Consider the following 56,726-nt stretch of genomic DNA (forward strand, 5'->3'; position numbering starts at 1 on the left):
ACTTATGCCGCTAAACGCTCAATGTGACACTTCAAAGGGCGGAATGTCGGGTACACCATTAGCCCGGATTTTAATCACGGGCGGGTGAGTAACGAAGCTAGCAGCCTTGCAAGACTTTTGTCAGTCAATCAGCTCAAAGCATTACAGTGCTTCGCTGAGGGGTGTTGCCCCTATTTCCTGTAACCACTAAGTTTGGTTTGATAAGTCCCAACAGTCGTGTTTCTACCTGGAAAGTGAAATTTGTTGATACCCGTATGCGGTAGCTTGCGGTTTGTTAGTGTTTGCTGACTGGTCGTGTGTTCTGTATGCTCCTGGTTCCCACCAAACATTCGTTATTCTCAGAACATCATGCTTAATCGTCAAACGATCGCTAAACGAGTCGCGCTTTTAGTTGAGCACCAGGTCGAAGAGAGCGAGTTTCACATTCCTTACAACGCGTTAAAGCAAGCCGGGGCAGAGGTCGTTATCCTTGGCTCTCGCATGAATGATGTGTATCAGGGAAAGCAAGGTAGTCTTTCTGTACACGCAGATGCTACCACCACCGAAGTGCTTGCAAAAGATTTTGATGCGGTGATCATTCCCGGTGGGATGGCTCCCGACGCGATGCGTGCCAATCGAAATACGGTGCGCTTTGTCCGAGAAGCGATCGCGCTAGGGAAATGGGTTGCTGCCATCTGTCATGGCCCACAAGTGCTGATCGAAGGTGGTTTGGTGCATGGCAAACGGATGACAGGCTTCAAAGCCATTCGCAAAGACCTCCACAATGCAGGCGCGGTTGTGCTGGATGCACCGTTGGTCGTTGATGGAAACCTGATTACGTCGCGTCGTCCAGGCGATTTGCCCATTTTTGCAACCGCGATTCTCAAACGCCTGGAGCTTTCAATTCCCGACCTTACTCTACCGGACGAAACCGACCAGAATGCTGATTGGTGGAAGTTGGGCGAAGCCTGGGGAGGGTCGAGTCAAGGTGAGATTGTGCAGGGGTTGCATATGGCGATCGCGGGTGAATGTTACGGCCTGCAAGCCTTTGAGCACTACGCAGAGAATGCCACTGATGTTGAAATGAGCTGCGTTTTCCTGGCTATTTGCGACACCCGGCAGCACCACATAGCGCTACTAGAAAAGCGCTTAAGCCGTTTGGGCGTGCAACTTCAGACCAGTGTGAGTGATACTTACGACCATCTCAAGACGTGGTTGCAGTTTAGTCGAGGCGATGCCAACCTTTTACGCCGCGCGCTGGGTGATCTCCAAACAGGTGTCATTGATATGTATAAACTACGCAATAAGCTGACCGACCCTGCCACCGTTGAGATCTTCGACCAGATGGAAATTAATCTTGCGAAAGAGGAGCCGCTAGTGGCTAACCTTTATCACACGCGGTTAGTGGCAGAAACGATCGAGCCGCCACAGCCGACGAGGCAACCAGCGGTGATCGGGTGAGAGGAATGAAGATAGAGGGATGAGGGATGAAGGCAAAAGGTAAAAGGTTAGGACTTACGCAAAAGCGATCATCTTTCGCCCCCTAGCCCCCAATGCTGGGGGAACCGAGCCAATTAAAGCCCCCCGCATTGGGGTCTGGGGGCAAATGCGTAAGTTCTAAAGGTAAAAGAAGTTGTTGGTTATTAGAAGACCGCTGACCGCCGTAGCTTGCTTCCCGCAGAGTTGGCTGACCGCTAATCGCTGATAGCTCTTTGACTTAAAACTCAAAACTCAAAACTCAAAACTTCTACGCTGATGGCTGCTCGTTAAAGCTTACTGGTCAGAGTATTGGCTTACGTCAGAACGATCGCGGGATGGGCAATACTGGATGGATGGCTTTTTACGATTGAGGGAGCGATCACACCATAATGCAGTGGAAACTGCCTGATCGACCAACGGCCCCCTTCTGCCCATCAGAGGTGCAGGGCGCTGTCGCTGTGCCAGAAACCGGAAACCAATGGCGCAAGCTGCTTACCTTTATTGGGCCAGGGCTTTTAGTCTCTGTGGGCTATATGGATCCAGGTAACTGGGCAACCGATATTGAAGGTGGCTCCCGGTTTGGTTATAGCTTGCTGACGGTGATTTTGCTGTCAAATCTGATGGCGATCGTCCTCCAAGCCCTATGTGTACGTTTGGGCTTAGTTACAGGTAGAGACCTGGCGCAACTTTGTCGGCAATCGTTTAGCCGTCCGGTGAACCTGTTGCTCTGGTGCTTTGCCGAAATTGCCATTATCGCCACTGACCTGGCAGAAATATTGGGGAGTGCCCTGGCGCTCAATCTGCTCTTTCGTCTGCCGTTGGTCTGGGGCGTTTGCCTTACAGGGCTGGATGTCATGGTTGTGCTGCTTCTTCAAGGCAAAGGGTTTCGCTGGCTAGAAGCACTCGTCCTGGGACTCATTAGTACGATTGGGCTTTGCTTTCTAGCAGAAATTTTGTTGGCAAAACCTGATTGGAGTGCTGTAGCGCAGGGCTATCTGCCGCAACTGGACATTCTGCAAAAACCAGAGAAACTGTACATTGCCATTAGCATCCTGGGCGCTACCGTGATGCCGCACAATCTGTATCTTCATTCGTCGATCGTGCAAACGCGCGCCTGGGAGCATACGCCACAAAAGCAGCAGGATGCCATTCGCTATGCCACGCTCGATTCGACCCTGGCACTCTCTGCGGCTCTCTTCATTAACTCAGCCATTCTCATTGTCGCAGCCGCAACGTTTCATTTTTCGGGCAATCAAGACGTGGGCGAAATTCAAGATGCCTACCGTTTACTTGCCCCTTTACTGGGCACTGGAGCAGCCAGCATCTTATTTGGGCTGGCACTGCTGGCATCGGGACAAAGCTCAACGCTGACTGGCACCCTGGCAGGGCAAATTATTATGGAAGGCTTTTTGGATCTGCGGATTCCCTGCTGGCAGCGACGGTTGCTGACTCGTGGACTGGCGATCGTCCCCGCCCTTGGAGGCATTCTCTGGTTTGGCGAACCAGGCATCGGCAAAATGCTGGTACTTAGTCAGGTCATTCTCAGTCTCCAGCTTCCCTTTGCGATCTTTCCACTGGTGCTGTTTACTGGCAACATGGCCTTAATGGGAACGTTTGTTAGCCCTCGCTGGCTCAACGCGATCGCCTGGGCGATCGGGATCTTAATTGCAGGGCTGAACGTTTGGTTGCTGTGGCAAACGTTGCTGGGTGGACAGTAATTAGTGGGAAACCTGCTTGGGTCGATTTGTACATTATCAGGACTTATGCAGAAAAGATCCCTCAACCTCTTTAAAGAGGAGGCTTCAGAGGTTCCTCTCTTTCTAAGGGGTTAGGGCATGTTTTAAAACCCTCGGAAGCCCCCAACCCCAAATTTTGGGGCTTACAAACCAGCTTCAAAGCTCCCCATGCTGGGTGACTTAAAGCCCTTTGGGCATACAAGAAAAGGGGGCAGAAGCTATCAGCAATGAAACGATTGAAGTTTTAAAGCACTGCCTAGGGGAGATTAAGGCTTGAGCTTTAAGCTATCAAACTATTACCGAGCGGCACAAAGGTCGCTTGTATTGCTAGTCAACACCTGGACAAGGAACTAAATTTGTCATTGAAATTCTTCTACAGGAATCTGAAACGTCTTTCACTACAGCTGATCAAGCAATGAGCCACCAACATGAGGAGCCAATTTGCGAGGCACTGCCGCTGTAGCTTCGGCAATCACGCTGCTGCATAGCCGCTACTTTGGTGACCGCAGCCCTTATTTGACAACGCCTCGTTTTAGCCTGTTTAACGGCATGAAGACTACCATAGACTATTGATTAACCAGTCATACTGCGCCTAGTTAAGATGACGTACTCAACGCTTAGCGCTGCCCATGTGCAGCCTGCCCGTATGGGTGGGACTATAAACACCTATCAATGGAGCTTTCGGGGGCAAGAGTTTCCGATCGTGTACGAGACGCGGGGATATGGGCATCAGGTTCTACTGCTCCCTGCCTTCAGCACCGTTTCCACTCGTGGCGAAATGGGTGGTTTAGCAGGCTATTTAGCGTCTGAATTTCAAGTGATTGCGTTAGATTGGTTAGGCTTTGGCGATTCGGCGCGTCCGGCGATCGCCTACCAGCCTGAAGTTTACCAACAGCTCTTACAATCGTTTGTCCAAGATGTATGCGATCATCCCCTTGCGGTGGTTGCAGCGGGACACGCAGCAGGCTATGTGCTGCAAGCAGGCGCGATTGACGCACCCTGGTCGAAGATGGTGCTGGTCGCTCCAACCTGGCGTGGGCCGTTGCCAACGATGATGGGCAAGCAGCAGCCCTGGTTTGCAACAATCCGGCAAACGGTCGGTACACCTGTGTTGGGGCAGACCCTTTACAAACTCAATACGCTGCCGTCTTTTCTACGCTTTATGTATCGTCAGCACGTGTATACAAACCCTGCCATGCTGACACCAGCTTTTATTGAGCAAAAATATCAGATTACCCAGCAACCGGGTGCTAGGTTTGCGCCTGCGGCTTTCGTAACAGGTGGGTTAGATCCAGTCGCTACCCGTGAAGCGTTTCTTCAACCGTTGCAACGCTTAAAAACTCCCTTGCTGGTTTTGATTGGTGATCAATCGCCTGCTGCCTCTAAAGCTGAAATGGACGCTCTCGCTGCCTGTGCTAATGTCCAAAGTGTGCGACTTCCTGGTTCGCTGGGCTTACACGAAGAGTACGCGGCTGAAGTGGCCCAACTGACTTTGCCGTTTCTGCGATAGACTACAAAGGCTGTGCACAACTGGTTTTTTACCGCTGTGCTATAGTTTGCCTACAGGATTATCTTCGGCTGTGTAATTCGTTTTTGTTCCGTGACAAGCGTCTCTCCGAATTTAACTCTCACACACTCTGAAATTTGGAGACATTCCATGTCAATTTACGTTGGTAACCTTTCGTACCAGGTTACTCAAGAAGATTTGAAGCAAGCGTTTGAAGAGTACGGAACTGTTAACCGCGTACAGCTTCCCACCGATCGCGAGACTGGTCGCCTGCGCGGTTTCGCCTTCGTAGAAATGGGCACCGAAGAAGAAGAAGCGGCTGCCATTGAAGCTCTTGACGGCGCTGAGTGGATGGGACGTGACCTGAAAGTAAACAAAGCCAAGCCTCGTGAAGAGCGTGGTTCTTCTGGTGGCTGGGGTGGAAACAACCGTGGCGGCGGTGGCGGCGGTCGCCGTTATTAAGGCGTTATGCTTAAAGCTTAATTTTCAGAGTCTCTGGCAGGTGAAAAGCAACTGCTCCACTCTGCCAGGGGCTTTTTGTTTACGCTCTAGTATTGGACTTTAGACTCACTAATGTATGAGTATGGACTAAACGATAATCGCGCCACAGGTCGAACACTGATACCTGTCTAGCCTTTCCCTCCAGTCCGTGGTCTAACGTCCAATCACTGTAGCGACCTGTTCCATTGGAGGATAAGCATGACCCAGATCGTAGTTGGTGAGAACGAAGGCATTGAATCCGCTCTACGACGATTTAAGCGCCAGGTTTCTAAGGCAGGAATCTTTCAAGATATGCGGAAAAAGCGGCACTTTGAAACGCCACTAGAAAAGGAAAAGCGTAAGGCGATCGCCAAGCACAAGCAACGTAGACAGCGCTCCCGTTACTAACCAAACTGTAAGTTAATTTGCGCCAGAGACCTGCTCTAGTTTTTGTGTTTAAAACGGGGCAGGTCACGGTCTTTTAACAGAGCCGCTTATATTCATTCAATCGTTCCTCCAGCCTTGGTCGAATGAAAGTTTTGTTGCTCAAAGCATTGACCTAGCTTTAATCTTTCTATCGTTTGAAGCATTGCTCTGCTTTTTTGATCGCGTCCTTGGAAGGCGATCAACTTCTAGATTTTTGTTCGAGATCTCACTTCAGTAATTGGCTCATCATGCGATTGGCTTGTGCTTCATAGCTTCCGCCAAAGAGATTGAAGTGATTGAGAATGTGATAAAGGTTGTAGAGCGTTTTGCGGTGCTGATAGCCATCATCGATCGACAAAACCTGACGATAGCCGTGATAGAAACTAGCAGGAAAGCCGCCGAAGAGTTCGGTCATGGCGAGATCAACTTCACGATCGCCTACATAGGTTGCTGGATCAAAAATGACAGGTTCTCCAGACTCAGTAACCGCCGCATTGCCTGACCACAAATCGCCATGCACAAGCGATAGCTGTGGTGTGTACCCTGCTAACAGGTGCGGGACTGCTGCTAATAGTTGGCTTTGCAGTGGAAAATGACCACCGCGACGCTGTGCCAGCTTTAGTTGATGGCCGAGCCGATGCTCCACCCAAAAAGTCGTCCAATCCGCTGTCCAGGTATTGATTTGGGGAGTTGAGCCGATCGTGTTGTGGCGCTCCCACCCAAATTGATCTGCCACCTTCGCTTGATGCATGGCGGCGAGTTGTTGACCCATCCGTTGCCACGATCGCTCATCTCCTCGCCCCAACGGTAGCCATTCTAGAACGATGTAGGCACTTTCACCTTCAGCACCATAGCAAATGGGCGTCGGAACCCGAATCGTATGCGTTTGCTGCATCTGCTGCAAGCCTGCTGCTTCTGCCTCAAACATGGCAAGCTTTGACGCCTGATTGAGCTTGACAAAATACGTGGTGTTGCCATCAGAAAGCCGATAACCCTGATTGATGCAGCCACCACCTACTGAGCGGCGATCGCTCACTTCAAGCGGCGTTCCCGTCACATGGCTAATGTGTGCAGCAATGTGATTCCACATAAAGTAGTTGTTGGTTTTTAGTGGTTGAACAGCCATTTTGGTCTAACAACTAACACTTTCTTTAGCGATCAGCGATCAGCGGTCAGCTTTCTTCTAAAAACCAACAACTCAAAGCATTCCTCACGGCTTAATGGCAACAACACCATAGGCTTTGGGCGAGAGATAGGTACGAGCAGCGGTTCTGACGGCTTCGGCGTCCAGTGTTTGAATATGTTTGGGGTAATCAAGGGCTGTCGAGAGGTCACCCAGCAGCGTTTGGTAGTAGCCGTAAAGCCCAGCACGATCGCTCGGTGTTTCGCTCCCAAAAATGAAATGGTTAGCCACACGAGTCCGAATACGGGCAATCTCTACCTCGCTAATCAGGTCAGATTGCAGCGTGCAGATGTGCTGGACGATCGCTGCTTCAACGCGATCGAGATTTTCAACAGGCAGTTGCGCCGAAATGTAAAAGGCACCTTGATGGCGATAGGTCATGTTACTGGCAGAAATGCTGGACACAAGTCCCCGCTGTTCTCGCAAATCCTGCACTAAGCGAGTCGTTCGCCCGTGGCTCAATACAGAGGCCAGCACATCTAACACGTAAGTCTGTTGCAGATCATTCAGCCCTGGAACGCGCCAAATCATGACCAGACGCGCTTGCTGGAGACTAGCGTCGATAAACTCACGGCGCACAATATGTTGAAAGGGGGCTTCGGGGGTGAGGTGTGAGGAGTGAGAAGTAAGGGGTGAGGAGTGAGGAGTAGCACTGCGTGCTGTTACGTCAGAGCGTTGTGAGTTAAAGCTGACCGCTAGTTGCTGACCGCTGACGGCTGACGGCTGACCGCTACCTGCTTGTGCAAGCCCTTCTTCAACAATGCGAATCAACTCCTCGACAGGTAAATTGCCAACGGCAACGGCAGTCATCAGGTGGGGTTGATACCACTGCTGATGAAAGTCTCGCATTTGCTGCGCGGTGAGTTGCTCAACGACAGTAGTAGGGCCAAGCACCTGACGGCGGTAGGGGAGACGATCGAACGTAAGTTCTGTCGTGTGCTGAAAGGTACGACGACGAGCATTATCGTGCGATCGTCGAATTTCTTCTAAAACAACCTGGCGTTCGCGCTCAAACCCGTCATCAGGAATGCTGGCATTCAGTAAGACATCGAGCTGTAAGGGGGCCAGTGCTGCAAAATCCTTCGGTGCGGTTGTAATGTAGTAATGAGTATAATCCTGGCTGGTAGCCGCGTTGGTCACGGCTCCTCGTTGCTCAATGCGTCGTTCAAATTCACCACTCTGAAGTTGCGCGGTGCCTTTGAAGATCATGTGCTCTAAGAAGTGCGCCATCCCGTTAATGTCATCTGCTTCAACCGCAGAACCGACATTTAGCCAGACATCCAGGTTAACCGCTTCAACGGGCATCTGTTCAGCGACGATCGTTAAACCGTTAGAGAGACGATGCAACATGGGTGCATTCAGCTTATGAGCCGCAGCTTTGATCAGCGTTGAAGTCATGCAAGACCTTTCGATGGAGGAGCTTCACCTATCTTAATCTGTTAGAATCACCTGACAGCAACTAATTCACCAATGTGAATTTTTTTGATTCAAACACAAATCGATTCTTGTTTTTTAGAGACGAACGATTCAGGTAAGCCATAAAAGCACTACAAATCACAACCTACCGATTAAAACGTTAACAGGTTTTAACGGTATACACGTGCAGGCAGAGGGAATGCTTAAAAGGAACTGTGCCGGTGCAATGAGGTATCACGATGTTCTATGGTATTCAGCCAGACAGGTTAGAAATCTTTAAACAAGCACTTGACTGCATGGTCGAACTTTACGGTGGACACGTGTATGCTGCCGACATGCTTATCACAATGGGCAGAAACCTGTCGTTTTGCCTGGATGAAAAGTTTGATTCCAGTTTTATGTCAACGGCTCAAACAGCTCAGGAAAAAAGCCTGGTCTGGCGACTGCATGTGTTGACGTGGGCAGCTAGCAATGCGTTACAGGTTGAGGGTGATTTTGTCGAATGTGGAGTCTTTCACGGGTTTTCTTCAGCCGTAATCTGTAAGTATTTAGAGTTTGAACGCATCGAAAGAACTTTTTACCTCTATGACACCTTTAACGGCTTACCGGAAGAAACGTCTACTGAAGAGGAAAGAACAGGTAATAGCCGTTACGAAGCATTCAATAGTGAAGCACTATTGGCTCATGTGAAAAAAGCCTTTTTACCCTATTCAAATGTCCAAATTATTCAAGGCATTGTTCCTGCTTCATTTGCTAAGGCAATACCAGAGAAAATTTCATACCTCCACATCGATATGAATTCGGTACAGGCGGAAATTTTAGCGTTAGAAAACTTGTTCGATCGCGTCTCTGTAGGAGGATTCATTATCCTTGATGATTTTGGTTGGCTATCCAACCGCAACCAGATGCTGGCAGAGATGGAGTTTATGCAGCAACGAAACCATAAGGTGCTTGAGTTGCCGACGGGTCAGGGGCTAATCATCAAGCACGCCTAATTTTTAGTTGAAGCGGAGTCTGCGACAGGGAACAACTGGTAACATGAATATATGAAGAAATGTAAATCAGTTCATGTTCAGACAACCCGCTAACGATCGCGCTCATTCTCCCCATGTGGTCGTGATTGGTGCAGGCATTGGCGGGTTAACCGTAGGCGCGCTATTGGCACATCGAGGCTACTCCGTGATGGTGCTGGATCAAGCAATCGTGCCCGGTGGTTGCGCCTCGACCTTCAAGCGGCAGGGGTTTACCTTTGATGTGGGTGCGACTCAAGTGGCGGGTTTGGAACCAGGTGGCATCCATCACCGTATTTTCTCAGAACTAAAAATTGACTTACCCACCGCTACCCATTGCGATCCGGCCTGTGCCGTTTATTTGCCTGGAGAAACTGAGCCAATTAGCGTATGGCGTGACCCAGAACGATGGCAAGCCGAACGTCAGCAGCAGTTTCCAGGAAGTGAACCATTCTGGCAACTGTTGTCTGACCTGTTTCGTTATAGTTGGGCGTTCCAGTCTCGTGATCCGGTATTGCCGCCACGCAATGTGTGGGACTTGTGGCAATTAACTAAGGCGGTGCGTCCCGACACCCTGCTGACGCTACCCCACACCTTTTCGACGGTAGGTGATGCCCTTCGCGGCCACGGTTTGGCAGACAACCAGCGGCTAAGAACGTTTCTTGATCTGCAACTCAAGCTTTACTCCCAGGTCGATGCAGAAGAAACAGCGTTGCTCTATGCCGCCACAGCGTTAGGGGTTTCTCAGGAACCGCAGGGGTTGTTCCATCTCCACGGCAGTATGCAGGCGTTGAGCGATCGCCTAATTGTTGCTTTGGAGCGTGATGGTGGCAAACTGCTCATGCGCCATACAGTTGAAGCGGTTCATACCGAAAGGGGGCAGACAACTGGAATAACGATCCGCAATCAGAAAACAGGTGAAAGCTGGACGGAACCCGCCGATCATGTGGTGGCAAATGTGACGGTACAAAACTTGATGCAACTGTTGGGTGACCAGGCTCCAAGTGGCTACCAGCGGCGGGTAGAGAAACTGCCACCCAGTTCTGGTGCGTTTGTGGTGTATCTGGGTGTGGATGAACACGCCATTCCCAAAGACTGTCCGCCCCACCTGCAATTTTTGTATGACTACGAAGGGTCGATCGGCGAAAATAATTCGCTCTTCGTGTCGGTCAGTCGTCCCGGTGACGGTCGAGCACCAGTGGGAAAGGCAACGATTATTGCGTCGTCGTTTACGGATGTGGGAATTTGGTGGAATGGGAAGTCAGAAGTCAGAAGTCAGGAGTCAGGAGTCAGAGTGCAAGCAAACATGGCAGATTTGTTACTAACAACTAACAACCAACAACTAACAACTTCATCAACTCAAAACTCAAAACTCTCTAGCGTAGCGGCGCAAAGCGCTACTCAAAACTCTTACCTCTTGCTGAAGCAGCAGTACACCGAAGAAGCGATCGCCCGTTTATCTCAATTCTTCAACCTGAATGACGAGACGATTTTGCTGGTAGAAGCGGCAACGCCTCGGACGTTTGCACACTTTACCGGGCGCGATCGAGGTGTGGTCGGCGGCATTGGTCAGCGAGTACCCACCTTTGGCCCCTTTGGTTTTGCAAATCGCACACCCATTCGCAATCTCTGGTTGGTGGGAGACTCGACCCATCCCGGTGAGGGAACGGCAGGGGTGAGTTATTCGGCGTTAACGGCGGTGAGGCAGATTGAAGCGGGTTGGTAGGGGCGATCTCAATCAGCGGCAACCGATACACTGAAACTAAGCCAGAAGACTTTGTGCTTCACTGCATTGTGGCTGTTTTGCCGCAACTATCACAACTATTTCTATTGCCACCTCAAACTGTCCAGTCTTCGATCAATAACCCTGAAACTTTACTAGAATCTTGATGATTACGGGTTAAAAGAATCAATTTATGGAACAGCGCAATTGCTGCAATCCGCGCAGCCATTGTTGCTAGTTGAATCCGTTGTGTCTGTAACTGATCAAGTATCGTGGCTGCACCCGCATCAAATGAGACAAGGGGCAGCACTTTGAAATCGCTGACGAGCCGCGCCATCATTTCATATCCTTTCACTACGTCTTTCGGATTACGAGCGCGATTAATATAAGCGTGGCTACCAAGCATCTGCTCATGAAACGATACAGTCGATACAGCAAAATCTGATCGTGGATATTGGGCCAGACGCGTTGAAAGGTGAATGTAATCTTGCCCTGCTTGTCGCTGAAGAATGCTCAGATGATCTTCTGTGTCCAACAAATATTTCATTGCTCTTCTTGCGCTTCGAGGAAAGACTCATCTCCTTGACGGATGGTTCGCCCATAAGTAAGTACTTCCTCAAAAGCAGGTTCATTCTTGAAAGAGCCTGTAATCTGTTGCAACCAATTTGTTGGTTGAGGAGTCGAAACCTGCTTCTGCAACTCAGCGATCGCGGCTTCTACTGCCGCAAGTCGTTCCTCTAAAGAAGTGTTAGGTGCTATGTGAGTTCCCCTATTACCTATAGCTAATTAGCACTATGAGAGAAATTACCTTGGCTACATACTGTTTTAGGGCGTGGAGGCTTTTTTGCTGGTGGTAGATCTTTTGGTGGTTTTCTTCGCAGTGGTCTTTTTGGTGCCAGTTGTTTTAGCAGCGGTCTTTTTGGTGGTGCCGCTGGTTTTGGTGGCTTTGGTGGTTTCAGTCGCAGTGCTGGTCTTGCGCGATCGCCCTCCTTTCTTCGTACCAGCCTTCGCGTTGAGGGCTTCGACCGCAGTGGTCATGGCGATCGCTTCAACGGTTTCGCCTTCGGGTAGAGAGGCATTCACCTTGCCATGCTTGATGTAAGGGCCGTAGGGGCCATCGTAAATATTCACGGGTTCGCCGTCTTCAGGATGGGCACCGAGTTCGCGGAGTGGTTTAGCTGCCGCACGTTTGCCTCGTCCGGTTTTGGGTTCTGCCAGCATTTCGAGGGCGCGATCGAGGGTAATCGTCAGGACATCATCACCTGCTTTGATCGAGCGATATTCTTTCACGCCTTTGCCCTGATCCAGCACCACGTAAGGCCCAAACCGACCGAGGCTAGCCTGAATTTTGCCCCCAAGTTCGGGATGCGTGCCCAAAAGCCGGGGTAACTTGAGCAGTCCAACCGCCTGCTCCAGCGTCAACGTGTCAGGCGTAACGCCTTTGGGAAGCGATGCCCGTTTAGGTTTAGGGTTGGCATCGGACTCATCGCCAAGCTGCACGTAAGGCCCATAGGCACCAATTTTGAGGTAAATGGGTTCGCCCGTTTCGGGATGTAGCCCAACCTTATCGGGGCCTTCGGTTTTTTGGCGTAGCAGCACTTCGACTTGGGCGGGATCGAGATCCGCCGGGGTCAAGTCCTTGGGGATGGAGGCTTTGACACTCCCATCACCGTTCTCGGCTTCAATGTATGCACCAAACCGACCAATCCGCACTTTCGCTGCTAGATTTTCTAGATCGACCGTCCGTGCCTGAGTGGGATCAATTTCACTCTCGCGGTCTTTCACCTGGGTTTCTAGTCCGGTATCGCCCAGATAAAACTCTTTCAAGTATGGGAGCCATTCGACTGCGCCTGTGGAAATTTCGTCTAGGGCGTGCTCCATGCGAGCGGTAAAACTCGTGTCTACCAGATCCGGGAAGTATTTTTCGAGCAGGGCAGTGACGGCAAACGCGGTGAAGGTCGGCACCAGCGCATTCCCAACCATGTTGGCGTAGCCCCGATCGATAATCGTGCCAATAATGCTGGCGTAGGTACTGGGGCGACCGATGCCTTCACTTTCCAGCGTTTTGACGAGAGACGCTTCGGTAAAGCGGGCAGGGGGTTGGGTTTCGTGCCCGATCGCCTCTAAATCCACACATGTGGGCGTGGTGCCAACTTGCAGTGGAGGCAGGATAATCTCCTGATCTTCGATCGCCGCATTGGGATCATCTGACCCTTCTACATAGGCACGGAAGAAGCCTGCAAAGTCGATGCGCTTCCCGCTGGCACGAAACCCTGCATCCTCAACCTGGATTTGCACCGTAACGTGAGTTTGCCGCACTTCTGCCATCTGCGTCGCTACAGTACGCTTCCAGATGAGGTCGTACAGACGAAATTCACGGTCTTTCAACCCGGTTTGCTGCGGGGTGCGGAAGTTACTGCCAGAAGGACGAATCGCTTCGTGAGCCTCTTGAGCGCCTTTGCTTTTGGTGGAGTAGCGGCGCGGTTCAGGACTCAAATATTCGGCACCATACATGGACTGTACGCAATCACGAGCGGCTGTAATTGCTTGTTGCGAAAGGCTGACAGAGTCCGTTCTCATGTAGGTGATGTAGCCTTGCTCATAAAGGCTTTGGGCGGTCCGCATGGTGTCACGGGCAGAAAGTCCCAGTTTGCGGTTTGCCTCTTGTTGCAGGGTAGAGGTGGTAAAGGGTGGCGAGGGCTTGCGGGTAACAGGGCGCTCTTCTAGATTAGTGACGGCCCACGGGCGATCGCGAATCCGATCCTGTAATGTCCGTGCCTCTGCCTCATTAAGCAGCACTACATTCCGTCCTGCAATGACCTGTCCGGTCGCCTCATCAAAGTCACTACCGTTGGCAACACGAACACCTGCCAGAGTGACTAACCGTGCTTCAAACGCTTGCTGACTCCTGACTCCTGACTCCTGACTCTCACCTTCCAACGTTGCCTTCAGATCCCAGTAGCTGCCTTGTCGAAAGGCGCGTCTCTGGCGTTCGCGTCTGACCAGCAAGCGAACGGATACAGATTGCACCCGTCCCGCCGATAGCCCAAAGGCAATTTTTTTCCACAGGAGTGGAGAGAGGGTATAGCCGACGAGGCGATCGAGAATTCGACGGGTTTCCTGGGCGCGTACCAACCGTTCATCCACATCCCGGCAATTGCGAATCGCTTCACGGATGGCATCTTCGGTAATTTCGTGGAAGACCATGCGCTTGATGGGCACATTCGGCTTGAGCAGTTGCAGCAAGTGCCAGCTAATGCTTTCTCCTTCCCGGTCTTCGTCCGTTGCCAGAATGAGTTCGTCTGCGGCCTTCAGCGCTTCTTTGAGTTCTTTAACAATTTTCTTTTTGTCTTGCGGTACGACATAGAGTGGCTCAAAGTTTGCCTCCACGTTGACACCGAGCGGTGCCCACTTCTCGCCCTTCACGCTTGCGGGAATTTCACTCGCAGATTGGGGCAAATCACGCACGTGACCCATTGATGCCTCTACCCGATACCCGGCGGGAAGGTAATTGCGAATGGTACGTGCTTTGGTGGGTGACTCGACGATGACAAGCTTTGACATGGGTCGTTAACGTTGAAAAGGATATCGCGGCAATCAGATTCTCTAATCTCTCTTATAACCAATATTGCGGTGACTACCAGGGGTTGGTGAGAGATTCCTGAGATGTCACTACTGAAGTTAAGAAGGAGGGTTGTTAATCTATGGTCGGTTGGATCAACTGCCTGGAAGGACGTTCAGGTATTTGCCACCCAAAAAGCAAGACCATTACATTGAGCGATCGCGATTACAATCGACTTTAAACCCAATGCTGCGGAATACAGCGTTACAGTAGATTGCGATGTAGAATCCACTGTAGAAGATTTCTGACTCTCTCGCCTTCTGGCTATCAAAGAAAGAGATGCCCAGAAAGCGATCGCGTCTTCCCTTCACGTAACCCTAACGTATCTTATTCATAGAGCAACTCCTCATGGATTTCGCCACGCTTGCTGCTCAGCTTAACGCTGGGACGATTCTGCCAGAAGGCATTGTAATTACCACCCTCATGCTCGTCATTGTGGGTGACTTGATCGTGGGACGGACGGCCTCCTCGCGCTGGACACCCTACGTCTCAATCGCGGGGCTGCTAGCGGCCGTAGTCGCGCTGTACTACCAGTGGGATACGGCAAATCCGATTTCCTTTTTGGGCAGCTTTAACGATGATGCGTTGAGCGTCCTTTTACGGGGCATCGTGGCGTTGTCAGCCGTGGTGACGATCCTCATGTCGATTAGCTATATCAATCGCTCCGGCACATCCCTGGCAGAGTTCTTATCAATTTTGCTCACGGCCACGATCGGGGGGATGTTCCTGTCTGGTGCCGATGAGTTGGTCATGATTTTTGTCTCGCTGGAAACGTTGAGTATCTCGTCGTACCTTCTGACGGGCTATACAAAGCGCGATCCTCGCTCTAATGAGGCATCGCTGAAGTATTTGCTGATTGGGGCATCCAGTTCTGCCATTTTTCTGTATGGTCTGTCGCTGCTGTATGGCTTATCGGGTGGGGAAACAACGCTGAGCGCGATCGCGGGGAGTATTGCGGATACTGGTTCTACCCAGTCGCTAGGGTTGGTGATCGCGTTGGTCTTTGCGATCGCGGGGATCGCGTTCAAAATCGCGGCAGTCCCCTTTCATCAGTGGACTCCAGATGTCTACGAAGGCGCTCCGACCCCAGTGGTTGCTTTCCTCTCCGTTGGTTCTAAAGCGGCTGGCTTTGCGCTAGCCATTCGCTTGTTGGTCACGGCGTTTCCGTTACTCACCGAAGAATGGCATTTGGTCATGACGGCACTGGCAGTACTCAGCCTGGTGCTGGGGAATGTGGTGGCTTTGGCCCAAACCAGCATGAAGCGTCTACTGGCGTATTCCTCCATTGGGCAAGCAGGCTTTGTCATGATCGGTTTGGTCATCGGTAGTGATGCAGGCTATGCCAGCTTGATCTTTTACTTAATTTCGTACCTGTTTATGAACCTGGGTGCCTTTGCAGGGGTGATTCTGTTTTCCTTGCGGACGGGGACGGATCAAATTAGCGAATATTCGGGGCTGTACCAGAAAGATCCACTTCTGACCCTCTGCCTGAGCCTATGTCTGCTGTCCTTGGGCGGTATTCCACCACTGGTTGGTTTCTTTGGCAAAATTTACCTTTTCTGGGCTGGTTGGCAGGCCGGCGCTTATGGGCTAGTGCTGTTGGGATTAATTACCAGCGTGATCTCGATTTACTACTACATCCGGGTAGTCAAGATGATGGTGGTGAAGGAGCCGCAGGAAATGTCTGAATCGGTGAAGAACTATCCTGCGATTAGCTGGAGTCTGCCAGGCATGCGATCGCTGCAAGTTGGGCTAGTTGCAACCGCGATCGTGACCTCACTGGCTGGCATTCTCTCGAACCCGCTGTTTGCGCTGGCGAATAGTGCTGTTACCCAAACGCCTATCTTGCAGCAATTGTCCCTGACCGCGAGTAAGGATGCTGTTGCCCCTAAAGCGGCGTTAACGCCTACGATCGCCCCTGACCGTCAAAGCTAGGGAAACATGGCTTCAAGCACTCATGCTGTACCTGAAGAGCCATTGCCAAGAATCTTTTGGGTTGGGATTGGTTGCAAACAGGGCACAGCCAAAGGCCTGATTGAGCAGGCGATTCGGGCAGTCTTTCGAGCTTATACACTGCACGAAGGCGCGATCGCTGGAGTGGCGACGATCGACACAAAAGCGAATGAGGCAGGCTTGCTTGCGTTTTGCCGCGATCGCCACCTGCCTCTGTGTTTCTATCCGGTTGAGAGGCTACGATCAGTGACGGTGCCGAATGCCTCTAGCGCGATCGAGGCGGCAGTTGGCACTCCTAGCGTTGCGGAAGCGGCGGCACTTTTAGCTTGTGGAGAAGGGGAAGCGGGGGAAGTGGATCAGGGGATCACCGCAGAGACGCAGAGACGCAGAGAGAGCAATCTGGTAATGCTTTCTACACGCGATACTCTGCGCCCTAAACCTGTTCTTTGCGTTCCCAAGCAATGCTATCGTTCTATGGATCAGAAGGGGGCTATGACGATCGCAGTTGCACGATCGGCCCAACACTCCTAATCCCAAGATCAATCAACACAAGCAATCTACCTGTCTTTTGCCTTTCATTATTTGAGCGGTCAGCTGTCAGCGGTCAGCGTAGAAGTTTTGAGTTAATCAAGTGGTCAGCCATCAGCCATCAGCACATAGCTCTCTTCTCTATCTAACAATAACAACGCCCCTGCCCCCGCCTCCCCTGCTTCCCCCACTCCCTCTACTTCTGCCTTCTGCCTTCTTCAGTGTGCCAACTCGTCATACGTTTTCAACAGCTTTTTCACCAGCTTGAGATGCTCGCGGACGATCGCCGCTGATCCAGCCCCGGCGGTTGCGTCAATCACCAGATCACCGATCGTCTCTAGTGCACGTTCGTTAATGGCATCAATCAGAAGCTCTGGCATGGTCAGGTTGTCTTCTGCCAGGTGTTTGAGTGCCGTAGCAGGATGGTTTTGCTCAACGATGACCTTCAGTGTCTGTAGCTCGTACTCTGGCAACTGCACCATGAAGTCAGTCCACTCTTGGGGCAGACCGGATGGCGATTCAGTGGTGATCGACTTCGGTAAAAGTGTGGCGGTTCTGGGCTGGGCTGAACGCGATTGCAGAGATTCGCTGTCTGCCTTGACGATTAGCGCTGGTTGCTTGAGTGGCATAGATGACTTCGGCAATACAGGCTGTTTGGACGATATAGGTTGCTTGGACGTCTCTTTTGGTGAGATCGCCCCAGCTTGAGGACGAGTCTCAGCCGCCTTACCGTGACTATGACCATTGGTTGTGGTGCTACCAGCAGGTTGGTTTCCGTTCAGGTCACGCGGAGACTCGCCAGTCACTTCTGCTAAAGCGGTCGTGAGCGTGGCTAACTGTTGCTCGATCGCCTCTTTCTGGTTGCGGCGATCGAGGATTTGAGCTTCCAGTACATGCAGTTCTTCTTGCTGCGCTTCAATCTGCGTTTGTAATTGCTTGAGGGCTTCCTGAAGTGGGTTGGAGCCAGTTTCTAATTCTCGCTTTTTTGCTTCCGCATAGGTCAAAAACTGCTCTAATTCTACCCGACAGGTTTCTAGCTCCTGGACTTCTTGCTTGAGTGTTTTGGCCGTTGCTTCCAGTTGACGCTTCTCTTCCCTGACATTTGCGATGTCCCGCGACAATTTTTCTCTAGCCTGTCGGTGATCGGTAATTTGTCCCTTGATCTGGCTCAACTCAGCCTGGAGTGCCGCAAGGTTGGCTTCAATCTTATGTTTGGTTGCAGTTGCCTCTGTAAGCATTTGCTGGCTGATTGCTTCGTCTGACTCGCTGTGGATGGCTTGGTATAATGGCTGCCTAGAAGTAGGAATTTCCGTGGGTAGTTCGTACGGTCTCGCGGCGATCGACGGTTCTGCATTGGCTGGGGCCGATAAATTCCAACTCAGCGCTTTGCGTGCGGCAGGTAGCGCTCTTGGTAAGGGTAGATTACCCAAATGCGGTTGACTGGGCGGCAACGCAAGGGTCTGTAGATTTGCTTCTAACTGCTCTTTCTCGGCCTCAAGCTGTTTGTAGGCGTGGTAGGCTTCTGCACGACGTTGTTGTAACGCGTAGATATGGCGTTTGAGGTCGGCGATGCGTGTATACGCCTGCTGGTGGAATTGTCGATCAACCACTACGGCGGCTGCCACTGTCGCCACTGTAGTCGTTACACCCGACGCAAACGCTTTGTCAAGATCACGGCCTGTTAAAAAACTAATGCCAAAACTGATGCCAAAGGCAACCGATCCAAGAAAGAGCCGTTGTTTCACCATAGTCAGGTCACAAAAGATAACAGGCTAGAGAGCACAGGCTACAGACGCTCCATTGGTACGGACAGTTGTGCATCAGCAAATCAGCGTAGGATGGACGTTGATGGGCTGCCTTACCCACAAATGGTTTGTACCGCTCGGTCTACAAGCAACCAGTTGCAAGCAAACCGGAAAATCAGTTAAATGTCATTGCGTTCCAACGGCTCAAAGCAGCAGCAGTAGATGACCTCGGACTCGATACCAGCGGCTTTTAGCTGTCTGCTACATTTAAGTTGCTAGACTGTATATTTTAAGCCTCTGGAATATACGACATACAAACCTATGACCTAGAGATTATTAATGCAAATAACTCAACCAATAGGAGGAATGGATTCCAGAAATTTCGTCAACGGGCTTAAAAACTTGTTCCCAAAAGCAGCCGCCAGTATTCCACAAAACAAAACTGGTGCAGCTAGGAGAATGATATGTAACAAATCCAACTCTATAGCTGATATCGAGATGTAGGACAAAGGGATAAGTGTAAGCAATAGTCCAAATGCAATGCCCAGTAGAATTTGCTTAATTACATCAGTTAAGGCGCGGTGTTTAGGGCTGCTGTCCTCAGATGTCATATCAAAAATCTCCTCCTGAAATTTTGAACCTTAAAATACTTGACGCTCTTTTAACTAAACCGTTTCATTCCAGCTAAACCAAAACCCACCCAAATCTTGAAACAGAATCTATGCCTTTTATTGACTCGTGCTAGAAATTATAACGATTGAATAGAGCCATTGATCTGTAACCTTTAGTGAACTTGACTCAGCAATACCCAATGCTTCTAAATGTCCTATCAAGACCCCCAATATCTTCTTTACTAATAACTCAAGCAGCCTAACTAACATTCGTGACGCAATGCACAGTCTAAAATTCCGCAACAATAAGCCTCATTTGCTCAATGGTAGGTTAACTCAACACGTTTGGCGCAGTAATGAATGATCGGGCTGTTTGGAAACGGGTTGGACAGGCAGGGCTATACGGGCTAGGCGGCATTTTGGGCACGATCACACTCCTAGCGATCGCGGCGGTAACACCCCGACAATGGCATACACCAACACAGCAGACGGGCTGCAAATATAGAGTCTACGTTGCAGGCGACGTGATGCACACCAACTTTTTTGTGCCCGTTCACAATGATGCCTTCGACTGGGGCCAGCACCTCAATCTAGCCACGCTGGGTAAAAGCAAGCCTGCTGACTACCGCTATCTTCAGTTTGGCTGGGGCGATCGCACCTTTTACGTCGAAACACCATCCTGGGATAAGATCAGCATCTCTAGCGCACTGCGATCGCTCCTGCGGCCAAATCCCGCTGCCCTCTTCGTCAAAGGACATACCGCTGTTCCCCACTACCCCAACGAAACCCTTAAATGCATCAGTCTGGATCAGGCTCAGTACTTGAAGTTAATGCACTTCCTCGAAGCGTCTTTCCAGACCAACAGCCAGGGGCAGGAACTAATTAGCCGTGGGCATGATGGCGACAGTAGCTTCTACATTGCCACCGGACGCTACTCTGCACTCAAAACCTGCAACTCCTGGACGGCTGAAGGACTGCGATCGGCTGACGTTAACACTCCCCTCTGGGGCGGACTCGCCCCCGCTGTAATGCATCAACTGAAGGATAGCTGTAAGTGTGGAGAGTAGTTGGCGTTTTAGTGCAGGGAAAAAGGCAGAAGGCAGAGGGCAGAAAGCGGGGAGCGGGGAGTAGGGAGTGGCTAAAGAACAACTCAAAATTTTTCCTCACTCTCCCTCTCGCCTCTCCTCTTCCAGTGGCTCACAGAAGCGTTTATTCTACTCAATACAGAACAAAGTTATCTAGAGATGCAGTTTTCAAAAGTTTTGATTGCGAACCGTGGCGAAATCGCTCTTCGGATTCTCCGCACATGCGAGGAGATGGGGATTGCGACGGTTGCGGTTCATTCGACGGTCGATCGCCATTCGTTGCATGTGCAGCTTGCCGATGAAGCGGTTTGTATCGGTGAGCCGCCCAGCAGCAAAAGTTACCTGAACATCCCCAACATCATTGCGGCAGCATTGACCCGTAACGCAACCGCCATTCATCCCGGTTACGGCTTTCTGGCGGAAAATGCACGCTTTGCCGAAATTTGCGCCGATCATCAAATTGCCTTTATTGGCCCTTCGCCTGATTCCATTCGCTCAATGGGCGACAAATCAACCGCCAAGAAAACGATGCAGCGCGTGGGTGTACCAACCGTACCGGGCAGCGCAGGCTTGTTGACAGATGAAGCAGAAGCACGGGCGATTGCCCATAAAATTGGCTACCCCATCATCATCAAAGCAACCGCAGGCGGAGGTGGACGAGGCATGCGGTTGGTGAAAGAGGAGAGCGATCTGAGCAAGCTGTTTGCCGCCGCGCAGGGGGAGGCCGAAGCCGCCTTTGGCAATCCCGGTGTCTACCTCGAGAAGTTTGTGCAAAAGCCGCGCCACATCGAGTTTCAAATTCTCGCAGATACGCACGGCAATGTGATTCATCTCGGTGAGCGTGAATGCTCTATCCAGCGTCGCCACCAAAAGCTGCTGGAAGAAGCTCCCAGTCCTGCCCTCACTCCCACACTGCGCGAAAAGATGGGTACCGCTGCTGTCATGGTTGCCAAAGCCATCAACTACGTCGGGGCGGGTACCGTCGAATTTTTGCTCGATCAGTCTGGCGAATTTTACTTCATGGAGATGAATACCCGGATTCAGGTCGAGCATCCCGTGACAGAAATGATTACCGGGCTAGATTTAATCGCGGAACAACTCCGGATTGCCCAAGGCGAACCACTCAGCCTCACTCAAGAGCAATTGCAGTTGCGGGGACATGCGATCGAATGCCGTATTAATGCAGAAGATCCCGATCACAATTTTCGTCCCCACCCCGGACGCATCAGCGGCTACCTACCGCCTAGCGGCCCCGGTGTGCGGATGGACTCCCACGTCTACACCGACTACGAAATTCCGCCTTACTACGACTCACTCATCGGCAAGCTGATTGTTTGGGGGCACGATCGCCCAGCCGCCATCCGTCGCATGCGTCGTGCCCTGCGTGAGTGTGCCGTCACGGGTCTACCTACCACGATCGCCTTTCACCAGAAAATTCTAGACAACCCAGACTTCCAGAGAGGAGATGTTTACACCAACTTTGTGGAGCAAATGATGCAGAAGGAGCAAGAGGGGAAGGGGTGAGGTGCAGGCAGAGCAAGGGAGGCAGGGGGAGCAGAGGGGTAGGGAGTTTGGAGTGGGTAAAATTCAAAAGCTTTTAGCCTTCATCCCTTAGCCTTTCTCCCTAAAACCCTTTTCCCTCCATCATCATCGTCAATAATCCCTGCTGCCCTAAAAGAATTTCGCGCAGGAAACTCATGATGCCAACCCAGAGAATGGGGGTAATATCAACGCCACCGATCGGAGACACAATTTTGCGCGACGGGGCTAGAAACGGCTCAGTCGGTGCAGCAATCACATTGAAGGGAAAGCGCGTGAGATCGACCTGCGGGTACCAGGTCAGCACAATGCGAAAGATAAAGAGAAAGGTCATAACGCCCAGTAAAGGACCCAACGTCCAGGAGGCGATCGTCGTAAAATCCATAGCTCGATCGGTAGTTTGAAGCGATGTAAACAGCTTTCTCATCAATTTTAGCGCCATTCCTGTCCCTCTCCGTCAGCAAGACGGGTTGTCTGATCAAGAAACCTTTTGCCAACTGCTTTTCAAGTGGGTAACAGACCGCTAAGATTATGATGAAGATAACGTTATACAACGAGGAACATTAATCTATGACTCCTGCTTTAGTAAATTTTTTCATCAGCCTTCTGGCAGGTGCCATTGTGGTCGGAGGGATCTTCGGCGGACTCCTTTTTATTAGTCAAAAAGATCAGATTCAACGATAACAGGGCTGACGCAAACCTCGGAGGTTTGAACCAGGAGCCAAACATCTAAGAAATGTCGTTGCTTAAGCCTCCGAGGTTTTGGTCGCATCGATCGCCCTGATTTACGAATTGCCCCAAATGAGTGGTTAAAAGCCCTGGGTCGCCTTGGGTAGTCACTTTGTCTGCTTTTAGAGGTGTTTCCAGGGTTTTGCCTTTGACCTACAGGCATGGTATAAGCAAAAACCATTCACTGATCGTGTCATCCTCTCAGTCTTACAGCCGTTTCCCTTTGCGTGTGTCACACCGTTCAACTGAGGCTCACTCCCAAAGCGCCCACGCCAAAACTCAATACCCTACACACTCATACTCGTCTTTACAAACCTGTGGTTTACCATGATGGCAACTGCTGTAACCACGTTGAGACTTGAGTAAAGGTCAATGTATAGAGATCAGTTTTACAGAAGCAACGTGAGTCTTCGTTCAAGATAGAAAGGCACTATACCGATTACGATGCTCTGGGGGTATCCTGAATGGAGTTCTCTTTCTCAATCAAGTGGTTGGAGATTTTGGGCATCAGTCGTTAACATAGGATGTAACTAGGAGAGGGATGCGATGGTAAACGCCTCACTGAATTGGGCGAGTTTTGTGGGCATAGCGCTGGCAGCGTCTGGTGCTGGCCTGTATGCGTTGCGATCGCTGCGTCCTCGGCTTGCTCGTGATCACGACATTTTCTTTGCGGCCATTGCGCTGCTCTGCGGCGGCATCCTTTTTTTTCAGGGTTGGCGGCTTGACCCTATTCTGCAATTTAACCAGTTTCTGCTCGCAGGCACAGCCATTTTCTTTGCGTATGAAAGCATCCGTTTGCGGGGCGCTGCAACAGAGCAAGCAAAGCGGAACACGCCGATCGTTGATGATGAACGTCCCGTGAGTCGGGTGTACCGAGCCGATCTGGAAGAGTTAAATCCTTACGAAGAACGCCCAGCCGCTCGACGCATTCGGGGAACTCGTGATGTTCGCTCTGAGCGAGATGAGTACGATGAAGAATCGCGTCGTCGCCCGACCAGCCGCGCAGGTGAAGCCCGGTTAGGCACAGGCACCAGCGATCGCGCCCGTAAGCGCCGTCCTCGCACCTCTGATGACTCCATTGATTCGATCGGCGGTAGCCGTGAAGATTCTGATCTTTGGGATGATAGACCCGCTCGTAGCCGTAGCTCTTCACCTTCGCGCTCAGGTAATCAGTCACCCTCCTCTCGCCCAAGACGCTCTCGTCCCTCCTCAGACGATAACTTCACCTCGCGCGATCGTCGCTCTGAATCACGCAATGGCGCGTCGTCCTCAGAGTATGTTGATTACCGTCCAGTTGATACAGATGAAGAAGACAATTGGGGTAGCTATTAGAGGCTTTCTTGCAGCATGAAGCCAAATTGGATGTGTGAAGGGAACGGCTAGTTTGGAAGTGCTTCTAGACATTGCCGTCATCGTGAATAGGGATTTACCTGAAAATAAAGTTTGGTTCAAGGGCGGTTTTTGCCTCGTGTTGTTTGCCGCTCTGCTGGTTGGTTGTAGCCAAGCAGAGCCTCCAGCCACTGTCTCAGCCGAGTTTGACAGTCGGTACAGTGATGAGCAGCCTGCTCTCAGTGGGGATGGTCATTTTCTAGCGCTGGTGTCAAACCGCGATGGCAACCGTGGTATTTTGCTTTACGATCGCAAGCAGCGGCAGATGGTCAGTTTGCCTCGGCTAAATCGGCAGCATGCGATCGCAGAGTCCCCCAGCCTGAGCTATACAGGGCGCTACATTGTTTATGTGACGAGCGATGGTGTTCGTCCTGAAATTGAACTGTACGATCGAGTGCTTCAACAGCCGCAGGTCTTGACTGCTGGCTACCGGGGTTGGTTTCGCAACCCCAGCGTTAGCCCAGATGGACGATACATTGCCTTTGAAACAGGCGAACGGGGGCAATGGGATATTGAGGTACTGGATCGTGGGCCAAATGTAGAATCAGATGTGCCCGATGAACTGCGATCGCGGCTTTCATCCTCGCCTTAAAAGTGTTTGAGGCAGAACGAAAGGAAGTTGAGAATGGGGAGTTGGGAGCCGGGAGTCAGGAGTCAGGAGTGGCTCGATCAATAGCCTTTTGTCTTCTGCCTTTTACCTTCTGCCTCTTTATGAGCTTTAAACAACGAACGACGTGATGCTCTCTGCCCCTTCTGCTCCCTCTTCCCTATTTCCCTCCCAGCCTCACGCTTCTGTGAATCGCCTGCTCCTGTTGCTGCTTTGTTCGAGCATTTTGCAGGGCTGTAGTCCGCAAGCGGTCAACTTCCCCTTTGACCCAGGTGGTCGCAGCCTTAACAGCAACTTTTCTGACCTGCAACCACGTATTTCTGGTCGCTATGTTGTCTTTGTGTCCGATCGCAGCGGTAGTCAGGATCTTTACCTTTACGACATGGTGATGCATAGCTTGGTAGATTTGCCAGGGTTAAACGCGATCGACATGATTGTGTCTAGCCCTGGGATCTTGAAGGATGGCCGTCTGATTGTCTTTGCTGGCTCTCGTGAGGGACGATCGAGCATTTACCTGTACGATCGCACAACCCGACAACTTCGCAATCTCACTGAGAATCTGAGAGCGGAGGTACGCAATCCAACGATTACGGCAGATGGCAACACGATCGCGTTTGAATCCAGCGCCAACGGGCAGTGGGATGTGGTGCTGTACGATCAGGACGGTCAACCGTTGGATGCGTTGACCAACCCTCGTTAGCAGCGGTTGATGGCGTTAACCGCCAACAGGTTCAGGTGTGTCGGCGAGAGTTTCAAGTGCTCCCTCAGAAGCTTCTAGCGCTTGCACCGAGTCGATCAGAGATCGTACGGTAGATGCACCTTCCGATGGCTCAAAGGTGAGAGGAAACTTGCCTCTGAGCATCATTCGCAGCCCCAGTGGCCCCAGGCTTGCCAAACCCTTTAAATCGCGGAAGGAATTGCCCATCACTTTTAGGCCAAACAGCCGCTCATCAATCCACCCACCTTGCCTCACAAGCTCGATCAACGTTGTGCGATGACGAACCGATCGACCAGGATGAGCGCCCTTACGGTCTAAAATTTCGCCTTTGATTTTGCTAATCTGATCCAGCGGAGCGACTTCCATTGGACAGACAGCATTGCAGTAATAGCAGCGCGTACAGCCCCATACGCCATCAGTACTATGGTTGTATTTTTCCAGTCGTGCTTCAGTGTCATCATCCCGCGAATCAGCCACCATGCGATAGGCTTTTGCTAATGCATGCGGCCCCACAAAGTTCGGGTTGACCTCATAGGCGTTGCACTCTGAATAACAAGCGCCACAGAGAATGCAATTGCCCGTCTGGTTAAGCTTTGCCCGTTCTTCAGGGGTTTGCAGAAACTCGCGCTCAGGGATTTGGCGTGCGGCTGTGCTGACGTAGGGGTCGATCGCTTTCAGATTGTGCCAAAAGCTGCTCATATCTACCACCAAATCTTTAATGACTGGCATATTGCCCATCGGTGCTAGTGTGATGGTGGGAATCGCTTCAGCAACAGAATTGTCTTTGCCAGCAGGGGTTGTTGGCCGTAGTCGCGCAAGCTCGCTACCAACATTTTCTTTACAAGCCAAGGCGGAACGTCCGTTGATGCGAATGGAACAACTGCCACAGATGGTATTGCGGCAATTTTTACGAAAGGCAAGCGTCCCGTCCTGCTCCCATTTAATGCGGTTTAAGCAGTCCAAAATCGTGCTGCCGGGGTCAACGTCGAGCGTGAAGGTTTCGACGTTTGGGATAGAGGTTTGGTCTTGTCTGATGACGTTAAAAAGGACGTGCATGCGGGGAGTTCTTCAGTCAAAACGGTGCTTGCGTTATTATCCCCAGTTTAAGCGCGATCGCTCATGCAGCGCCAACTGGATTATTTCCATTGCTTTGTCTACAGCCATTGCCGCCATGTTCCCAGCTACACCTGCACCCTACATCTCCATAACCTGACGACATACTTAAAAAGGCTCTCCCGCTTCTTTAGGATTATGAATTAAATAAGCTGTTATTTTCGTAGGGTGTGTATAGCCTTCGGCATTCAGGAAAAGTGCGGCGTAACGCACCAAAGCTGCTCAGATGATGCGTTACGGCTTCGCCTAACAAACCCTACTTTATTAAATTCTCATTCCTTAGTAGACCTCATAGCGAAATGCTGCTTTCTCAGCAACCAGAGTCAGGTGCTTTGAACTGGCGCGAGTGGGAGCATAAACGCCTTTTTCCCACTCACTGACGGTTTGTTGACGCACGCCTAACTCCTTTGCCATGTCCGCTTGCGTCAATCCCATATGCAACCGTAATGCTCGAATCAACTCGCTATTCCACTGCAACGTGTCATCTATGCACTGTACGCGGTAGACCTGGGGCGGTTTAGTAAAGATGACCTGCTCACCGCTCAGGTCGATCGTGGCAACAAGATAGCCCGCTCTCATCCAGGCTGTGGCTTGCAGTGCTCCTGCGCTGCGATTGCTCCACCATCCGCGCTTGCTACGGGCAGAAGGAGGCAGCTTCTCACCCAGCAAGGCTTCGATTTCGGCAAAGGTTAATGTGACTTGCAATCGATCGCTTCGACTCAAGTGTGCCAACAATGGTTGATATTTACTCTCGCCCTGACTAGACATTCTACACGCCAGCGTGTTAAAATTCAAAGCTGATCAAAAAGCGATCGCCTCATTATAGATGTCTTCAAAACAAAGTTTTTGCCTTCTGCCCTCTGCCTTCCTACTTCTGCCTGACCACACTAGAGGTAGGGCAACGATCCTGCTCTAGAGTGTTTTAGGAAAGAGGTTTCCAGGTGGGTACGGGAGCCGCTACCACGCCTTTAGCTTCCAGGAAGGCCGCGACTCGCAAGGCCAGCGCTTCTTTATAGGGGGCTGCAATAATCTGTACTCCGATCGGCAATGTTCCAGGCTGCTGCACAGGTACGGCGACGATCGGCACGCCAATGAAGGAAAGCGGCTGCGTGTAAACCCCTAAGTTGGGGCGGAGTGGCACTTCTTCGCCATCTAGCACCAGCGTGGCTTGACCAAGGAGCGGTGCAGGGCAGGGGGTTGCAGGCGCAAGAATAATATCAACCTGCGTGAACAGTTCACGGACACGATCGCGGTACCAACTGCGAAACCGTTGCGCTTGGAGATACCAGGTGACGGGAATGAGGGCACCTGCCAGAAAGCGATCGCGAGTAGCAAGGTCAAAATCTTGAGGACGGGTGCGAAGGTCGTCCAGATGCAGGTTACTTCCTTCCGATCCTGTGATAATAAATGCGGCAGCACGGGCGCGATGGGCTTCAGAAATGGTGACTGACTGGGTGGTACCTAAAGCAGTGGCAACCGACTCTACGGCTGCCAGCACATTGGGTTCAGCGCCTTTAGTAAAGTAGCCATCGGCGACAGCTATGCGCAACCCATCAATCCCTTTCGCTAGTTCGGGTAGGGTTAGCGCCACAGGGCGATCGGTACAGGCTGGATCATCCCGATCTGGGCCTTGGAGCAGATCAAAGGTAAGGGCAAGATCACGGGTCGATCGGGCAAAAGGGCCAAGGTGATCCAGGCTGTGAACAAAGGGATAGGTTCTGGCGCGGGATAAGCGTCCAAAGGTTGGCTTTAGCCCAAAAATACCGCACAGTGAGGCAGGCACGCGGATCGAACCATTGGTGTCGGAGCCAAGGCTAAGGGGCACCAGACCCGCAGCAACCGCAGCCACGGAACCACCAGAGGAACCACCTGTCATACGGTTTAAGTTGTGGGGATTGCGGGACGGGCCATAATGACTGTTTTCAGTCACAAAGCCATAGGCATATTCGTCCATATTCTGGGCACCGACCAAAACGGCACCAGCCTGCTTTAGGCGTGCCACCAACGTGGCATCTTGAATGGCAGGAGGACGATCGGCGTTAATTTTGGAGCCAGCTAGAGTCGTCAAGCCTGCCACATCATACAGATCCTTGACCCCAAATGGTACACCAGCCAATGGTCCAGGGTCTCTGCCATCCGCGATCGCTTGGTCAATGGCATCTGCATCCTTAAGGGCTTGTTCTGCAATGACACTGGTGAAGCAGTTCAGTGTGTCATTGTGATCAGCGATTCGTTTCAAAGCTACAGCTACGACCGATCGGGCAGAAATTTCCTGACTTCGCACACTAGCGGCGATGCTGCTAGCATCTGGGTAGTCCTGGCTCATGGTTTAAGGTGATGAATTCAATGTCGAAGGCAACGGCTAGGGTTCAAAGATGGATGCGATCTCAATGTCGTCTGGCAGGGGAAATTCATTGACGAGTTGCGCGATCGCCACAATGCGGACAAAATTATCAACCACCCCTGATCGATGCTCCGGCTGTAGCGGCAAGGCGACCAGTGCCGCAAGGTAATCCACTAAAACGGCTGTATCAACTGGATTTTCTGTCATACCATCTCCGTTGCCGTTGCTTTTTGTCCCGCTGGATCGGCAATATATGCTCGCCAACCGCCCCATGCCGTAATTTCTCGCTTCCCTTCACAGAGAATGGGTTCACCGATCACACCCAGCACCTCTTCGCCATCGGCTAAGCGCACTTTGCCGATCGAAAGTCCAGGTGGTTCCAGCAGCAGCAGAAACGCCATTTTGCTAGCAGGCACGGCCCAAACCTCAACCGCGATCGCAGTGCCACCTGCGCTGACCCGCATCATCGCTGGATGGCGATCGTTAATCGACCACAGGCGATACGTCGGCTCTGTGAACGCCTCCCGCACAAACTCTGCTTCCACAAGTTCCATGTTGGCGTTCAGTTCCAGCCCCCGCATCAGGGTACCGTTTACAGCAAGATAAACCGTTGTCTTCATTCCATTCGGGGCGATACGCTCATGATTCCGCAACCAATGTCACCCGATTGAACCACATTTGCTGTATCAATAACACCCGCACGAAGAAATTTGAGCGCGATTGCTTGGAAGGATTGAGGAGTAGGGGGGAGAAGGTAAAAGGCAAAAGTGAAAGCCAACAGTCGAAAGTACTCTAACCGCTATTGCTGACTGCTTCTCAGCCCTCGGTATGATTCAGGTAATGTACCAGTGCCTCTAACCCTAAACGATAGCTGTCTGCTCCAAACCCGCTGATTTGCCCAATCGCAACTGGCGCGATGTAAGAATGATGGCGAAACGTCTCGCGGCGATAAAGGTTGCTAAGATGCACCTCGACGGTGGGAATGGCGACAGCCGCAATCGCATCGCGAATGGCAACGCTGGTATGCGTGTAAGCACCTGCATTGATCAAAATCCCTTGATGCTGCCCCAGAGCCGCGTGGATCGCATCAACGAGAGCGCCTTCATGATTAGACTGAAGCGACGAAAGCTTTACTCGAAGGGATTCGGCAGACTGCTCAAGCTGCCGCGTAATACTATCAAGGGTCATAGAGCCATAAATACTTGGCTCCCGCTTGCCCAATAGATTCAAGTTTGGACCGTGGAGAACTAGAAGACTAAGCAAACCTCTAAAGCCTTCTCTCTTAGGTGTATGCATAGGTGAGCAAGCGCCAGAAGCTGTCACAAGGGAAGGTTGCGTACTCTTCGCATCAAAACCACCTCAAACGAAGCGCCTGGTTCAATCATGAACAAGACAGCTACAAAACAGGTTAGCGACGCTGAGAATCCTTGACCGGAATGGGAATCAGCTCACCTTCGGGCTGTCCTTCAGGCCCAAGAATCGCTTCAATCAGCTTGCGCGCCCATTCTTTTACTTTTTCAAGTACCTTCTCAAGGTAATCCATTGAACAGATTGCTCCTTCGCTATGGTCTGGTCGTCACCCACAGTCGTCACCACCGATCGCGGGGCCGATTCAACCTGATCACTTATCTAAAATTGTACCCAATTTATCAATTAGTTAACAGCCCGGAAAAAGACTGTAGAGATTCCATAAATTTGGGTCACCTTATCTAAGTCTTAATCAAACGTTGCAGATAAGCAAGTACCTCTAGTAATTATGTCAACTTTATTAATGATTTGTTTATTATTGCTCGTCGTAAAAGATCTAGCGCAATAGCAGCGCTGAGCCTACGAATCCAATCCCGTCCCCGTAAGGTGCCAAACTGATGCTCAAAGCTCTGCACGTCATCCGCTTCTGCCAGCCCGATATAGACCAACCCAACTGGCTTGTCTGCTGTACCACCGTCCGGGCCAGCGATGCCTGTAATGCTTAATCCCCAAGTGGTGCCAAGGCGTGATCGCACCCCAACTGCCATTTGTTTGGCGACAATATGACTAACCGCACCCTGTGCAGCCAGATCTTGCTCACTGACATCCAGCAGCCGTACCTTGATAACGTTGTCGTAAGAAATGACCCCACCCCAGAAATAGCTAGAGCTACCGGGGACGGACGTAATCGCTTCGCCCAAGCCTCCTCCTGTACATGACTCAGCAACCGCAAGCGTTGACCGATCGGCTTTGAGCAAGGCACCCACGACAGACGCAAGCGAATCGCTGTCTGCACCGTAGCAGTTGATGCCACCAATCTGGCGAAGCTGCTGCTCTACAGGTGCGATCAGTTGCTGAGCTTCTGCTTCGGAGTTTGCACGGGCAGAAATCCGGAGTTTCACTTCACCATGATTGGCATAGGGAGCAACCGTCGGGTTCTGAAGGTCGAAAAAGGTGTTGACCTTTTCTGCCAGTGCCGATTCTGAAATGCCCCAAAATTTTAGCGTGCGGCTGTGGATAGTTGTTTGCCCCCAGCCCTGGCTTTGCAGATACGGAACGGCTACCTCGCGCCACATGCGCTGCATTTCTGCGGGTACGCCTGGAAAGGTCAGAATGGTGAGTCCTGGTGTCGGTTGCCAGATGATACCTGGGGCGCTGCCAGAGTCGTTAGTCAGCACGACTGCGCCTTCCGGCAAGAGTGCCTGTTTGCGATTGTTAGCCGTCATGGTGCGCCCGCGCTGGGCAAACTTACGGGTAATGTCTGCAAGAATCTCGGGATGCTCCACGAGGGGCACACCGAAGCAAGCTGCTAGCGTCTCATGGGTCAGATCGTCAGGGGTAGGCCCTAAGCCACCTGTGAAGATGAGGAGTTGGGCTCGATCGCTGGCAATCTTCACAACGTCTTTAATACGCTCTGGATTGTCTCCCACCACTGTTTGGTAGTAGTGAGCCATCCCTAGCTGGGCCAATGCTTGCGCTAAGAATTGAGCATTGCTGTTGAGAATGTCGCCCAAGAGCAATTCGGTACCAACACAGATAATTTCAACACTGGGAGTCATGAAGGGTATCACCGAGTTTTTGGTAGTAGGGCAGTTGAAAGCGATCAGCGATCAGCATTCAGCTTTGCGATCGAGGCTGTACAGATTCGCATGATTGCATTTTATCGACCCAGTAAGTCATCTATGGGCACGCTAAATCCAGTCAGAATGGTCTGAGTGCTGACGTTTTCGCCTCTGGTAACGAGCGATCGGCTTTGTGGTGTTAATACTACAATCCAACCACTGTCGGGGAAGACCAGCCACACCTCCTGGCAGCCAGCTTCCAGATACTCACTTGCCTTGTTGAACACGTCCTCAGCACAGTCGGTTGGCGAAACAATCTCGGCAAGCAGCGGGAATACCTGGGGAAAGACGTTCGGTTCACCAAATTGGGCCAGCAGTTCGGGTGTCAAATACGCCAGATCAGGACGACGGATTTGCTGATTGGTACGACAAGGTGTCTCTGTGTAACACTCTCCGCCGAGATTGTGTGTATTTTTGTAGTCACTCCACAACCGCCCCAACGTTAACTGCACTCGGCTTGTCTTCAGCGTCATATCATTCTTTTCTACGAGTTGCCCATCCACCCATTCCATGTGATCGGGAGGATTGAGCAGGTAGTCTTCGATCAAGACGACGGGAGGCTGATTCAGAGCAACTGTAGAGATGACCATTGCTAATACTCTTCCTACTTGCGTTTCTCTATCATGCCTTATGCGGTTGCAGGGACGGGTGGGTATTGCTGTAGTACCTGTTTGAGGTAGTGACCTGTGTGAGAGTGAGTGTTTTCGGCCACTTCTTCGGGAGTACCGACAGCAATAATTTCGCCCCCTCTATCGCCCCCCTCTGGCCCCAAGTCAATCACCCAATCAGAGCAGCGGATGACATCCAGATTATGCTCGATCACTAAAACCGTGTTGCCTTTGTCTACCAGACGTTGCAGCACGTCTAAAAGCTTGTGAACGTCATAAAAGGAGAGACCTGTTGTGGGTTCGTCGATGAGGTAAAGGGTTTTGCCTGTCGCGCGGCGAGAGAGTTCCGTTGCCAGCTTGACCCGTTGGGCTTCACCACCGGAAAGAGTGGGTGCGGTTTGTCCCAAGCGAACGTAGCCTAGACCGACATCTACTAATGTTTGCAAGCGTGCTGCGGCTTGAGGAATATTTTTGCAAAACTCCAGCGCTTCATCAACGGTCATGCCTAGCACATCCGCGATCGATTTGCCTTTGAACTTCACCTGAAGCGTTTCGCGGTTATAGCGGGCACCTTTGCAGACTTCGCACTGCACATAGACATCGGGCAAAAAGTTCATTTCAATGACGTTGACGCCCTGACCACCGCAGGCTTCACAGCGTCCCCCTTTAACGTTAAAGGAGAATTGACCGGGCTTGTATCCTCTGGCTTTGGCTTCGATCGTTTCGGCAAAGACATCCCGAATGATGTCAAAGGTGCCCGTATAGGTCGCGGGATTGGAACGAGGGGTTCGCCCGATCGGAGATTGGTCAATGACGATCGCTTTGTCTAATGCACTCAAGCCTGCGATCGGCTCCATTTCCTTGGGCTGGGGTATCTTGCTGCCAAAGTGGTTTTGCAGCGCCGGATAGAGCAGTTCGTTAATGAGCGTGGATTTACCCGAACCTGAAACGCCTGTCACAGACACCAATTTGCCCAGCGGAATTTCGACATCAATTTGCTTCAGATTATTACGGTAAGCATTGCGGATTTTGAGGGCGCGACCATTACCCGATCGACGCTGAGCAGGTGTTGCGATCACTTCTCGACCTGACAAGTAAGCGCCTGTCAACGAATCGGGAGCATCCAGCATCGCTTGCAGGCTACCTTGAGACACAATACGCCCACCGTGCACTCCTGCACCAGGACCAATATCCACCACATAATCGGCAGCGCGAATCGTTTCTTCATCATGCTCCACCACAATCAGCGTATTGCCTAAATTGCGGAGCCGATGCAGGGTTTTGAGCAACCGGGCATTGTCACGCTGATGCAGCCCAATGCTCGGCTCATCCAGGACGTAGAGAACGCCCGTTAGTCCAGAGCCAATTTGGGTTGCCAAACGAATACGTTGCGCCTCGCCACCCGAAAGCGTCATAGCCGTCCGGTTCAAGGTGAGATAATCTAGCCCCACGTCCAAGAGAAATTGCAAGCGTGCTTTGATTTCACGCAGCACCAGATCGGCAATCTGTGCCTGTCGTTGGCTCAACTCAATGCTGTTCACCTGATTTAAACAGTCTCGAATTGAAACGCTCGTCAAATCAGCAATGCGAAACTGTCCCAACTTGACAGAGAGTGCTTCTGGCTTCAGCCGTTTGCCCTTGCAGTCTTCGCAGGGTTGATCGACCAGGTATTGCTCTAGTTTCTGCTTATAAACGTCTGAATTGGCTTCCTGATATTGTTTTTCTAGCAGCGGCAACGCGCCTTCATAGCGACGCTGGTAGCCTTTATTCTGCCGATAGCGAGAATCAGTTTCAATCCAGATCGCCTCTTGAGACCCGTGCAGCAAAATGTGGCGTTGTTCCTCTGTCAACTGGCTCCACTGCGTTTGAATATCGAACCCAAAGGCAGTGGCGACGCTACAAAGCAGCGACAGGTAATAGGTATTGTCTTTATCTGACCAGGGCGCGATCGCCGCATACACGGGCAAATCCGGATTGGGCACCACCAGTTCGGCGGAGAACTTGCGATGACTGCCCAACCCATGACAGGCAGGACAAGCACCGTAGGGTGAATTAAAGGAAAACAAGCGGGGGGACAGTTCTTCCATCACAGCGCCGTGTTCGGGGCAGGCGAAGTTTTCGGAAAAAATGAGGGGAGTAGGGTGTGGGGTGTGGGGTGTGGGGTCGGAGATACCGTAGTTGCCGCCTTTTTCGGCAGCACGGAGAGCTTGGCCTGTGGGAAGTTCGACTACGTTGCCTTCTGCCTTCTGCCCTCTGCCCTCTGCCTCGTCCGGCAAAACGTCAATAACTGCAATCCCACCGGAATGCTTGAGACAGGTGCCGAGAGAGTCGGTCAGACGTTCTTCAATGCCTGCTTTTTTGATCAAACGATCGACCACAATCTCGATCGTGTGCGCCTGGTTTTTGTCAAGCTCGATCGCATCGCTGAGTTCTCGCACTTCACCATTGATACGCACACGCACAAAGCCATCAGCGGCCAGACTGGATAACTGCTTTTTATGCGTCCCTTTCTTGCCTCGGACGACGGGCGCGAGAATCTGAAAGCGCGTGCGATCGGGCAGTTCCATCACTCGATCAACCATTTGATCGATGGACTGCGGCGAAATGGAGCGATCGCAGTGGGGACAATGGGGAATGCCTGCCCGTCCGTACAGCAGGCGCAGGTAGTCGTAAATTTCGGTGACGGTGCCGACTGTAGAGCGAGGATTATGGGAGGTCGATTTTTGGTCAATGGAGATGGCCGGACTCAAGCCTTCGATCGCGTCCACATCGGGTTTATCAACCTGGCCCAAAAACTGGCGAGCGTAGGCGCTGAGTGATTCTACGTAGCGGCGCTGCCCTTCGGCAAAAATCGTGTCAAAGGCTAGCGAAGACTTCCCCGAACCGGACACGCCTGTAAACACAATCAGGCGATCGCGGGGTAGCTCCAGATCAATATCTTTCAGGTTGTGCTGGCGTGCGCCTCGAATGCGAATCGTATTTTGGGCGATGGCATGACTGGCGGGATGGTCATGCGATTCAGCTATAGGATGCTTAGAACCGTTAGCTTGCTTAGAACCGTCGGCGCGATCGGGCATAGGGGCAGGGGAAAAATAATCTTTCCTATTCTATCGCTCTCAGCTCCGAGTCACCGATGCAAGGACGACCTCTACTGAGTGAACCCTATTTCGTCAACTCTTGCCAGCCCGTGTTGCAGCGCGAGAGGGTGCCAGTCGCTACATTCGACAGTACACCTGTAGGATCGCCACCTGACGGTGCTTGAGACTGACAGAGAATGGCGATCGCGGTAAAGACTGCCGTATTGACATTATCAATCTCGACGGCTCCGGTATAGGCGCGCAGCACCCCAGTATTTCGGGGATAGGCAACGTTACGGATAATCGCTGATGTACTGCCTGCGGTTGTGTCAATGCCATATGTGAAATTGTTGGTGTCGGTTTTAATGCCAATACCCAGCGAGACAAAATTCACAGCAAATTGACTGCGCTCCAGGTAATACGCCTGCTGCGCACGATTAGAGGCACCAATGTATTGCTTGGCTTCAGACTCTTTTGCTTTGCTTGCCTGGTTCAGAAAAGACGGGAGTGCGATCGATGACAGGATGCCAATAATAATGATCACAACCAGCAATTCAATCAACGTAAACCCTTGCTCCCGACGTTGCTGAGCGAAAGCTTGCAAAAATTTAGCCTCAAACGTAGTTTTCACTCGCTTGAACACTCCCCAAGTGGATGTTACATTCTTAGCGTTCCCTCATCTCGTCCCCATACAGCTCAGTAAAATTCCTGATTTGCAATGGAAAGGGAATTTTTTGCTTATGCGGAATCCATGTCCTGAATTGGATGTTAAAAATCCAGTTTTGCTGAGGTCAGTTGTCATTGAACTGATTGTCTGGCAAGCAGTAAGCAAGCGTATACAAGAGTCTTTTCCACTAGAGAGATCCCTATGAGGGTGGGAATACTGAAGGAAAGTTTGGCAATGTTAGACGCATGTGGCGACGGCTCAGGAACATTTTTGATAGTTTAAGGGCTTACGCTGATCTCAGTCCTGATCTGCGCACGCGCCAACAGGTTAATCGGTTTCTGCGCGATCGCCCTGCCCTAAGCAGTGATGAGTGGTTTGAGCAATTCTGGCAGGTGCAAGGAGTTACCCAGCCAGTTGCCGCTTTTGTCTACAGCCAGATGCAGGCGTATTCTGGGCTAGAGTTTTCTAGAGTGCGGCCAAATGACCGTCTAACTGAAGATCTCTACCTTCCACTCGTTTGCTGGTTTGATTGGCAAACATCCTTCACTGAAGATTTCTTAGTCTCATTTGGGCTGGATCTGAGCAATCATTTCGATCCGCAAAGTTTTTCTACAGTCGAAGAATTGGTCATCTTTCTCAACCATCAGCTTTTGTCCGTTAATCACTCGTAAACTAGTAATCTGTCAATTTCGCATAGACGCTCAAGAAGGGATTGACGTTATTTTGGGGGTCGTGAATGGGGCATGGAAAGCTTGAAAAGCTTGCGCGCTCAATGCCGTCCCAGAAAGTGCAACCGAGTTCTACAAGCGGTTGGCTAACGCTGCTGTGAGAGCGGAAGAGAGACTAAAAATGGTTTTAGCAAAAAAACGACACCAATCAGCGTGGGCCACTGAGCTGAACGATCTTGTGCGGGGAGCGTGTGGCGGCTTTTTGTTTGGTATTCCGCTGCTTTACACAATGGAGGTTTGGTGGGTTGGCTCGATGGCTGAAGCGCCCAGAATCGTGATGGCGATCGTCGGTACGTTTATCGGTGTTTTTTGGCTCAACCGCACCGAAGGTTTTCGTCGAACGAGGCGGTCTCGCCCCTACGAAGCCTTTACCGATACGGTAGAAGCAATGACGATCGGTTTAGTTTGCTCGGCTTCTGTGCTCTTGCTTTTGAGGGAATTGACGTTTGACGCACCTTTGCGCGAATCGTTAGGCAAAGTGATTTTTGAGTCGGTGCCGTTTGCGTTGGGAGTTGCGTTGGCTGGTCAATTTTTGGGAGATACTCGCGCCGCTGAGCCACAAACACTCGATAGTAGTTCGCCATCCAAAGCGGAGGCCGCAAGCCCACTCAATGCAACCCTGGCTGATATTGGTGCGACTCTCATTGGCGCGATCGTCATTGGCTTTAATATTTCGCCTACTGATGAGATTCCAATGCTAGCGGCGGCTGTTTCAGCGCCGTGGCTGCTAGGAATCATGGCAGCATCCCTGCTAATTTCGTATGGCATTGTCTTTGAGGCAGGTTTTTCAGATCAGCGCAAACGTCGGCAGCAGCAAGGTATTTTTCAACGTCCCCTGAGTGAAACGGTGATGTCTTACCTGGTGTCATTAGTCGCTGCTGTGATGATGCTGTGGTTCTTTCAGCGTCTTACTCTCAGCGACCCGTGGACGATGTGGTTAGAGCAAACATTATTGCTGGGTTTGCCAACCACCATAGGCGGCGCGGCAGGCAGGCTAGCAGTATGAATCAGCCAGCGCAAACTCCTCGCACTGACGAACCACCGCGATCGCGTGCTGAATGGATTACCTTTGGCATGGCGTCCTTTATCTTGGCGATCGTGGTGGGGCTAGTTGGCTATACCTGGCTGGATGAGCAACAACAACAACCGCCTGTCCTTTCTGTACGCAACACTGAAAAGATTCGTGCCGCTAATGGGCAATTCTATGTGCCGTTCGTTGTCACAAATAACGGTGGACAAACGGCTGAGTCGGTATATATCCTGGCAGAGCTACGAGTTGGTGGCACGATTGTTGAAACAGGCCATCTAGAAGTCGATTTCTTATCTAAAAGAGAGAAAGTGGAAGGAGCCTTTATTTTTAACCATGACCCAGAACAGGGCCAACTGACGCTACGTGTGACCAGCTATAAGCTACCTTGAACGTCTGCCAGCCGCTGCTTAAAGGCATCGGTAGGCGTAAAAGCAGTCAAGAAGGGGCTGTTGACGTTTCGATCGCTGTTCACTGCGTCTTTTACTTTTAATTCTTGACATGTCTGGGACGTAAACTGCTACTATATACTCTGGTAACGCGTTGGGGCGTCGCCAAGTGGTAAGGCAGCGGGTTTTGGTCTCGCCATCCCTAGGTTCGAATCCTAGCGCCCCAGTTTTCATCAGCAGATGTCTTCACCATCTCTATGGCGAGATGTTCGCACCATAAGGTTAAGTAGATGTTCTATGACATCTGGTAAGTGTTTGCAGAGACCTGTATGAACTCGCGAGGTTTGAATGATCGTACTACGAGGCGCAACAAGCCAGTGAAAGCGTTCTCTCATGGGTAGTTGACCGATCGCGCCAGCCGCTTTGCCACCTGCACACATCACTGGAATTACTGCCAGGTAGCTGCGGATGAGGTCGAGATCCAGCGTGGGGTCGATCGCCAACAACCGCGACTCATTCAACTCAATGCGGGCCTCAAGAAAGCCGTTGCTGGCGCAGGAGACAATCACGCCCACGTTGATAAACTCTTCACGCTCAACTTTGGGGACGACGCGAATAATGGCGTAGTCATACGTGAAGTGATCGGGCACGTAGGGCTTCCTCCAGAAACGCGCGGGGTGTTTCTAATCGTCTCACCAAATATTCAATGAACGCGTCCCGATAGTGTTTTGCATCTGGAAAGGGAGCACTGTCTACCACCCAGCTATCAGGAATCAGTTGCACGATCTGGTCGATGATAGTGGGGGTGAGTCGTGCGGTGAGCGCTTCATCTGCTACTTGTAGTTCGCTGGCGAAGCGCAGTAGCACATGATCTTTGATAGCTGGAAAGGGTGCTCGACTACGATCGCGGTAATTTTGCCAGGTGTGATGGAAGTACAGCGCGGCTCCGTGGTCGATCAGCCAAAGCCGTCGATGCCAGACCAGCATATTGGCGTTGCGCGGTGTGCGATCGATATTCGTAATATAGGCATCAAACCATACGATCGCCGACGCAAGCTTCGCCTCAACTTGTCCTGCGATCGGGTCAAAGGTCATGGAACCAGGCAGATAGTCCAGCGCAAGGTTCAGTCCAGCACTCGCCCGGATCAAGTCTTGAATTTCGGGGTCAGGCTCCGTGCGTGCAAGATCAGGGTCAAGTGTCACGAAGACAATTTCGGGGACTGGCATCCCGATCGCACGAGCGATTTCGCCTGCAACCAGCTCTGCCACGAGTGCTTTGGCTCCCTGCCCAGCCCCACGAAATTTGAGCACGTACATACCATCGTCATCGGCTTCGACAATGGCAGGTAGGGAACCTCCTTCACGTAGTGGAGTCACGTAGCGTGTTGCGATGACTGTTCGCAAGTTCATTCTGAGGCACTGTACTCCAAGTAAGAGTTCGTAGAGTTGAGCGTTAGCGTTGTCTGTAAAAGGCTAGCGCGTCTTGCGAGTTCTGTCGTTGTTTCGATCGCCGTTGTTGGTCATCGCTGCGTTTAGTCTGGCGATCGCTGAGTGAGGCTCAAGCACAACACTGGACATTAATAGAGCTGACGCATTTGCCCCAAACTCCTAACTCTGGGGGCTTTCATTGGCTCGGTTCCCCCCTTTCTTGTAGCTTGCTTCCCGAAGGGTATGCCCGGTAGGGCTATGAATTGGGGGCTAGGGGGCGAAGGATGACCGCTTTTGCGTAAGTCCTAATTAAGAAAGCGACTTTTGCAGAAATGACGCTTTTGTGTTCTAATGCGGTCTGACTTCAGTAACCTACAAACCCATTTGGCTTTTTGGAACTTGAAGAGTAGCATGGCATCTATGCAGATGGTTTGAGGCTTTCACGCAGCGTTGCTGCTTGTTTTGTGAGTATGACTAGAGATTCGGGCACACCAGACCGTCAGCCGTCAAGGCGATCGCACGAAGGTAGAAACGATGGGACGTTGCCTCCGCAAACAACGTCACACCCTGTTGCAGCGGCCTCTGTCTCACAGCCTCGCCCACAGACATCAGGCTTACCTAGACCGCAACCCTCGCGGCCTGTACCGCCACCACCCAGACCCTCGAAGCAGCCTAAACCGCGCGTTGTTAAGCAAATCGGCCCAGAGGGGCCAGCGCTTAGTCAGCCTTCTAGTAGGGTTAGGGTACCCCGTCGCTGGTTTCGCTGGCTTTATAGCTGGAAAGTTTGGTTGTTGGTGACTGGAGTTGGCTGTGTGGGCACAGGCGCGCTGGCATTGGCCCTACTGCTCCAGTTGCCTGGATTACCCAACTGTCCAGCCATTTTTTGGCCGCTGGCTTCAGCGTCTCTGCGCTTTGAGTGTGCGCGACTGGCAGCTAGCAAGCAGACTTCAAACGACTTGCTGGAAGCGATCGCGTTGGTCGATTCTCTGCCCAAGGATCATCCGCTACGGGACGAAGCCGATCGCCTGGTCGAACTCTGGTCACTGGAAGTCTTAAAGCTTGCCGAAGCCGATTTCAATGCTGGGAAATTGAATGAGGCGATCGCGGCAGCACGGCGGATCTCGCCAAAAGTGTCTGCTTATAAGCTGGTTGAAGAACGGGTGCAGCGCTGGCAAACAATCTGGTCCAAAGCGGAGACCCTTTACCGCAAAGCAGAACAAGCACTGCGAGACCTCGATTGGCGACAGGCATTTTCCTATGCGGTGCGCTTGCTCGACGTAGACAACGACTTCTGGCAAACCACGAAGTACAACGAACTGACCACTAAAATTACAGCCTCACGAGAGGATGGCAATACGCTCGGCAAGGCACAACGACTTGCTGACGATGGTGGGCTGACCAATTTACTAGAAGCGATCAAACTAGCGCAGTCCATTGGTGAGAAGAGTTATGTGCATCAAGCGGCGCAGAAAGCGATCGGAGAATTTGGGCAGAAGATGGTGGATCTGGCACAGACGTTGCTCGATCAACGGGACTTGCAGGGAGCGTTAAATGTACTAAGCAAAATTCCAGAGGTTGCTAACCTCGATGAGCAGGTGAAAGACCTGACCGTGCTGGCAAATGCCCAGTCTCAGGTTTGGCTGAACACGGTACCGGACATTGAAGAAGCGATTTCTCAGGCGCAGCGCATTCAGCCCAATCGTCCGCTCTACCGCAAAGCGCAGCAGCTCATCGTTCGCTGGCAGCTTGAAATTGAAGCGATCGCCCAATTAGAAAAAGCACGCATTCTGTCTCAACCTGGTACGGTTGCCGATCTATCAGCGGCGATCGCGGAAGCCTCGACTATTTCGCGCTCAAATCCGCGCTGGGGCGAAGTCCAAAAGCAAATTCAAACCTGGACAGCGCAGGTCCAAACCATTGAAGATCGTCCCATTTTGGATCAAGCAGAGCAAATTGCGACACAGGGCGATGTTGCCTCTTTGCAGGCAGCGGCGGCACAGGCTAATCAAATTGCACCAGGACGGGCATTGTATAAAGAAGCTCAGGGCAAAGCGCGTACCTGGACAGGGCAAGTGCAGCAGATTCAGGATCAGCCTTATCTCGATCGGGCTAGAGAGTTTGCCAACGCGGGCGATCTGTCCTCTGCGATTAGAATGGCGGAGCAAATTGGGTCGGGGCGATCGCTCTATGCCGATGCACAGGTAGATGTCAAACAGTGGCGCAAGCAGCTACGCAATCAGGAGCTTCAGGCGCAGGCAGAGCAAAACCTGCAAACGGCTCGTCAGTTGGCAAACTCAGGATCTCCCGAAGGCTTGGCAAATGCCATTCGGACAGCGGATCAGGTGCCAGCGGGGAGTGCGCTGCGATCGGATGCGGATAATGCTATCAATGAATGGAGTAGCCAGCTTTTACAGGTGGCTAAGAGCCAGTCAGTTTACGATGTTCCGGGAGCGATCGCGGTGGCCCAAAAAATTCCGTCGCGTGCTGGGGTCTATGCAGAGGCACAGCAAGAGATTCAGGCATGGAAGCGGGCGATCAGGCAGTAGCCAAATAGCTTTAAACATTACAAGGGAGGCGTTTCAACCTACTCCTCTTCTTGCTGCACTTCAGCGAGTTCTTTTATTTTTGCCTCATACTTTGAGAAAATACTTCGGTATGATTCCAAATAAAAGGGATTCTGCTTAAGTCCAGACACTAAGTGCCAGAGCAGCAAAGCATAACCAACAAAGACTAATGTGACATCTTCATACCAGAAGTAAAGCCCAACAAAAAGTAGTGACGGAATGATAACCGTCAGTTCTCGCACTGTATAGCGCGATGGCTTTGAGAGGTCTCGATCGCGATAGGCATTGCGAATATATTTTTCCCGCGCTGTAAAGCCAACAAACTCATCTATATCCATACAGTCTTAGGGAATTAGGTTTGTCTTTAGAATAGACAGCTTTTTGTCGTGGCTAACCTCATCGCTCGGCACAGAGCGCACCTAAATCACGCCGTTACCTAAACTGTAACAATTCCAGGTTTTCATTTTAGCGAGGCCATAATAGCAGCCATCCAATGTTCTTCACTGAGGGCTGCCGATGCTGTTCTGGAATGACGATCGTCTATGGGATGATGCCCGCACGTATCAAATCCTCTTCTTGGGACTCTTTCTGGTGGTGGGGTTGGGCACACGCGATTGGTCGCTGAAACCCGGCATGATTGCGGTGGCGATCGCAACGTGTGTGATAACGCAGTGGATGATGGTAGCGGTTGTAAGGCAGGAGGCAGGAGGCAGAAGGCAGAAGGCAGGAGGCAGAAGGCAAGAGACAGGGGGTAAGAGGCAGGAGGCAGAAAGTGACTCAACACTTCATCCCTCATCCCTCATTCTTCATCCCTCAGCCTTCAGCCTTCAGCCTTTAGCCTTTAGCCTTTCCCCTGCCTTTCTCTCCTCTCTCCCCAGTGCCCTTGTCACCTCGCTGGGGCTGAGCATTCTCGTTCGCGCCGATCATTACAGCACGATGGTTTTGGCGTGTGTGGCGGCGATCGCCAGCAAATTCCTGATTCGGGTCAACGGAAAGCATGTCTTCAACCCCGGCAACTTTGGCATTGTGGCAGCGCTGATCCTCACGCCGGATGCCTGGGTATCACCGGGGCAGTGGGGCGAAGAAGGCTGGTATGCGCTGATGTTTTTAAGCTGCGGTGGTTTGGTGGTCGGGCGAGTGGGACGGTGGGATACGACGATCGCCTTTCTGGGTAGTTACGCCGTATTAGAAGCGATTCGCAACATCTTGCTGGGCTGGACGTGGGATGTGTGGGCGCATCGCCTGATGAGTGGTTCGCTGCTGATGTTTTCCCTGTTTATGATTACTGACCCGCGCACCATTCCCAATGCTCGGATTGGACGAGTGCTGTGGGCAATGGCGATCGCCCTCCTCACCTTTTTCCTTCGCAACTACCTGTTTCTTTCAACCGCTGTTTTCTGGGCACTCTTCGCGCTGGCACCGTTGAGCATTTTGATTGATGCTGTGTTTCCGGGCGATCGGTTTGTTTGGCGGAGTCGAGCGGAAGAAGCAGAGGGGGCAGGGGAGGCAGGGGAGGCGGGAGAGCGAGAATTGACAGCACTGGTTACTTAAAGCTCGTAAACCTGGACAGCTCTCAGCTCTCAGCTCTCACTCATAACTCATAACTCAAAACTTATAACTCTCCTACCTGCTGCCCTCTGCCCTCTGCCTTCTGCCTCTGCTCCCTTGCCCCTGCCTTCTGCGTCCTTTTCGGCAACTCATAACTCACAACTCATAACTCTTCCCATGAAACCCCTACGCCTTCTCCTAACCTTATTGTTTACCTGCCTTATTTGCCTGCTGGTCGCTCCGAGTGCCTGGGCGTTCTGCGGCTTTTATGTGGCGAAGGCAGATGCCAAACTGTATAACCAGGCTTCGCAGGTGGCGATCGCACGCTCAGGCAACCGTACTGTGCTGACAATGGCAAATGACTTCCAGGGCGAGGTGAAAGATTTTGCGATCGTGGTGCCTGTGCCAGTAGTGCTGCGAAAAGATCAGATTAAGGTCGCTGACCCCAAAATCATTGAGCGGCTGGATGCTTTCAGTGCGCCGCGTTTGGTGGAATATTTTGACGAAGATCCCTGTGAACAGCGGCTGTACGATCGAGCGGTTCCAGCACCTTCCGCTGCGTCAGGAGTGGCTCAGGAGTCGAACAGGGCACGTAGAGATTCGCTGGGTGTCACTGTGGAAGCAAGGTATACAGTAGGCGAGTATGACATCCTGTTATTGAGCGCGAAGGAATCGGATGGGCTGCGAACCTGGCTGACTCAAAATGGCTACAAAATTCCCAGAGGCGCGAATCAACTGCTGAAACCCTACATTCGGCAAAAGCTGAAGTTTTTTGTGGCGAAGGTCAATCTGGCTGAGTACGACAAAGCGGGCTATCAATCCCTCCGTCCCCTGCAAATTGCCTACGAGTCGCCGCGCTTTATGTTGCCCATTCGGTTAGGCATGATCAACGCGAAAGCGGCACAGGATTTGCTCATCTACGTGCTTTCGCCACAGGGACAAACGGAAGTCACAAACTATCGCACCGTGAAAGTACCGTCGGATTCGGAAATCCCAGTGTTTGTCAAAAATGAGTTTAGCGACTTCTACAAGGCAATGTTTCAGACGGCATATGATCGCGAAGATCGCAAAGTAGCCTTTATGGAATACGCCTGGGATATGGCAAACTGTGACCCCTGTTCCGCAGAGCCTTTGTCACAGGAGGAACTGAAGCAGGCAGGCGTGTTCTGGCTCGACAGTCCAGACGATACGGTTCCCATGCCATCGGGTGGATTCCGTCCGCGTCGCTTCCCCTCCTCCAACGTATTCATCACCCGCCTGCACGTCCGCTACACCCGCGATAAGTTCCCTGAAGATCTGGTGTTCCAGGAAACGGGCAACCGCGAGACGTTCCAGGGTCGCTATGTGCTGCGTCACGAGTTTACAGGTAAACCAACGTGCCGGGAGGCGTATCAGTATCGCCGATCGCTCCCCCGTCGCTTTGAACAGCAAGCACAAAACCTGGCGCGCCTGACCGGATGGAACATTCAAGATATTCGTAAAAAGCAGCCGCAAATTGAAGGCGATGCGCGCCCCTTCTGGCAGCGGATTCTGTCCAGCCTGGTTGGACAATAGTGCCGATCGCCTCGTTTAACCGTCAAGAGGCAAGGAATTGTCTCTCGATAGGGATGACGTTGCTATAGGGTTGAAGGCAGAATAAGGGGACTGCAACTCAACGAATCGAATCGTTATGGATAGCTTGAACAACCTGCTTCAAAAAACCCTCTATTTTGGAGCAGGGTTGGCATCATACACGATTGAGAAAATCGAGCGTTTGGATGAAAGCCTCGCAGCGGTACAGGTCGAGGTACAGCAAACCGTGGAGGAACTGATTGCACGGGGCGAACAGGTGATGACACAAACGCAGTCATCAGATGCGGCGACAACTGCCTGGCAGGTTGCTCCTCTGCATCGCCGCTTAGTGATGTTGCTCAACGGCAATGAAACGCTGGCAAGACATCTGGTAGAACAGGCTCAAGAGCAGAATCCCGATCGCTCGCCCGTTTGGGTCTACGAAAAAGTGATTCATGACCTGGAGCGCGATCGGGGCTTATAGACAAGGATGCATTGCGTTGTAGTAGCAGGTTTCTTGTCAATGCCATTGCGATCGCCATCACGATCGCCTGAAACCGATAGACTCGATCAGCATCTCCAATTGTAATAACGGGTTGTAATAACGGGCAGTGATGTAGATGTATTTTCTTCACGCATCACTTGCTCTAGAGAATGATGACCTTTTATACTCCGATTAGCTGTTAGCAAAATCATTTGATTTGCTTGTGCGAACCGCCAAACTACTCGGTCATCCAACCTTGAACTCTCACCAATAACTGCTGTTCCGTCCACACCAACGCAGTGTTGGGCTGCTGTAAATGCGTAGAATGATACTGTTAGGATACACAAAGCAAGCTTGATCGTTGCACCCTGATTTCTAAACTTTTGTCCTATGTCAGAGTTATGTGTGTGCCGTACAGTTCATACACCGCCGCAAGATCGCATTACCGACCCTGCAATTTCTGATCACTGGATTACGCTTCACATTGCAAACCCTGGTAATACAGAACGCAATCTAGAGCGTCGATTAGATGGCGAGAAGCTAGTTTGCCGTCCGACTTATCCGGGCACGTTCACCTTTGTTCCAGCTTTTCGATCGCCCCAATGGTTCTGGGAGTCAGAGGTAGAGGTGTTAAATCTCTATTTACCGCACTCAATATTGAAAAAGATAGCGATCGAAAGCTGCGATCTCGTCCCTTCAACGATTGAATTGCGCGATCGCATCGGCTGGTGTGATCCGTTGCTAGAACAACTATTACTGACATTCAGCCTTGAAGTTAATCAGAACACACATAATTCTCTCTATCTAGACTCGCTCAAAAACTTGATTGCAGTCCATTTACTGCAACATCACTGCTCAGTGGAAATTGCAGAATCTTTTGTATCAGGAGGATTGCCAAACTCAAAACTGCAAACAGTTCTGGACTATATTCAAACTCATCTAGACAGTCATTTAGGACTAGAAGAACTGGCAAACCTCACGCAATTGAGTTCTCATCACTTTGGTAAATTGTTTAAGCAAAGTATAGGAGCCTCACCGCATCAATATGTTTCTCAGCGTCGGGTCGAACGCGCAAAGCAATTATTAGCCAATCAACAGCTTTCACTGGTGGAAATTGGGCGATCGGTGGGGTTTTATGATCAGAGCCATTTCACCAACAGCTTTCGTCGTCACACAGGATTAACACCTAGACAATATCGTCAACAGCACTAATTGCATCTGTCATTAAAACAATCATCTGATTTTGCAATTTTTCGGGAAAATCTCCAAGACTCAAGCATCGCAGTTTGTTTACACTACCTGTGTGTAAAACGGTTGAGTTGCTTGGGTAGAGGATCATTATGCGTTTTCAGCGACATCTTTTCTCAACGGATTCCCTGCGGCGATCGCTCCTCAAAATAGCCACATTTGCGCCAGTGGGATTTCTGCTAAGCTTCTTGCTGCCACCACGTTCGGAGGCTCGAATGATGGGTGTGACAAGCCATGTTCAATGTGCGTATACAACAGAGCGAGTTACTTTGTTGAGTAACGGAGTTGAACTCATTGGTCGGCTTTATCTCCCAACTCGACTGTCTCAACCTGCGCCGGCTGTGCCGTTGCTGGGTCCAGTTGCCTTTGTCAAAGAGCAATCTCCTGTGCAGTATGCGACCCGACTAGCAAAAGCAGGATTTGTATCATTGGCATTTGACCCCCGCTTTCATGGCGAGAGTGGTGGAGAACCGCGTCGATATGAAAGCCCAGCAGCAAAAGTTGCTGATTTGAAAGCCGCGATCGATTACCTGTTGACTCGTCCTGAAGTTGCTCAAGATCGTCTCTATCTTCTGGGAGTGTGTCAGGGGGCAAACTGGGCAATTCATGCCACAACTGAAGATCCACGCATTCGGGCACTGGCGATCGTGGCAGGACATTACCTAACAGCAGCAGGAATTGATGACTACACAGGCGGAGAAGACAAAACGCTCACTCGAATTGAACGCAGTCAACAAGCACGCGCTCAGTACGAGGAAAGGGGCGAAGTGGAGTACATGCCCATCGTCAGCTTAGATGATCCGGATGCCTTGCTGCCTCGTAGACCGATTTATGAATGGTATCGACGCTGGGAAGACCGAGGACCCTTTTGGGAGTTTCATGGCAATTGGGAAAACCGCATTACTGCGATGAGCGAAGCAGAATTGTGGACATACCGTGTAGATGAAACGGTCAAGACGTTGAATAAACCAACCTTGATGATTCACGCCGATCGCGCTGCTACTGGAGCTACTGAGCCAAAGCGCATCTTTGCACAGATTGCCACACCCGATAAACAGCTAGTTTGGCTAGGAAACAGCGTGCAATTCCAGTTTTACGAAGAGCCAGAAACCATTGATCAATGCGTGACTCAAATTGCTGAGTGGTTTAATCGTCACGCGTAAGCAACACATGAACGAACCGGATTTTTTGAAACAGGCAATTTTCAATTGAGAGGGCGTTGCAATGAAACTGGCAATATTTGGTGCAAACGGTTCAGCGGGAACTCAAATTACCCAAGAAGCTTTGAGTCGAGGACATGAGGTAACGGCGATCGTCCGCGATTTATCCCGATTTTCTATGACAAGCGATCGGTTAACGGTTGTGGTTGGCAATGTCTGTGATGCTGATAGCGTTGCTGCGATCGTTCAAGGACATGATGCGGTGATCAATGCGGCAGGACCGGGGGCGGCTATCGCCAACAATGCAACCTTAGCGCCAATGGTGATTGATGCCGCCAAAGCTCTGATCGAAGGGTTGACCCGCGCAGACGTGCGACGACTGATTGTAGTAGGTGGGGCAGGTAGTCTCGAAGTGGCTCCTGGTGTGCAATTGGTAGATACTCCTGACTTTCCAGCCCAGTATCGCCCTGCCTCTCTAGCTCACCGCGACTCCCTGAAAATCTACCAAGCTTCTCATCTTGATTGGACATTTTTCAGCCCTGCTGCCGAGTTTGAACCGGGTGAACGGATAGGCAAATTCCGCCTGGGAAGAAATCAACTGCTAGTCGATACTGAGGGCAGAAGCCGAACTTCAGTTGAGGATTATGCGATCGCGTTCGTAGATGAAGTTGAACAACCTCAGTTTGTGCAAAGTCAGATGACGATCGCCTATTGAGTCACACCTTCTCAGTTTGTCTAAATTATGTGAAGCGTGACGAGTTGATCATCATCGCCAAAATAAGCAATAGAGGGGACACTCCACCGATTACGCCTGCCCAAAGAGTTAGAGGCATAGCATTTATAGTGACGATTGGAGAAGGAAACGTGTGAAAAAATTCACACTCACATGTCTATAAATACTTTGTTTAGGCTAACAATTCCTTACAGTGCTTCCAGCCAAATTGGATCATCTTTATGAATGGTGCCGCCCTGTAAGACGGAAGCGCGGATGCCTGCAATCACGTTGTTATACTTCGCTGTTGTTTGCAAAATGCCCAGGTCGTTGGGCAACCCAGCTTGAGCCAGTGTGGTGACAACGCAACGAGGACAGGCGGTGTCGATGCTAAGGCGAACGTTATTGCCGATCGTCAATACACTACCCACCCAGGCATCTTCCACAAACGCTATTTCATCCGATGTTGGCTTGATCAACAAATTGGGACGAAAGCGACGCAAATCAAATTGTCCTTCGGGGCAAAGCGCCTGAAGCTTTGCCAGCGTTGCTGTTGTAAGCGCATGAATCGAGCAGGAATCGAAAAACGTACCCGATGGCAGCACCAGTTCGGTAATAGCTTCTTGGTGTGCCGTACCTTCAACACTGGGCCAATATTGATCCAGGCTGGCGGTTGCTGGGGCTGTGGTTAAAAGCTGCACTTCTCGATCAAGCAACCCAGAGAGAATCTGGCTGGTGTCGATCGCCTCACTCACTACCGACCCACCATCCGGCAAGGAAACCCGCACTGAAGGAAGCGTTTCTCCTACAGGTGCTGCGGTGTATGCTGCTTGAAAGTCCAGCAGTTTTGCCCACTTTTTAGGATTCTTAGCACTGGCAACCCTGCCACTCTGTACGTCTAAAGGTGCATATGCTCGATCGCCCAGCAACCCATGCTCTGTAACTTCTGAAGCCTCCAGTTCTTCCCCCAGCATCGACTTCACAGGATAACGCCAGAGCGTTTCGATTGAGCCAACGAGCGATCGCGCCATACCCATACCTTGCTGACAACTGGCTAACGCTAGCAAGACTGAAGCCAGACCGGAGTATCAGAATGTACATGACGACTACTTTTTCGGGTGTTTGGCATCTATGCGCTTATGATCAGTTACCATGCTTGAATTGCATTGGGTTCATACGTAAAAGGGTGAAAAATTGGGACAGTCCGCTTTACGGATGCCAGACTTACTCGACCGCAAGGCAGCTTTGGTCATTGCACACCCTGGACATGAACTGCGCGTGCATCACTGGTTAGAGTGTGCCAAGCCTATGACCTTTGTTTTAACGGATGGGTCTGGACGATCGACCGTATCGCGGCTCCCCTCCACGACGCAAATTCTTCAGCGTGCACAGGCAACGCCAGGATCGATCTACGGGCGGTTTAGCGATCGACAAATTTACACAGCGCTACTACAGCACAATACAGAGCTATTCGCTGCCGCCGTGGAAGAATTGGCAACAGCGTTTGTCGAACACGCGATCGAGTACGTCGTAGGAGATGCCCTCGAAGGCTACAATCCCGGTCACGATGTCTGTCGTTTGCTGATCAATGCCGCCGTGGCACGAGCAAACTACAGCCGCAAGCAGTCGATCGCCAATTTTTGCTTTTCTCTAGTCAACTTGCCCAGTGCTTACCCTCAGCAGCCCGTTTCTGGCGCACCACTCAAGGCTCTAACCGTCTCACTCCAGTTGGATGACTCAGCACTGGCGCGTAAACTAGCGGCTGCCCAGGCTTATGCCGAATTGGCGCAGGAGGTGAATGCAGCCATCCAGCAGATGGGTTTAAGAGCATTCCAGGTTGAACAGTTGCATCCAGTCAGCCAGACAGAAGCAATACTGCTGTATGGTGCAGAGCCACAATTTTACGAACGCTACGGGGAGCAGCAAGTGGCCTTAGGTTTCTATCAGCACGTCATTCGGTGCAGAGAACACCTCTATCCACTGGCAGAGGCTTTACACCAGTGTGCAATGGCATAGGCTGCAAGCTCTGTAACCCTTCACCGTTCCACCCGTGCATTTTACTGAAGCGGTTTTGCCTGTGCCTTGTCCTCAAAGGAGAAAAGTCGGTGTCGAAGCTACGAGTGTTACTCACCAACAATACGCTGGCAGCACGGGCAGGGTCGGAACTTTATGTGCGTGATCTGGCGACAGCGCTTTTAGCACGGGGTCATACGCCGATCGCCTACAGCACTGATTTAGGCGAGGTTGCCGAGGAACTCCGGCTAGCAACCATTCCCGCCGTGGCTGACCTGTCCGCGATCGCTGAGCCACCCGACATTATTCATGGTCAGCATCATCTGGATACAATGACGGCGCTGCTGCATTTTCCAGGCGTGCCCTGCATTTATTTTTGTCACGGCTGGCTACCGTGGGAAGAGGCTCCACCCCGCTTTCCTCGCATTCGTCAGTATGTGACTGTGGATTACACCTGCCGTGATCGGCTGCTGTATGAACACGCCATTCCCGCAGACCAGATTGAAGTGCTATTGAATTTTGTGGATTTAGACCGCTTTTCACCCCGCCCTTTGCCACTTCCTCCAACTCCGCAGCGCGCCCTAGTCTTCAGCAACGCTGCCAGTCATTCAGCCTACCTTAAGGAGGTTCAAGCAGCGTGCGATCGCGTGGGAATTACACTCGATATCATAGGGGCTGGGGCGGGAAGTGCCTGCGCTCAACCAGAGCAAATGTTAGGCAAGTACGACATTGTATTTGCCAAAGGACGATCGGCGCTAGAGGCAATGGCTGTTGGCGCGGCCGTGATCGTGCATGATGCAGTCGGCACAGGTGCAATGGTCACCACAGAGAATTTTGCTCAATTCAGACGGTTGAATTTTGGCATTCGTACCTTACAGAACCCCATTAGCGTTGACGGCCTGGTACGCGAACTGTCTCGCTACGACCCGCTGGATGCTGCGAAAGTCTCCCAACAAATACGGACAACCGGGGGACGCGAAGCCGTCGTGAGCCAGATTATTCAGCTCTACGAAAAGGTGCTCAGCCGGGAGGTAACCCTCAGTAAGCACGGGGCAGCGGCAGAAAGTCAGGCTATAGCGGCTTATTTGCACTGGCTCACGCCTCGTCTGAAGCAGATCTATCACTATGAAAACAAACTGGTTCAGCAGACGAACGCGTATGAAGCCCAACTGGCACAAATCCGTATCACGAATGAGCAGACAGAGCAAACGCTGGCGCTCACTCAACAGCACTGCCACAACATTGAAACCGCACTGGAGCATACACAGGAGCAGCTACGGCTAACACAGGGACAGCTACAACACACACACACTCAATTGCAGACTGAGCTTGAGAATCTACACGCCCATCTGGATTGGATGAAAACCAGCAAATTCTGGAAGCTGCGTCACCTCTATATGCAGTGCAGGCAGCGGATCATGCTACCGCTAGGACGAAGGCTTGGCGCTGTACCCGCTAAAATGAGGTGAGTTTCAAGCTGTGGAGTTCGCTATCACGGCGCGATCACTGCCAGCGATCGTGCCCGAACTGCATCTGCTCGCTACTCTAAATCGTCCTCGGTGAGACCAGCATCTTTCAAAAGGTTTCTCAGCGTGCCAATAGGCAAGTCTCGATTGCTGTGAACAGGAATCGAGAGAATGACGCTAACTCCTTTTTTAGCGTAAATATGGTGACTGCCAGTAACCCGTTTCAAGAGCCAGCCTTTACGTTCAACAACCTTACAGAGAGCTTTACCAGAAATAGACTTCACAGGGATAGCTCAATCAATTGCTTTTCAGGCTCAACCTCTTCCTGCTGACTAGCCACTTCAAGCCAACCTTGAATCGCGTCTTCCAGCATCTCTAATAACTGCTCATAGCTTTCTCCCCAGGTATGGCATCCTGGTAGGGCAGGTACAGAGCCGCACCACACACCATTTTCTTGCCAGATTACCGCCTTAATTTTCATGTCTACTCGCATCATGCCTTACTGAAGATCTTAGCGTGCCATGCAATAGCTTCTCAGTACGTGAAGGCGGCATCCCAAGCTTGGCGCTGTACCCGCTAAAATGAGGTGAGTCCAAGCCGTAGAGTCTCCTATGACCGTGCGATCGTCCGTTGAATTTTTGGATGCCTTTGATGTAGTGGTGGTAGGAGCCGGACACGCTGGCTGTGAAGCAGCACTGGCAACGGCACGGCTAGGCTGTCGCACGCTTTTGCTGACACTGACTCTGGATAAAATCGCGTGGCAACCATGCAATCCCGCAGTGGGTGGGCCTGCTAAATCGCAACTGGTGCATGAAGTGGATGCGTTGGGCGGCGAGATTGGCAAAATGGCCGATCGCACCTATCTGCAAAAACGGGTACTCAATGCGTCACGCGGGCCTGCGGTCTGGGCTTTACGGGCACAAACAGACAAGCGCGAATATGCGGCGGTGATGAAAACGATCGTGGAAAATCAGGCAAACCTGACGATCCGCGAAGGCATGGCGACCGATCTAATCCTGGGTGACAACGACGAAATCATCGGGGTGCAAACCTACTTTGGTGTGGCGTTTCAGTGCAAAGCGGTGGTGCTGACCACAGGTACGTTTCTAGGCGGCAAAATTTGGGTTGGCAATAAGTCAATGGCAGCGGGACGTGCGGGAGAATTTGCCGCTGTTGGCATGACCGAAACGTTGAACCGTCTGGGCTTTGAAACGGGACGGTTGAAAACAGGCACCCCTGCACGGGTTGATCGTCGCTCCGTCGATTTCACCAATCTAGAACCCCAACCCGGTGATGCTGATGTGCGCTGGTTCAGCTTTGATCCAGACGCATGGGTAAAACGAGAGCAAATGCCCTGCTATTTGACCCGCACCACAGCCGAGACTCATCGCATCATTCGTGAAAATCTTCACCTGTCTCCTGTTTACGGGGGGTGGGTGGATGCCAAAGGGCCGCGCTATTGCCCCAGCATTGAAGACAAAATTGTGCGCTTTGCCGATAAAGAAAGTCATCAGATTTTCATTGAACCAGAAGGGCGAGACACGCCAGAACTTTACATCCAGGGCTTTTCCACCGGGTTGCCCGAAGCCATTCAATTGCAAATGTTGCGATCGCTCCCCGGCCTCGAACACTGCGCCATGCTACGTCCTGCTTATGCGGTGGAATACGATTACCTGCCCGCCACCCAATGCTACCCCACGTTGATGACTAAAAAGGTTGAAGGGCTGTTCTGCGCGGGACAGATCAACGGCACCACAGGGTACGAAGAGGCCGCAGCTCAAGGCGTTGTGGCAGGCATTAACGCCGTACGATTGATTCACAACCAAGAAATGGTCATCTTTCCCCGTGAGCATAGCTACATTGGCACCTTGATTGATGACCTCTGCACCAAAGATTTGCGGGAGCCGTATCGAGTCCTTACGTCTCGTTCTGAGTATCGTCTGCTGCTGCGATCGGATAATGCTGATCAACGCCTTACTCCGCTAGGGCGAGACATTGGGCTAATTGACGATCGTCGCTGGCAGTTGTTTACACGCAAACAGGAACGGATTGCCGCCGAAAAAGAACGCCTGCACGAAACGCGCGTCAAAGAGCATGACGACTTGGGTAAACAAATTGCGGCTCATACCCAACAAGCCATTAAAGGTTCCGTGACGCTAGCCGATTTACTCCGAAAACCAGGCTTTCATTATGTCAACTTAGAACAGTTTGGTTTGGGGAATCCAGACTGCGATCGCGCTGAAAAAGAAGGGGCTGAAATTGATATTAAATACGCCGGTTATATTCAGCGGCAACAGCACCAAATTGACGCGATCGTGCGTCAAGAACATCGTTCACTGCCACCTGATTTAGACTACAGCGCGATCGAGACCCTCTCGAAGGAATCCCGCGAAAAACTGGCGAAAGTGCAACCATTGACGATCGGGCAAGCTGCCCGGATTGGGGGAGTCAATCCAGCCGATGTGAATGCATTGCTGGTATACCTCGAAATTCAAGCCCGTCAACAAACAAAAGCGATTTTATGACTGCGTTCACCATCAACTTCAACGCGATCGTGCAAATGACCGACGAGCATTTTGCACAACTTTGTCGAGCCAATCCTGATGTCAAATTTGAACGCACCACGCGAGGAGAATTAGTGATCGTGGCACCAACAGGCGGCGAAACAGGCAGCTACAACTCGGAATTAAATGCAGACTTTGTCATCTGGAATCGACACGCGAAACTTGGGATTGTCTTCGATTCTTCAACGTGTTTTAGGTTGCCACATCAAGCGCTTCGATCGCCCGATGTGGCCTGGATCAAACAAGACCGATGGGATGCACTGACTCCAGAACAAAAGCAAAAATTTCCACCGATCTCGCCCGATTTCGTCTTGGAACTGATGTCTCCTAGTGATGACCTTAGCGATGCACAGGCGAAGATGCGAGAGTATATGGAAAACGGCGTAACGCTTGGCTGGTTGCTGAACCGCAAACATCGCACTGTTGAAATCTATCGTCCCAATCAACCATTAGAAAGCCTGGAGGCTCCAGTAACTTTGTCAGATGAAGCTGTTTTGCCTCGATTGGTGCTCAATCTGCGATCGCTTTGGTGAAACTTACCCCTAACTCCCCCGATACGTGCTGTACGACCAGGGTGAAGCCAGCAACGGCACGTGATAGTGAGCATTGGGATCGGCAATACCAAATTGAATGGGAATCTCATGCAAAAAAGGTGGATTGGGCAAGTCCTGAAGGTGTTGGGCAAAGTACGCACCAGCACTAAAAATCAGTTCATACACCCCCACCTGCAATGCTCCATCCGCTAATAGCGGGCTATCAGTGCGTCCATCCGCATTCGTGAGTACCGTTTTCAACAGCGTTTTTTCGCCAGCTGGCGCGATCAACCAGAGCGCGATCGCCAAACCAGCCGCCGGACAACCCTGAGCCGTATCAAGAACATGTGTTGTCAGTTTGCCAGACATAGAAAGTAAGGGGTGAAGAGAGTTGAGATTGGGGGGGAAGGGATAGGGGGGAGGGATCAGGAGTCAGAATTCAGCCTTTGTATTTTTCGCCCGACTCCCGACTCCCGACTCTCTCCCTTTCTGCCCTCGCTTTTGTCACTTTAGATACGCGCTTGCTGGAAGGGTATGATTTCATGAGACAAATCTCCTTGATCAATCCTTTACTTACTCTTTTGGACTGATAGCGTGACTTTAAAGGCGTTTCGTGGTGCGTTTCTCGATTTTGTGGATGATCCATTCTATGCCTCAGAGGCAGATAGCGTCCGTTATCTGCCCGACGGTTTGCTGATTTTAGAAGATGGCAACGTTAAAACATTAGGAGCTTACGAAAGCCTCCGGGAACGCTGTGCGGGTCTTTCCATTACGGCTTATCCCGATCGACTTATTATGCCGGGGTTTATTGACACGCACATTCACTTTCCACAGACGGAGATGATTGCAGCGTATGGAGCGCAACTGCTGGAATGGTTGAGCAAGTATACGTTTCCAACGGAGGGTAAGTTTAAGGACAAAGCCTACGCTCAGGAAATTGCGTCATTT

55 protein-coding genes and 1 tRNA gene (1 of these 56 running past the window's edge) are annotated in these 56,726 nt (G+C 51.4%); 31 read left to right on the forward strand and 25 right to left on the reverse strand.

Annotated elements, in window-relative coordinates:
• The first annotated feature begins 348 nt into the window (after positions 1 to 348).
• The 5 genes from AC5JLP_RS09950 (at position 349) to rpsU (ending at position 5,589) form a co-directional block, all read left to right on the forward strand.
• Entirely contained in the window at positions 349 to 1,440 is a 1,092-nt protein-coding gene (locus AC5JLP_RS09950) for a DJ-1/PfpI/YhbO family deglycase/protease (protein WP_496067779.1), read from the forward strand.
• 407 nt (positions 1,441 to 1,847) lie between these two features.
• Positions 1,848 to 3,176 (forward strand): Nramp family divalent metal transporter, encoded by a 1,329-nt coding sequence (locus tag AC5JLP_RS09955; protein WP_496067780.1) that lies wholly within the window; start codon positions 1,848 to 1,850, stop codon positions 3,174 to 3,176.
• Between the two features lie 619 nt (positions 3,177 to 3,795).
• Positions 3,796 to 4,704 (forward strand): alpha/beta fold hydrolase, encoded by a 909-nt coding sequence (locus tag AC5JLP_RS09960; RefSeq protein ID WP_496067781.1) that lies wholly within the window; start codon positions 3,796 to 3,798, stop codon positions 4,702 to 4,704.
• Positions 4,705 to 4,851: 147 nt separating this feature from the next.
• A complete protein-coding gene (gene rbp, locus AC5JLP_RS09965; RefSeq protein ID WP_496067782.1) occupies positions 4,852 to 5,163 on the forward strand; it encodes an RNA-binding regulator in 312 nt (103 codons plus the stop codon).
• Between the two features lie 237 nt (positions 5,164 to 5,400).
• On the forward strand, positions 5,401 to 5,589 hold the full coding sequence (gene rpsU / locus AC5JLP_RS09970; RefSeq protein ID WP_106257393.1) for a 30S ribosomal protein S21: 189 nt from the start codon (positions 5,401 to 5,403) through the stop codon (positions 5,587 to 5,589).
• A gap of 244 nt (positions 5,590 to 5,833) precedes the next feature.
• Here the strand turns inward: rpsU and AC5JLP_RS09975 are convergent, their stop codons facing one another.
• Together AC5JLP_RS09975 and AC5JLP_RS09980 are read right to left on the reverse strand one after the other, a co-directional pair.
• The gene (locus tag AC5JLP_RS09975; RefSeq protein ID WP_496067783.1) at positions 5,834 to 6,733 is read right to left on the reverse strand and encodes a fructosamine kinase family protein; all 900 of its coding nucleotides are present in this window, start codon (positions 6,731 to 6,733) and stop codon (positions 5,834 to 5,836) included.
• 84 nt (positions 6,734 to 6,817) lie between these two features.
• Complete coding sequence (locus tag AC5JLP_RS09980; RefSeq protein WP_496067784.1) at positions 6,818 to 8,188, reverse strand: M16 family metallopeptidase; 1,371 nt, start codon at positions 8,186 to 8,188, stop codon at positions 6,818 to 6,820.
• A 257-nt stretch (positions 8,189 to 8,445) separates the two neighbouring features.
• Here AC5JLP_RS09980 and AC5JLP_RS09985 point away from each other — a divergent pair, with 257 nt between their 5' ends.
• Positions 8,446 to 9,201, forward strand: a complete 756-nt coding sequence (locus tag AC5JLP_RS09985) for a TylF/MycF/NovP-related O-methyltransferase (RefSeq protein WP_496067785.1) — start codon at positions 8,446 to 8,448, stop codon at positions 9,199 to 9,201.
• Positions 9,202 to 9,274: 73 nt separating this feature from the next.
• A complete protein-coding gene (crtD, locus tag AC5JLP_RS09990) occupies positions 9,275 to 10,942 on the forward strand; it encodes a C-3',4' desaturase CrtD (RefSeq protein ID WP_496067786.1) in 1,668 nt (555 codons plus the stop codon).
• A 112-nt stretch (positions 10,943 to 11,054) separates the two neighbouring features.
• Here the strand turns inward: crtD and AC5JLP_RS09995 are convergent, their stop codons facing one another.
• A complete protein-coding gene (locus tag AC5JLP_RS09995) occupies positions 11,055 to 11,486 on the reverse strand; it encodes a type II toxin-antitoxin system VapC family toxin (RefSeq protein WP_496067787.1) in 432 nt (143 codons plus the stop codon).
• A gap of 278 nt (positions 11,487 to 11,764) precedes the next feature.
• A complete protein-coding gene (gene topA / locus AC5JLP_RS10000) occupies positions 11,765 to 14,503 on the reverse strand; it encodes a type I DNA topoisomerase (RefSeq protein WP_496067788.1) in 2,739 nt (912 codons plus the stop codon).
• Between the two features lie 406 nt (positions 14,504 to 14,909).
• Here topA and AC5JLP_RS10005 point away from each other — a divergent pair, with 406 nt between their 5' ends.
• The gene (locus tag AC5JLP_RS10005; RefSeq protein ID WP_496067789.1) at positions 14,910 to 16,496 is read left to right on the forward strand and encodes an NAD(P)H-quinone oxidoreductase subunit N; all 1,587 of its coding nucleotides are present in this window, start codon (positions 14,910 to 14,912) and stop codon (positions 16,494 to 16,496) included.
• Between the two features lie 6 nt (positions 16,497 to 16,502).
• Positions 16,503 to 17,045 carry a cobalamin biosynthesis protein gene (locus AC5JLP_RS10010; RefSeq protein WP_496067790.1) on the forward strand — a complete coding sequence of 181 codons (543 nt, stop codon included), beginning with the start codon at positions 16,503 to 16,505 and terminating at the stop codon, positions 17,043 to 17,045.
• Positions 17,046 to 17,260: 215 nt separating this feature from the next.
• On the opposite strand, the gene AC5JLP_RS10015 is transcribed toward AC5JLP_RS10010, so the two are convergent.
• Both AC5JLP_RS10015 and AC5JLP_RS10020 read right to left on the reverse strand, forming a co-directional pair.
• Entirely contained in the window at positions 17,261 to 18,790 is a 1,530-nt protein-coding gene (locus tag AC5JLP_RS10015; protein WP_496067791.1) for a tellurite resistance TerB C-terminal domain-containing protein, read from the reverse strand.
• A gap of 347 nt (positions 18,791 to 19,137) precedes the next feature.
• On the reverse strand, positions 19,138 to 19,398 hold the full coding sequence (locus AC5JLP_RS10020) for a hypothetical protein (protein WP_496067792.1): 261 nt from the start codon (positions 19,396 to 19,398) through the stop codon (positions 19,138 to 19,140).
• A gap of 356 nt (positions 19,399 to 19,754) precedes the next feature.
• On the opposite strand from AC5JLP_RS10020, the gene AC5JLP_RS10025 reads away from it, so the two are divergent.
• Both AC5JLP_RS10025 and accC read left to right on the forward strand, forming a co-directional pair.
• Positions 19,755 to 20,465, forward strand: a complete 711-nt coding sequence (locus AC5JLP_RS10025; RefSeq protein ID WP_496067793.1) for a DUF2459 domain-containing protein — start codon at positions 19,755 to 19,757, stop codon at positions 20,463 to 20,465.
• A 177-nt stretch (positions 20,466 to 20,642) separates the two neighbouring features.
• Complete coding sequence (gene accC / locus AC5JLP_RS10030) at positions 20,643 to 22,007, forward strand: acetyl-CoA carboxylase biotin carboxylase subunit (RefSeq protein ID WP_496067794.1); 1,365 nt, start codon at positions 20,643 to 20,645, stop codon at positions 22,005 to 22,007.
• Positions 22,008 to 22,107: 100 nt separating this feature from the next.
• Here the strand turns inward: accC and AC5JLP_RS10035 are convergent, their stop codons facing one another.
• Positions 22,108 to 22,464 carry a YggT family protein gene (locus AC5JLP_RS10035; RefSeq protein WP_496067795.1) on the reverse strand — a complete coding sequence of 119 codons (357 nt, stop codon included), beginning with the start codon at positions 22,462 to 22,464 and terminating at the stop codon, positions 22,108 to 22,110.
• 128 nt (positions 22,465 to 22,592) lie between these two features.
• Between AC5JLP_RS10035 and AC5JLP_RS10040 the strand changes: the two genes are divergently transcribed.
• The 4 genes from AC5JLP_RS10040 to AC5JLP_RS10055 all read left to right on the forward strand — a co-directional run bounded on the left by AC5JLP_RS10040 (position 22,593) and on the right by AC5JLP_RS10055 (position 25,447).
• A complete protein-coding gene (locus tag AC5JLP_RS10040; protein WP_496067796.1) occupies positions 22,593 to 22,706 on the forward strand; it encodes a photosystem II reaction center X protein in 114 nt (37 codons plus the stop codon).
• Between the two features lie 591 nt (positions 22,707 to 23,297).
• Entirely contained in the window at positions 23,298 to 24,083 is a 786-nt protein-coding gene (locus tag AC5JLP_RS10045; RefSeq protein ID WP_496067797.1) for a Ycf66 family protein, read from the forward strand.
• 34 nt (positions 24,084 to 24,117) lie between these two features.
• Positions 24,118 to 24,732, forward strand: coding sequence for a TolB family protein (locus AC5JLP_RS10050; RefSeq protein ID WP_496067798.1), 615 nt, complete (start codon positions 24,118 to 24,120; stop codon positions 24,730 to 24,732).
• A 202-nt stretch (positions 24,733 to 24,934) separates the two neighbouring features.
• Positions 24,935 to 25,447, forward strand: a complete 513-nt coding sequence (locus AC5JLP_RS10055) for a TolB family protein (protein ID WP_496067799.1) — start codon at positions 24,935 to 24,937, stop codon at positions 25,445 to 25,447.
• A gap of 15 nt (positions 25,448 to 25,462) precedes the next feature.
• Here AC5JLP_RS10055 and AC5JLP_RS10060 read toward each other — a convergent pair whose 3' ends face one another.
• From AC5JLP_RS10060 to AC5JLP_RS10110, 11 genes are all read right to left on the reverse strand, one after another.
• Positions 25,463 to 26,521: a succinate dehydrogenase/fumarate reductase iron-sulfur subunit gene (locus AC5JLP_RS10060; RefSeq protein WP_496067800.1), complete on the reverse strand. Its 1,059-nt coding sequence runs from the start codon at positions 26,519 to 26,521 to the stop codon at positions 25,463 to 25,465.
• Between the two features lie 336 nt (positions 26,522 to 26,857).
• Positions 26,858 to 27,346: a helix-turn-helix transcriptional regulator gene (locus tag AC5JLP_RS10065; RefSeq protein WP_496067801.1), complete on the reverse strand. Its 489-nt coding sequence runs from the start codon at positions 27,344 to 27,346 to the stop codon at positions 26,858 to 26,860.
• A gap of 154 nt (positions 27,347 to 27,500) precedes the next feature.
• Complete coding sequence (locus AC5JLP_RS10070) at positions 27,501 to 28,904, reverse strand: AtzE family amidohydrolase (protein WP_496067802.1); 1,404 nt, start codon at positions 28,902 to 28,904, stop codon at positions 27,501 to 27,503.
• 36 nt (positions 28,905 to 28,940) lie between these two features.
• Positions 28,941 to 29,129 (reverse strand): DUF4089 domain-containing protein, encoded by a 189-nt coding sequence (locus AC5JLP_RS10075; protein WP_496067803.1) that lies wholly within the window; start codon positions 29,127 to 29,129, stop codon positions 28,941 to 28,943.
• Positions 29,126 to 29,542 (reverse strand): allophanate hydrolase-related protein, encoded by a 417-nt coding sequence (locus tag AC5JLP_RS10080; RefSeq protein ID WP_496067804.1) that lies wholly within the window; start codon positions 29,540 to 29,542, stop codon positions 29,126 to 29,128. Before AC5JLP_RS10080 ends, AC5JLP_RS10075 begins: the two co-directional genes overlap by 4 nt.
• 196 nt (positions 29,543 to 29,738) lie before the next feature.
• Positions 29,739 to 30,218 carry a type II 3-dehydroquinate dehydratase gene (gene aroQ / locus AC5JLP_RS10085; protein ID WP_496067805.1) on the reverse strand — a complete coding sequence of 160 codons (480 nt, stop codon included), beginning with the start codon at positions 30,216 to 30,218 and terminating at the stop codon, positions 29,739 to 29,741.
• 112 nt (positions 30,219 to 30,330) lie between these two features.
• A complete protein-coding gene (locus AC5JLP_RS10090; RefSeq protein WP_496067806.1) occupies positions 30,331 to 30,465 on the reverse strand; it encodes a hypothetical protein in 135 nt (44 codons plus the stop codon).
• 211 nt (positions 30,466 to 30,676) lie between these two features.
• Entirely contained in the window at positions 30,677 to 31,948 is a 1,272-nt protein-coding gene (locus AC5JLP_RS10095; RefSeq protein WP_496067807.1) for a competence/damage-inducible protein A, read from the reverse strand.
• Between the two features lie 101 nt (positions 31,949 to 32,049).
• Positions 32,050 to 32,601: a Uma2 family endonuclease gene (locus AC5JLP_RS10100; RefSeq protein ID WP_496067808.1), complete on the reverse strand. Its 552-nt coding sequence runs from the start codon at positions 32,599 to 32,601 to the stop codon at positions 32,050 to 32,052.
• Between the two features lie 38 nt (positions 32,602 to 32,639).
• Entirely contained in the window at positions 32,640 to 35,696 is a 3,057-nt protein-coding gene (gene uvrA / locus AC5JLP_RS10105; RefSeq protein ID WP_496067809.1) for an excinuclease ABC subunit UvrA, read from the reverse strand.
• 85 nt (positions 35,697 to 35,781) lie between these two features.
• Entirely contained in the window at positions 35,782 to 36,300 is a 519-nt protein-coding gene (locus AC5JLP_RS10110) for a type IV pilin-like G/H family protein (RefSeq protein WP_496067810.1), read from the reverse strand.
• 308 nt (positions 36,301 to 36,608) lie between these two features.
• On the opposite strand from AC5JLP_RS10110, the gene AC5JLP_RS10115 reads away from it, so the two are divergent.
• From AC5JLP_RS10115 to AC5JLP_RS10130, 4 genes are all read left to right on the forward strand, one after another.
• Complete coding sequence (locus AC5JLP_RS10115) at positions 36,609 to 37,034, forward strand: hypothetical protein (protein ID WP_496067811.1); 426 nt, start codon at positions 36,609 to 36,611, stop codon at positions 37,032 to 37,034.
• Positions 37,035 to 37,212: 178 nt separating this feature from the next.
• On the forward strand, positions 37,213 to 38,097 hold the full coding sequence (locus tag AC5JLP_RS10120; protein ID WP_496067812.1) for a TIGR02587 family membrane protein: 885 nt from the start codon (positions 37,213 to 37,215) through the stop codon (positions 38,095 to 38,097).
• Positions 38,094 to 38,510 carry a TIGR02588 family protein gene (locus tag AC5JLP_RS10125; protein ID WP_496067813.1) on the forward strand — a complete coding sequence of 139 codons (417 nt, stop codon included), beginning with the start codon at positions 38,094 to 38,096 and terminating at the stop codon, positions 38,508 to 38,510. The genes AC5JLP_RS10120 and AC5JLP_RS10125 overlap by 4 nt, the downstream gene beginning before the upstream one ends.
• A gap of 152 nt (positions 38,511 to 38,662) precedes the next feature.
• A tRNA-Gln gene (locus AC5JLP_RS10130) sits at positions 38,663 to 38,734 on the forward strand.
• A gap of 6 nt (positions 38,735 to 38,740) precedes the next feature.
• Here AC5JLP_RS10130 and AC5JLP_RS10135 read toward each other — a convergent pair.
• Both AC5JLP_RS10135 and AC5JLP_RS10140 read right to left on the reverse strand, forming a co-directional pair.
• Complete coding sequence (locus tag AC5JLP_RS10135; protein ID WP_496067814.1) at positions 38,741 to 39,157, reverse strand: DUF3037 domain-containing protein; 417 nt, start codon at positions 39,155 to 39,157, stop codon at positions 38,741 to 38,743.
• Positions 39,135 to 39,917 carry a HipA family kinase gene (locus AC5JLP_RS10140; protein ID WP_496067815.1) on the reverse strand — a complete coding sequence of 261 codons (783 nt, stop codon included), beginning with the start codon at positions 39,915 to 39,917 and terminating at the stop codon, positions 39,135 to 39,137. The genes AC5JLP_RS10135 and AC5JLP_RS10140 overlap by 23 nt, the downstream gene beginning before the upstream one ends.
• A gap of 488 nt (positions 39,918 to 40,405) precedes the next feature.
• Between AC5JLP_RS10140 and AC5JLP_RS10145 the strand changes: the two genes are divergently transcribed.
• A complete protein-coding gene (locus AC5JLP_RS10145) occupies positions 40,406 to 42,481 on the forward strand; it encodes a hypothetical protein (protein ID WP_496067816.1) in 2,076 nt (691 codons plus the stop codon).
• A gap of 38 nt (positions 42,482 to 42,519) precedes the next feature.
• Here the strand turns inward: AC5JLP_RS10145 and AC5JLP_RS10150 are convergent, their stop codons facing one another.
• Positions 42,520 to 42,837 carry a hypothetical protein gene (locus tag AC5JLP_RS10150; protein ID WP_496067817.1) on the reverse strand — a complete coding sequence of 106 codons (318 nt, stop codon included), beginning with the start codon at positions 42,835 to 42,837 and terminating at the stop codon, positions 42,520 to 42,522.
• Between the two features lie 178 nt (positions 42,838 to 43,015).
• Between AC5JLP_RS10150 and AC5JLP_RS10155 the strand changes: the two genes are divergently transcribed.
• The 6 genes from AC5JLP_RS10155 to AC5JLP_RS10180 all read left to right on the forward strand — a co-directional run bounded on the left by AC5JLP_RS10155 (position 43,016) and on the right by AC5JLP_RS10180 (position 49,205).
• A complete protein-coding gene (locus tag AC5JLP_RS10155; RefSeq protein ID WP_496067818.1) occupies positions 43,016 to 44,050 on the forward strand; it encodes an RnfABCDGE type electron transport complex subunit D in 1,035 nt (344 codons plus the stop codon).
• Positions 44,051 to 44,224: 174 nt separating this feature from the next.
• Complete coding sequence (locus tag AC5JLP_RS10160; RefSeq protein WP_496067819.1) at positions 44,225 to 45,601, forward strand: DUF2330 domain-containing protein; 1,377 nt, start codon at positions 44,225 to 44,227, stop codon at positions 45,599 to 45,601.
• A 115-nt stretch (positions 45,602 to 45,716) separates the two neighbouring features.
• Positions 45,717 to 46,082, forward strand: a complete 366-nt coding sequence (locus tag AC5JLP_RS10165; protein ID WP_496067820.1) for a hypothetical protein — start codon at positions 45,717 to 45,719, stop codon at positions 46,080 to 46,082.
• Positions 46,083 to 46,472: 390 nt separating this feature from the next.
• Entirely contained in the window at positions 46,473 to 47,294 is an 822-nt protein-coding gene (locus AC5JLP_RS10170) for a helix-turn-helix domain-containing protein (protein ID WP_496067821.1), read from the forward strand.
• Positions 47,295 to 47,422: 128 nt separating this feature from the next.
• Complete coding sequence (locus AC5JLP_RS10175) at positions 47,423 to 48,493, forward strand: alpha/beta hydrolase (RefSeq protein ID WP_496067822.1); 1,071 nt, start codon at positions 47,423 to 47,425, stop codon at positions 48,491 to 48,493.
• A gap of 61 nt (positions 48,494 to 48,554) precedes the next feature.
• Positions 48,555 to 49,205 (forward strand): NAD(P)-dependent oxidoreductase, encoded by a 651-nt coding sequence (locus AC5JLP_RS10180; RefSeq protein WP_496067823.1) that lies wholly within the window; start codon positions 48,555 to 48,557, stop codon positions 49,203 to 49,205.
• Between the two features lie 206 nt (positions 49,206 to 49,411).
• On the opposite strand, the gene AC5JLP_RS10185 is transcribed toward AC5JLP_RS10180, so the two are convergent.
• Positions 49,412 to 50,233 (reverse strand): MOSC domain-containing protein, encoded by an 822-nt coding sequence (locus AC5JLP_RS10185; protein ID WP_496067824.1) that lies wholly within the window; start codon positions 50,231 to 50,233, stop codon positions 49,412 to 49,414.
• 184 nt (positions 50,234 to 50,417) lie between these two features.
• Here AC5JLP_RS10185 and AC5JLP_RS10190 point away from each other — a divergent pair, with 184 nt between their 5' ends.
• A complete protein-coding gene (locus AC5JLP_RS10190; RefSeq protein ID WP_496067825.1) occupies positions 50,418 to 51,218 on the forward strand; it encodes a hypothetical protein in 801 nt (266 codons plus the stop codon).
• Positions 51,219 to 51,307: 89 nt separating this feature from the next.
• Entirely contained in the window at positions 51,308 to 52,684 is a 1,377-nt protein-coding gene (locus AC5JLP_RS10195; RefSeq protein ID WP_496067826.1) for a glycosyltransferase family 4 protein, read from the forward strand.
• A 71-nt stretch (positions 52,685 to 52,755) separates the two neighbouring features.
• Here the strand turns inward: AC5JLP_RS10195 and AC5JLP_RS10200 are convergent, their stop codons facing one another.
• Entirely contained in the window at positions 52,756 to 52,965 is a 210-nt protein-coding gene (locus AC5JLP_RS10200) for a type II toxin-antitoxin system HicA family toxin (protein ID WP_496067827.1), read from the reverse strand.
• Positions 52,962 to 53,162 carry a type II toxin-antitoxin system HicB family antitoxin gene (locus AC5JLP_RS10205; RefSeq protein WP_496067828.1) on the reverse strand — a complete coding sequence of 67 codons (201 nt, stop codon included), beginning with the start codon at positions 53,160 to 53,162 and terminating at the stop codon, positions 52,962 to 52,964. The genes AC5JLP_RS10200 and AC5JLP_RS10205 overlap by 4 nt, the downstream gene beginning before the upstream one ends.
• Before the next feature lie 130 nt (positions 53,163 to 53,292).
• Here AC5JLP_RS10205 and mnmG point away from each other — a divergent pair, with 130 nt between their 5' ends.
• Positions 53,293 to 55,206, forward strand: a complete 1,914-nt coding sequence (gene mnmG, locus AC5JLP_RS10210) for a tRNA uridine-5-carboxymethylaminomethyl(34) synthesis enzyme MnmG (RefSeq protein ID WP_496067829.1) — start codon at positions 53,293 to 53,295, stop codon at positions 55,204 to 55,206.
• A complete protein-coding gene (locus AC5JLP_RS10215; protein ID WP_496067830.1) occupies positions 55,203 to 55,778 on the forward strand; it encodes a Uma2 family endonuclease in 576 nt (191 codons plus the stop codon). The genes mnmG and AC5JLP_RS10215 overlap by 4 nt, the downstream gene beginning before the upstream one ends.
• Before the next feature lie 9 nt (positions 55,779 to 55,787).
• On the opposite strand, the gene uraH is transcribed toward AC5JLP_RS10215, so the two are convergent.
• Positions 55,788 to 56,147: a hydroxyisourate hydrolase gene (uraH, locus tag AC5JLP_RS10220; protein WP_496067831.1), complete on the reverse strand. Its 360-nt coding sequence runs from the start codon at positions 56,145 to 56,147 to the stop codon at positions 55,788 to 55,790.
• A gap of 225 nt (positions 56,148 to 56,372) precedes the next feature.
• Between uraH and guaD the strand changes: the two genes are divergently transcribed.
• Positions 56,373 to 56,726: the 5' portion of a guanine deaminase gene (guaD, locus tag AC5JLP_RS10225; protein ID WP_496067832.1), read on the forward strand. The gene runs 990 nt beyond the window's last position; 354 of the gene's 1,344 nt are visible here — the first part of the coding sequence; it begins with the start codon at positions 56,373 to 56,375; the stop codon falls past the right edge of the window.

The sequence above is a fragment of the Stenomitos rutilans genome (assembly GCF_059505485.1).

Excerpts from the sequence above, each read along its gene's own strand:
- AC5JLP_RS09950 (WP_496067779.1), top strand. The coding sequence starts at position 349 with ATGCTTAATCGTCAAACGATCGCTAAACGAGTCGCGCTTTTAGTTGAG.
- AC5JLP_RS09955 (WP_496067780.1), top strand. The coding sequence starts at position 1,848 with ATGCAGTGGAAACTGCCTGATCGACCAACGGCCCCCTTCTGCCCATCA.
- AC5JLP_RS09960 (WP_496067781.1), top strand. The coding sequence starts at position 3,796 with ATGACGTACTCAACGCTTAGCGCTGCCCATGTGCAGCCTGCCCGTATG.
- rbp (WP_496067782.1), top strand. The coding sequence starts at position 4,852 with ATGTCAATTTACGTTGGTAACCTTTCGTACCAGGTTACTCAAGAAGAT.
- rpsU (WP_106257393.1), top strand. The coding sequence starts at position 5,401 with ATGACCCAGATCGTAGTTGGTGAGAACGAAGGCATTGAATCCGCTCTA.
- AC5JLP_RS09975 (WP_496067783.1), bottom strand. The coding sequence starts at position 6,733 with ATGGCTGTTCAACCACTAAAAACCAACAACTACTTTATGTGGAATCAC.
- AC5JLP_RS09980 (WP_496067784.1), bottom strand. The coding sequence starts at position 8,188 with ATGACTTCAACGCTGATCAAAGCTGCGGCTCATAAGCTGAATGCACCC.
- AC5JLP_RS09985 (WP_496067785.1), top strand. The coding sequence starts at position 8,446 with ATGTTCTATGGTATTCAGCCAGACAGGTTAGAAATCTTTAAACAAGCA.
- crtD (WP_496067786.1), top strand. The coding sequence starts at position 9,275 with ATGTTCAGACAACCCGCTAACGATCGCGCTCATTCTCCCCATGTGGTC.
- AC5JLP_RS09995 (WP_496067787.1), bottom strand. The coding sequence starts at position 11,486 with ATGAAATATTTGTTGGACACAGAAGATCATCTGAGCATTCTTCAGCGA.
- topA (WP_496067788.1), bottom strand. The coding sequence starts at position 14,503 with ATGTCAAAGCTTGTCATCGTCGAGTCACCCACCAAAGCACGTACCATT.
- AC5JLP_RS10005 (WP_496067789.1), top strand. The coding sequence starts at position 14,910 with ATGGATTTCGCCACGCTTGCTGCTCAGCTTAACGCTGGGACGATTCTG.
- AC5JLP_RS10010 (WP_496067790.1), top strand. The coding sequence starts at position 16,503 with ATGGCTTCAAGCACTCATGCTGTACCTGAAGAGCCATTGCCAAGAATC.
- AC5JLP_RS10015 (WP_496067791.1), bottom strand. The coding sequence starts at position 18,790 with ATGGTGAAACAACGGCTCTTTCTTGGATCGGTTGCCTTTGGCATCAGT.
- AC5JLP_RS10020 (WP_496067792.1), bottom strand. The coding sequence starts at position 19,398 with ATGACATCTGAGGACAGCAGCCCTAAACACCGCGCCTTAACTGATGTA.
- AC5JLP_RS10025 (WP_496067793.1), top strand. The coding sequence starts at position 19,755 with ATGAATGATCGGGCTGTTTGGAAACGGGTTGGACAGGCAGGGCTATAC.
- accC (WP_496067794.1), top strand. The coding sequence starts at position 20,643 with ATGCAGTTTTCAAAAGTTTTGATTGCGAACCGTGGCGAAATCGCTCTT.
- AC5JLP_RS10035 (WP_496067795.1), bottom strand. The coding sequence starts at position 22,464 with ATGGCGCTAAAATTGATGAGAAAGCTGTTTACATCGCTTCAAACTACC.
- AC5JLP_RS10040 (WP_496067796.1), top strand. The coding sequence starts at position 22,593 with ATGACTCCTGCTTTAGTAAATTTTTTCATCAGCCTTCTGGCAGGTGCC.
- AC5JLP_RS10045 (WP_496067797.1), top strand. The coding sequence starts at position 23,298 with ATGGTAAACGCCTCACTGAATTGGGCGAGTTTTGTGGGCATAGCGCTG.
- AC5JLP_RS10060 (WP_496067800.1), bottom strand. The coding sequence starts at position 26,521 with ATGCACGTCCTTTTTAACGTCATCAGACAAGACCAAACCTCTATCCCA.
- AC5JLP_RS10065 (WP_496067801.1), bottom strand. The coding sequence starts at position 27,346 with ATGTCTAGTCAGGGCGAGAGTAAATATCAACCATTGTTGGCACACTTG.
- AC5JLP_RS10070 (WP_496067802.1), bottom strand. The coding sequence starts at position 28,904 with ATGAGCCAGGACTACCCAGATGCTAGCAGCATCGCCGCTAGTGTGCGA.
- AC5JLP_RS10075 (WP_496067803.1), bottom strand. The coding sequence starts at position 29,129 with ATGACAGAAAATCCAGTTGATACAGCCGTTTTAGTGGATTACCTTGCG.
- AC5JLP_RS10080 (WP_496067804.1), bottom strand. The coding sequence starts at position 29,542 with ATGAAGACAACGGTTTATCTTGCTGTAAACGGTACCCTGATGCGGGGG.
- aroQ (WP_496067805.1), bottom strand. The coding sequence starts at position 30,218 with ATGCATACACCTAAGAGAGAAGGCTTTAGAGGTTTGCTTAGTCTTCTA.
- AC5JLP_RS10090 (WP_496067806.1), bottom strand. The coding sequence starts at position 30,465 with ATGGATTACCTTGAGAAGGTACTTGAAAAAGTAAAAGAATGGGCGCGC.
- AC5JLP_RS10095 (WP_496067807.1), bottom strand. The coding sequence starts at position 31,948 with ATGACTCCCAGTGTTGAAATTATCTGTGTTGGTACCGAATTGCTCTTG.
- AC5JLP_RS10100 (WP_496067808.1), bottom strand. The coding sequence starts at position 32,601 with ATGGTCATCTCTACAGTTGCTCTGAATCAGCCTCCCGTCGTCTTGATC.
- uvrA (WP_496067809.1), bottom strand. The coding sequence starts at position 35,696 with ATGCCCGATCGCGCCGACGGTTCTAAGCAAGCTAACGGTTCTAAGCAT.
- AC5JLP_RS10115 (WP_496067811.1), top strand. The coding sequence starts at position 36,609 with ATGTGGCGACGGCTCAGGAACATTTTTGATAGTTTAAGGGCTTACGCT.
- AC5JLP_RS10120 (WP_496067812.1), top strand. The coding sequence starts at position 37,213 with ATGGTTTTAGCAAAAAAACGACACCAATCAGCGTGGGCCACTGAGCTG.
- AC5JLP_RS10125 (WP_496067813.1), top strand. The coding sequence starts at position 38,094 with ATGAATCAGCCAGCGCAAACTCCTCGCACTGACGAACCACCGCGATCG.
- AC5JLP_RS10140 (WP_496067815.1), bottom strand. The coding sequence starts at position 39,917 with ATGAACTTGCGAACAGTCATCGCAACACGCTACGTGACTCCACTACGT.
- AC5JLP_RS10145 (WP_496067816.1), top strand. The coding sequence starts at position 40,406 with ATGACTAGAGATTCGGGCACACCAGACCGTCAGCCGTCAAGGCGATCG.
- AC5JLP_RS10150 (WP_496067817.1), bottom strand. The coding sequence starts at position 42,837 with ATGGATATAGATGAGTTTGTTGGCTTTACAGCGCGGGAAAAATATATT.
- AC5JLP_RS10155 (WP_496067818.1), top strand. The coding sequence starts at position 43,016 with ATGCTGTTCTGGAATGACGATCGTCTATGGGATGATGCCCGCACGTAT.
- AC5JLP_RS10160 (WP_496067819.1), top strand. The coding sequence starts at position 44,225 with ATGAAACCCCTACGCCTTCTCCTAACCTTATTGTTTACCTGCCTTATT.
- AC5JLP_RS10165 (WP_496067820.1), top strand. The coding sequence starts at position 45,717 with ATGGATAGCTTGAACAACCTGCTTCAAAAAACCCTCTATTTTGGAGCA.
- AC5JLP_RS10170 (WP_496067821.1), top strand. The coding sequence starts at position 46,473 with ATGTCAGAGTTATGTGTGTGCCGTACAGTTCATACACCGCCGCAAGAT.
- AC5JLP_RS10175 (WP_496067822.1), top strand. The coding sequence starts at position 47,423 with ATGCGTTTTCAGCGACATCTTTTCTCAACGGATTCCCTGCGGCGATCG.
- AC5JLP_RS10180 (WP_496067823.1), top strand. The coding sequence starts at position 48,555 with ATGAAACTGGCAATATTTGGTGCAAACGGTTCAGCGGGAACTCAAATT.
- AC5JLP_RS10185 (WP_496067824.1), bottom strand. The coding sequence starts at position 50,233 with ATGGCGCGATCGCTCGTTGGCTCAATCGAAACGCTCTGGCGTTATCCT.
- AC5JLP_RS10190 (WP_496067825.1), top strand. The coding sequence starts at position 50,418 with ATGCCAGACTTACTCGACCGCAAGGCAGCTTTGGTCATTGCACACCCT.
- AC5JLP_RS10205 (WP_496067828.1), bottom strand. The coding sequence starts at position 53,162 with ATGAAAATTAAGGCGGTAATCTGGCAAGAAAATGGTGTGTGGTGCGGC.
- mnmG (WP_496067829.1), top strand. The coding sequence starts at position 53,293 with ATGACCGTGCGATCGTCCGTTGAATTTTTGGATGCCTTTGATGTAGTG.
- AC5JLP_RS10215 (WP_496067830.1), top strand. The coding sequence starts at position 55,203 with ATGACTGCGTTCACCATCAACTTCAACGCGATCGTGCAAATGACCGAC.
- uraH (WP_496067831.1), bottom strand. The coding sequence starts at position 56,147 with ATGTCTGGCAAACTGACAACACATGTTCTTGATACGGCTCAGGGTTGT.